52 protein-coding genes, 2 tRNA genes and 2 pseudogenes (2 of these 56 cut by a window edge) are annotated in these 56591 nt (G+C 64.8%); 27 read left to right on the top strand and 29 right to left on the bottom strand.

What is annotated here, in order from left to right; all coding sequences use genetic code 11:
• From MKK51_RS19575 to MKK51_RS19560, 4 genes are all read right to left on the bottom strand, one after another.
• Positions 1-531 carry the 5' portion of an alpha/beta hydrolase gene (locus MKK51_RS19575; protein WP_243979871.1) on the bottom strand. 639 nt of this gene lie to the left of the window's left edge, so the window shows 531 of its 1170 coding nt (coding positions 1-531); its start codon is at positions 529-531; its stop codon lies beyond the left edge, outside the window.
• Positions 532-2257: 1726 nt separating this feature from the next.
• Positions 2258-2333 (bottom strand) — tRNA-Phe (locus tag MKK51_RS19570).
• A gap of 100 nt (positions 2334-2433) precedes the next feature.
• The gene (yacG, locus tag MKK51_RS19565) at positions 2434-2628 is read right to left on the bottom strand and encodes a DNA gyrase inhibitor YacG (RefSeq protein ID WP_243979870.1); all 195 of its coding nucleotides are present in this window, start codon (positions 2626-2628) and stop codon (positions 2434-2436) included.
• The gene (locus tag MKK51_RS19560) at positions 2625-3311 is read right to left on the bottom strand and encodes a Maf-like protein (protein ID WP_243979868.1); all 687 of its coding nucleotides are present in this window, start codon (positions 3309-3311) and stop codon (positions 2625-2627) included. Before MKK51_RS19560 ends, yacG begins: the two co-directional genes overlap by 4 nt.
• A gap of 246 nt (positions 3312-3557) precedes the next feature.
• Here MKK51_RS19560 and MKK51_RS19555 point away from each other — a divergent pair.
• Positions 3558-3632 (top strand) — tRNA-Gly (locus MKK51_RS19555).
• Positions 3633-3861: 229 nt separating this feature from the next.
• On the opposite strand, the gene MKK51_RS19550 is transcribed toward MKK51_RS19555, so the two are convergent.
• On the bottom strand, positions 3862-4554 hold the full coding sequence (locus MKK51_RS19550) for a DNA-binding protein (RefSeq protein ID WP_243979866.1): 693 nt from the start codon (positions 4552-4554) through the stop codon (positions 3862-3864).
• 1157 nt (positions 4555-5711) lie between these two features.
• Here MKK51_RS19550 and MKK51_RS19545 point away from each other — a divergent pair.
• Together MKK51_RS19545 and MKK51_RS19540 are read left to right on the top strand one after the other, a co-directional pair.
• Positions 5712-6125 carry an ester cyclase gene (locus MKK51_RS19545; RefSeq protein ID WP_243979865.1) on the top strand — a complete coding sequence of 138 codons (414 nt, stop codon included), beginning with the start codon at positions 5712-5714 and terminating at the stop codon, positions 6123-6125.
• 418 nt (positions 6126-6543) lie between these two features.
• Entirely contained in the window at positions 6544-7344 is an 801-nt protein-coding gene (locus MKK51_RS19540; RefSeq protein WP_243979863.1) for a pentapeptide repeat-containing protein, read from the top strand.
• Positions 7345-7362: 18 nt separating this feature from the next.
• On the opposite strand, the gene MKK51_RS19535 is transcribed toward MKK51_RS19540, so the two are convergent.
• The 4 genes from MKK51_RS19535 to MKK51_RS19520 all read right to left on the bottom strand — a co-directional run bounded on the left by MKK51_RS19535 (position 7363) and on the right by MKK51_RS19520 (position 10576).
• Entirely contained in the window at positions 7363-7863 is a 501-nt protein-coding gene (locus MKK51_RS19535; RefSeq protein WP_243979861.1) for a DUF2721 domain-containing protein, read from the bottom strand.
• 63 nt (positions 7864-7926) lie between these two features.
• Positions 7927-9009: a catalase family protein gene (locus MKK51_RS19530; RefSeq protein ID WP_243979859.1), complete on the bottom strand. Its 1083-nt coding sequence runs from the start codon at positions 9007-9009 to the stop codon at positions 7927-7929.
• A 327-nt stretch (positions 9010-9336) separates the two neighbouring features.
• Complete coding sequence (locus tag MKK51_RS19525; RefSeq protein ID WP_243979858.1) at positions 9337-10194, bottom strand: alpha/beta fold hydrolase; 858 nt, start codon at positions 10192-10194, stop codon at positions 9337-9339.
• Positions 10195-10201: 7 nt separating this feature from the next.
• Positions 10202-10576: a response regulator gene (locus MKK51_RS19520; RefSeq protein ID WP_243979891.1), complete on the bottom strand. Its 375-nt coding sequence runs from the start codon at positions 10574-10576 to the stop codon at positions 10202-10204.
• A 650-nt stretch (positions 10577-11226) separates the two neighbouring features.
• Here MKK51_RS19520 and MKK51_RS19510 point away from each other — a divergent pair.
• Positions 11227-12354, top strand: coding sequence for an HWE histidine kinase domain-containing protein (locus tag MKK51_RS19510; RefSeq protein ID WP_243979856.1), 1128 nt, complete (start codon positions 11227-11229; stop codon positions 12352-12354).
• A 39-nt stretch (positions 12355-12393) separates the two neighbouring features.
• Here the strand turns inward: MKK51_RS19510 and MKK51_RS19505 are convergent, their stop codons facing one another.
• Positions 12394-13161, bottom strand: coding sequence for a Crp/Fnr family transcriptional regulator (locus MKK51_RS19505; RefSeq protein ID WP_243979854.1), 768 nt, complete (start codon positions 13159-13161; stop codon positions 12394-12396).
• A gap of 123 nt (positions 13162-13284) precedes the next feature.
• Here MKK51_RS19505 and MKK51_RS19500 point away from each other — a divergent pair, with 123 nt between their 5' ends.
• The 7 genes from MKK51_RS19500 to MKK51_RS27415 all read left to right on the top strand — a co-directional run bounded on the left by MKK51_RS19500 (position 13285) and on the right by MKK51_RS27415 (position 19457).
• Positions 13285-14049: a Crp/Fnr family transcriptional regulator gene (locus MKK51_RS19500; RefSeq protein ID WP_243979852.1), complete on the top strand. Its 765-nt coding sequence runs from the start codon at positions 13285-13287 to the stop codon at positions 14047-14049.
• A 2-nt stretch (positions 14050-14051) separates the two neighbouring features.
• Positions 14052-14315 (top strand): hypothetical protein, encoded by a 264-nt coding sequence (locus tag MKK51_RS19495; RefSeq protein ID WP_243979850.1) that lies wholly within the window; start codon positions 14052-14054, stop codon positions 14313-14315.
• 272 nt (positions 14316-14587) lie between these two features.
• Positions 14588-14803: a hypothetical protein gene (locus tag MKK51_RS19490; protein WP_243979848.1), complete on the top strand. Its 216-nt coding sequence runs from the start codon at positions 14588-14590 to the stop codon at positions 14801-14803.
• 136 nt (positions 14804-14939) lie between these two features.
• Positions 14940-15764, top strand: a complete 825-nt coding sequence (locus MKK51_RS19485; RefSeq protein ID WP_243979889.1) for a cytochrome b/b6 domain-containing protein — start codon at positions 14940-14942, stop codon at positions 15762-15764.
• The gene (locus MKK51_RS19480) at positions 15761-16681 is read left to right on the top strand and encodes a molybdopterin-binding protein (RefSeq protein ID WP_243979846.1); all 921 of its coding nucleotides are present in this window, start codon (positions 15761-15763) and stop codon (positions 16679-16681) included. The genes MKK51_RS19485 and MKK51_RS19480 overlap by 4 nt, the downstream gene beginning before the upstream one ends.
• A gap of 78 nt (positions 16682-16759) precedes the next feature.
• A complete protein-coding gene (locus MKK51_RS19475; RefSeq protein ID WP_243979845.1) occupies positions 16760-17395 on the top strand; it encodes an NAD(P)-dependent oxidoreductase in 636 nt (211 codons plus the stop codon).
• Between the two features lie 79 nt (positions 17396-17474).
• On the top strand, positions 17475-19457 hold the full coding sequence (locus tag MKK51_RS27415; RefSeq protein ID WP_243979843.1) for a response regulator: 1983 nt from the start codon (positions 17475-17477) through the stop codon (positions 19455-19457).
• 50 nt (positions 19458-19507) lie between these two features.
• Here MKK51_RS27415 and MKK51_RS19465 read toward each other — a convergent pair whose 3' ends face one another.
• Positions 19508-19747: a hypothetical protein gene (locus MKK51_RS19465; protein WP_243979841.1), complete on the bottom strand. Its 240-nt coding sequence runs from the start codon at positions 19745-19747 to the stop codon at positions 19508-19510.
• 631 nt (positions 19748-20378) lie between these two features.
• On the opposite strand from MKK51_RS19465, the pseudogene MKK51_RS19460 reads away from it, so the two are divergent.
• A pseudogene (locus tag MKK51_RS19460) lies at positions 20379-20570 on the top strand (DUF4113 domain-containing protein); the annotation flags it as partial.
• Between the two features lie 36 nt (positions 20571-20606).
• On the opposite strand, the gene MKK51_RS19455 reads toward MKK51_RS19460, so the two are convergent.
• Positions 20607-20780, bottom strand: a complete 174-nt coding sequence (locus tag MKK51_RS19455; RefSeq protein WP_243979839.1) for a type II toxin-antitoxin system ParD family antitoxin — start codon at positions 20778-20780, stop codon at positions 20607-20609.
• A gap of 45 nt (positions 20781-20825) precedes the next feature.
• On the opposite strand from MKK51_RS19455, the pseudogene MKK51_RS19450 reads away from it, so the two are divergent.
• Positions 20826-20969: pseudogene (locus tag MKK51_RS19450) on the top strand (arsenical resistance protein ArsH); the annotation flags it as partial.
• A 79-nt stretch (positions 20970-21048) separates the two neighbouring features.
• On the opposite strand, the gene MKK51_RS19445 reads toward MKK51_RS19450, so the two are convergent.
• From MKK51_RS19445 to MKK51_RS19395, 11 genes are all read right to left on the bottom strand, one after another.
• Entirely contained in the window at positions 21049-23016 is a 1968-nt protein-coding gene (locus MKK51_RS19445) for a PAS domain-containing sensor histidine kinase (protein ID WP_243979837.1), read from the bottom strand.
• Positions 23017-23168: 152 nt separating this feature from the next.
• On the bottom strand, positions 23169-23891 hold the full coding sequence (locus MKK51_RS19440) for a dihydrofolate reductase family protein (RefSeq protein WP_279601222.1): 723 nt from the start codon (positions 23889-23891) through the stop codon (positions 23169-23171).
• Between the two features lie 45 nt (positions 23892-23936).
• Positions 23937-24335: a cupin domain-containing protein gene (locus MKK51_RS19435; RefSeq protein WP_243979887.1), complete on the bottom strand. Its 399-nt coding sequence runs from the start codon at positions 24333-24335 to the stop codon at positions 23937-23939.
• 139 nt (positions 24336-24474) lie between these two features.
• Positions 24475-26679, bottom strand: a complete 2205-nt coding sequence (gene paoC / locus MKK51_RS19430) for an aldehyde oxidoreductase molybdenum-binding subunit PaoC (RefSeq protein ID WP_243979833.1) — start codon at positions 26677-26679, stop codon at positions 24475-24477.
• A 3-nt stretch (positions 26680-26682) separates the two neighbouring features.
• Entirely contained in the window at positions 26683-27633 is a 951-nt protein-coding gene (locus MKK51_RS19425) for an FAD binding domain-containing protein (protein ID WP_243979832.1), read from the bottom strand.
• Positions 27630-28265 (bottom strand): aldehyde dehydrogenase iron-sulfur subunit PaoA, encoded by a 636-nt coding sequence (gene paoA / locus MKK51_RS19420; RefSeq protein ID WP_243979830.1) that lies wholly within the window; start codon positions 28263-28265, stop codon positions 27630-27632. Before paoA ends, MKK51_RS19425 begins: the two co-directional genes overlap by 4 nt.
• Before the next feature lie 134 nt (positions 28266-28399).
• Positions 28400-29770, bottom strand: a complete 1371-nt coding sequence (locus MKK51_RS19415; RefSeq protein ID WP_243979828.1) for a multidrug effflux MFS transporter — start codon at positions 29768-29770, stop codon at positions 28400-28402.
• Positions 29771-29833: 63 nt separating this feature from the next.
• Positions 29834-30823 (bottom strand): aldo/keto reductase, encoded by a 990-nt coding sequence (locus MKK51_RS19410; RefSeq protein WP_243979820.1) that lies wholly within the window; start codon positions 30821-30823, stop codon positions 29834-29836.
• Positions 30824-30860: 37 nt separating this feature from the next.
• The gene (locus tag MKK51_RS19405) at positions 30861-31256 is read right to left on the bottom strand and encodes a cupin domain-containing protein (RefSeq protein WP_243979812.1); all 396 of its coding nucleotides are present in this window, start codon (positions 31254-31256) and stop codon (positions 30861-30863) included.
• Between the two features lie 173 nt (positions 31257-31429).
• Positions 31430-32419 (bottom strand): aldo/keto reductase, encoded by a 990-nt coding sequence (locus MKK51_RS19400; protein ID WP_243979811.1) that lies wholly within the window; start codon positions 32417-32419, stop codon positions 31430-31432.
• A 45-nt stretch (positions 32420-32464) separates the two neighbouring features.
• On the bottom strand, positions 32465-33454 hold the full coding sequence (locus tag MKK51_RS19395; protein ID WP_243979809.1) for an aldo/keto reductase: 990 nt from the start codon (positions 33452-33454) through the stop codon (positions 32465-32467).
• 120 nt (positions 33455-33574) lie between these two features.
• Between MKK51_RS19395 and MKK51_RS19390 the strand changes: the two genes are divergently transcribed.
• Positions 33575-34468: a LysR family transcriptional regulator gene (locus MKK51_RS19390; protein ID WP_243979807.1), complete on the top strand. Its 894-nt coding sequence runs from the start codon at positions 33575-33577 to the stop codon at positions 34466-34468.
• 5 nt (positions 34469-34473) lie between these two features.
• Here MKK51_RS19390 and MKK51_RS19385 read toward each other — a convergent pair whose 3' ends face one another.
• Positions 34474-35766, bottom strand: a complete 1293-nt coding sequence (locus MKK51_RS19385) for a flavin monoamine oxidase family protein (RefSeq protein WP_243979805.1) — start codon at positions 35764-35766, stop codon at positions 34474-34476.
• 174 nt (positions 35767-35940) lie between these two features.
• Positions 35941-36816 (bottom strand): SDR family oxidoreductase, encoded by an 876-nt coding sequence (locus MKK51_RS19380; protein ID WP_243979799.1) that lies wholly within the window; start codon positions 36814-36816, stop codon positions 35941-35943.
• A 270-nt stretch (positions 36817-37086) separates the two neighbouring features.
• On the opposite strand from MKK51_RS19380, the gene MKK51_RS19375 reads away from it, so the two are divergent.
• From MKK51_RS19375 to MKK51_RS19360, 4 genes are all read left to right on the top strand, one after another.
• Entirely contained in the window at positions 37087-37515 is a 429-nt protein-coding gene (locus tag MKK51_RS19375) for a LexA family protein (RefSeq protein ID WP_243979797.1), read from the top strand.
• Positions 37512-38801 carry a Y-family DNA polymerase gene (locus MKK51_RS19370; RefSeq protein ID WP_243979794.1) on the top strand — a complete coding sequence of 430 codons (1290 nt, stop codon included), beginning with the start codon at positions 37512-37514 and terminating at the stop codon, positions 38799-38801. Before MKK51_RS19375 ends, MKK51_RS19370 begins: the two co-directional genes overlap by 4 nt.
• Positions 38802-38982: 181 nt before the next feature.
• On the top strand, positions 38983-39567 hold the full coding sequence (locus MKK51_RS19365) for a metallophosphoesterase (RefSeq protein ID WP_243979792.1): 585 nt from the start codon (positions 38983-38985) through the stop codon (positions 39565-39567).
• A gap of 141 nt (positions 39568-39708) precedes the next feature.
• On the top strand, positions 39709-40641 hold the full coding sequence (locus MKK51_RS19360) for an NmrA family NAD(P)-binding protein (protein WP_243979791.1): 933 nt from the start codon (positions 39709-39711) through the stop codon (positions 40639-40641).
• Between the two features lie 62 nt (positions 40642-40703).
• Here the strand turns inward: MKK51_RS19360 and MKK51_RS27605 are convergent, their stop codons facing one another.
• Entirely contained in the window at positions 40704-43562 is a 2859-nt protein-coding gene (locus MKK51_RS27605; protein WP_409565724.1) for a TrlF family AAA-like ATPase, read from the bottom strand.
• Between the two features lie 637 nt (positions 43563-44199).
• On the opposite strand from MKK51_RS27605, the gene MKK51_RS19345 reads away from it, so the two are divergent.
• From MKK51_RS19345 to MKK51_RS19335, 3 genes are read left to right on the top strand one after another with little or no spacing between them, the layout of a single operon-like run.
• A complete protein-coding gene (locus tag MKK51_RS19345) occupies positions 44200-45354 on the top strand; it encodes a nucleotidyltransferase (RefSeq protein ID WP_243979784.1) in 1155 nt (384 codons plus the stop codon).
• Positions 45355-45356: 2 nt separating this feature from the next.
• Positions 45357-45812 carry a hypothetical protein gene (locus tag MKK51_RS19340; protein ID WP_243979783.1) on the top strand — a complete coding sequence of 152 codons (456 nt, stop codon included), beginning with the start codon at positions 45357-45359 and terminating at the stop codon, positions 45810-45812.
• An 11-nt stretch (positions 45813-45823) separates the two neighbouring features.
• Positions 45824-46846 (top strand): CBASS cGAMP-activated phospholipase, encoded by a 1023-nt coding sequence (locus MKK51_RS19335; protein WP_243979781.1) that lies wholly within the window; start codon positions 45824-45826, stop codon positions 46844-46846.
• Between the two features lie 73 nt (positions 46847-46919).
• On the opposite strand, the gene MKK51_RS19330 is transcribed toward MKK51_RS19335, so the two are convergent.
• A complete protein-coding gene (locus MKK51_RS19330) occupies positions 46920-47483 on the bottom strand; it encodes a hypothetical protein (protein WP_243979780.1) in 564 nt (187 codons plus the stop codon).
• 53 nt (positions 47484-47536) lie between these two features.
• A complete protein-coding gene (locus MKK51_RS19325) occupies positions 47537-48514 on the bottom strand; it encodes an ATP-binding protein (protein ID WP_243979778.1) in 978 nt (325 codons plus the stop codon).
• 505 nt (positions 48515-49019) lie between these two features.
• On the opposite strand from MKK51_RS19325, the gene MKK51_RS19320 reads away from it, so the two are divergent.
• The 4 genes from MKK51_RS19320 to MKK51_RS19305 all read left to right on the top strand — a co-directional run bounded on the left by MKK51_RS19320 (position 49020) and on the right by MKK51_RS19305 (position 53512).
• On the top strand, positions 49020-50984 hold the full coding sequence (locus tag MKK51_RS19320) for an AAA family ATPase (RefSeq protein ID WP_243979777.1): 1965 nt from the start codon (positions 49020-49022) through the stop codon (positions 50982-50984).
• 4 nt (positions 50985-50988) lie between these two features.
• Positions 50989-51201, top strand: coding sequence for a hypothetical protein (locus MKK51_RS19315; RefSeq protein WP_243979775.1), 213 nt, complete (start codon positions 50989-50991; stop codon positions 51199-51201).
• Between the two features lie 632 nt (positions 51202-51833).
• Positions 51834-52193, top strand: coding sequence for a helix-turn-helix domain-containing protein (locus MKK51_RS19310; RefSeq protein ID WP_243979773.1), 360 nt, complete (start codon positions 51834-51836; stop codon positions 52191-52193).
• Positions 52194-52225: 32 nt separating this feature from the next.
• A complete protein-coding gene (locus MKK51_RS19305) occupies positions 52226-53512 on the top strand; it encodes a tyrosine-type recombinase/integrase (RefSeq protein WP_243979771.1) in 1287 nt (428 codons plus the stop codon).
• Positions 53513-53589: 77 nt separating this feature from the next.
• On the opposite strand, the gene MKK51_RS19300 is transcribed toward MKK51_RS19305, so the two are convergent.
• Positions 53590-54819, bottom strand: coding sequence for a hypothetical protein (locus MKK51_RS19300; protein ID WP_243979770.1), 1230 nt, complete (start codon positions 54817-54819; stop codon positions 53590-53592).
• Positions 54820-55148: 329 nt separating this feature from the next.
• Here MKK51_RS19300 and MKK51_RS19295 point away from each other — a divergent pair, with 329 nt between their 5' ends.
• Both MKK51_RS19295 and MKK51_RS27410 read left to right on the top strand, forming a co-directional pair.
• Positions 55149-55550, top strand: a complete 402-nt coding sequence (locus MKK51_RS19295; protein WP_243979768.1) for a hypothetical protein — start codon at positions 55149-55151, stop codon at positions 55548-55550.
• Positions 55551-55646: 96 nt separating this feature from the next.
• On the top strand, positions 55647-56591 hold the 5' portion of the coding sequence (locus MKK51_RS27410) for a zinc finger domain-containing protein (RefSeq protein WP_243979766.1). Its footprint extends 591 nt past the window's final position; 945 of the gene's 1536 nt are visible here — the first part of the coding sequence; its start codon is at positions 55647-55649; its stop codon lies off the right edge, out of view.

The raw sequence follows: 56591 nt of genomic DNA, 5'->3' as shown, positions 1-56591 counted from the left end.
CTGGTCGAACGCTTCATTACCCTTCACTCCGGGGCCGCCCGGCCATTGAGTATGGAGCTTGGCCTGCGGGAATAGCTCGAACCGCTCCTGACCGGTGAAGATGCTTTCCAAATCGCCGGGTGCGAGTCGAGCGTAAGGGCCATAGACCTCTGGGTTGTCGCCCGACCGGCCCCGGCCGACCTGATCGACGACGTAGACGGCAAAGCCGCGCTCTACGAAGTGATCTACCCATCCGGTTCGGCCATCTGGTGTGGCAAGGAAGTTGACGCCGGTCTGCGCGGTGCCATGCACCATGACAACAGGGAAAGGCTGTGTGACCTGCGTCGGAGCGTGGAACTGGACGAACATCTGCCCGGTGGCAAACTCCTTCCCGCCAGCCCCCTCGTAGCGGCCGCCAACGAAGAAGTAGCCCTCACGCTGAGCTGGCTTGAAGGTCGCTGGTACGTCGGGGGTGACAGGAACAGGCTCGGCTTTGACCACCACCGTCAACACGAACAGGGCGCAGGCCCCTAGCAGCGTCAACTTCCGCATCGAAATCCTCCTATGGACGTCTGGCGCGTCGTAGCCAGAGTATCGACGGGGATCATGCTGCGTGTCCATCTGTGGGGCTTGCGCGCTCACACATACCCGCAGGAGAGCCCTTCCCTGGAGTCTCGCTGTGCTACCCTGACGGAAGCCGCCTTGTCGTCACCTTGGCACCCAGTCCGACCCGATCAGGTGGTCGAAACGGGCGGCGGTCGCCGGCAGTAGCAGATCACGGTACCCCCACGTTGCGACGTACGAAGCGACCGCCAGTTCAAGTTCAATCACTCGCAGGTCGCCCGGTAGGTCGTGCGCTGGAGGTGCGGTGAACTGAGAGAGGCGAGTGCAACCCTGCTGGGTCGCCGTCGGGACGTTCCATTGGTGATGGGCCAATCTGCAGGCGTCATCGATACCCTCGGCTCCAGCTTCGACTGCCGCCGCCGCCCGAAAGGCCATGAGAGTTCCAGGCGGCTGTTCGTCAAAGCGACCCGAGAGGTCGTGGTACGGACCGGTGGTCGCAACTGCAGCCACGTTGACCGTGATGCTGTCCTCTCGCGTGGCAAAGCTCGATTGGACCGACACCGCGAAGCGGCCGTGCCATGCCAAATGGTCGAGCCCAAGCAGCTGTAAAGATCGATTAAACTCGGCTGAGAGCCTTCGAGGGGCGTAGCCGTCGAGTGCCCTAATGGGGTCCTGGTCCAGGATAATGCCGCCGAAGGCGACCCAGCCGTACGGCTTTGCTTGGAGAAGCTGCCGGCAGGTTCCGGCCAGCCAAGCGTCGCCGAGGGCTCGACAGACGGGGCAGGCTGCCGAGGTGCAGGGGGCCTTACCTCTGCACGCGGCGAGACGGCGGCCTCCGCGCTTAGCGAGGGCACCGGGCAGTTCGTCACTGAGGTACCGCGCGAGGAGGGCCTGACGACCAACAAGTTGGCGGAGGTCCGGAGCGGGGCTGAGATGGCGAGCGCGGTGGTGGAGGCCTGCACGCCAAAAATTGGTCGCGCCAGGGCCGCTACCTGTACCGGCTACGACGTCGCCGTTGATGGCCTCTATCTCGGAAAGGAGCTGTGCTGACATGGAATTGGGTCCTCGTGGTTGGGCTGCTCGCAGCAGCCCCAACCCTTCACGAGACCGGGTCAGGGGCTATCGTTCGGCTTCTCGGTCAGCTCCCTCCCTTGAGAGAGCGACCGTCCAGATACTAACGTAGCCGACATCGCTTATGGGCTACCGCCAAATTATGTTGGGTCGCTTCATAGGCGCTCTTTCGAGCCTCGGGGGATCGATGTGCAGCCCGAACCTCGTATTTTATGAATTTTGGAAGAAGGCGACCCCGTCCAACTGCAAAGGCTAGCGTACCGATACGCTGAAGCTCGAAAGTGCAGGCTTTGGCTTTCTCCGCCGCGCCGCCGACGGCCCGCGCCGCACGTCGAGCGCTTCGACCTAATCGACGCTGCGGCTTTCAAAATAAGGAAGGGCTTCGACGCGCGGTGTCTGAATGCAAGGCGTCGCGTGATTCGAATTATCCTACGAGGCTGTGTGAGTCCTTTCGGCTGATTCGGTGAGGTTCGTTCTCGAATCAATCCCGATAAGGAGCTGAAGCTGGGTCCGGTACTTGGTCGCCACGCGCATCAAGATTTCTGCGCTGAGCTTTTGTGCCCCCAGTGTGACCCGATGGCCTCAAGGTGCAGAAATGCTACAAGCATCCCCACCATAAGCTGTTCTGCTGAAAAGCAAAATTTGGTGCCCAGGGACGGAGTCGAACCGCCGACACTGCGATTTTCAGTCGCATGCTCTACCAACTGAGCTACCTGGGCCACCGCCGAAGCGCTTGGCGCCGTCGACTGGAGCGGGGGTATAGTGAGGGGATGCGGCCCTGTCCAGCCTCCTTCTCACACATCCTGCAATCGCATCGGTTCACGACGAGCGCGGCGGGGCCTCGTCCTCGGATTCGTCCTCGTCGGTGGGGATCGCGTAGCGGTCGGTGAGCCAGCGGCCGAGGTCGATATCGGCGCAGCGGGTCGAGCAGAAGGGCTGGAACTCCGGCTGCGCGGGCTTGGCGCAGACCGGGCACGGCTCCGGCTTCCGCTTGGGGAGGGCGGTCCCGCTCATGCCATCGCCCCCCAGCCTTGCCGCACGGGAAACCCCTCGCCTTCGAGGAGGCTGATCGTCTCGTAGAGCGGCAGGCCGATGACGGCGCTGTGCGAGCCCACGAGCTTGACCACGAAGGTCCCGGCGAGGCCCTGGATGGCGTAGCCCCCCGCCTTGCCCCGCCACTCGTCCGAGGCGATGTAGCGCTCGATGTCGCGGCCGGAGAGGCGCTTGAACCGCACCCGCGTCTCCACCACGCGCTCGCGGCGGTTGCCCTTGGGCGAGAGCACGCAGACCGCCGTATAGACGCGATGCTGGCGCCCGGAGAGCAGGCGCAGGCAATCCGTGGCCTCGTCGGCCAGTTCCGCCTTCGGCAGGACGCGCCGGCCCACGGCCACCACCGTATCGGCCGAGACGATGTAACTGTCGCGCATGTCATCGCGGCGGCGCGCGGCATCCCCCGCCACGTCGAGCTTGGTCCGGGCGAGGCGCCGGGCGAGGTCGCGCGGTGCCTCGGACTTGTTGGGGGTTTCGTCGATGTCGGCGGGCAGCAGGGCGTCGGGTTCGAGGCCCGCCTGCTGCAGCAGCGCCAGCCGGCGCGGCGAGGCCGAGGCGAGGACGAGGCGCGGGCCGGGGCGGGGCGTCGCGCCGGAGGCGTCATTCATCGTGGCGTGCGTGCCGCCTTGCGCTGAGGAAATATCCATCGGTGCTTTTTGACAATCCGCATGCTGGGGATGGGCGCCGTGCCGAAGTGTCGAGGCGACCGGGCCGCGATGGGCCGGATCGACGTGCCGGACCGGCCGGCACGCTATCGGAAAGCCCGCCCCTTGGGAACGCAAACCCTCGCGGAACGCCGCGACGGGACCGTGGACAAAGCGGTCCGCTCTGATATGGTCCCCACGCTGGAAAGCCGGAACGCGCCTGTCGAGGCCTTTCCCGCCTGTCGGCACGCGGGCGTAGTTCAGTGGTAGAACGTCAGCTTCCCAAGCTGAATGTCGTCGGTTCGATCCCGATCGCCCGCTCCAATCATTTGAAGCACTTAGCTGGTGCGACGTGGCGCCCCAAAACAGGGCGATACCACATTGATACCACCGTTACGGCTTGTCAAAAGATGCCGCCCAGGCTGTCGTAAAAATGTCCGGCGGCTTCGATTGCGACCTGAAGTTGCAACCATGACGGCGGAAGGACGGCACCGTTGGCTAAATCGCGACTAGCCGTCACTGCCCCGAGGGGGCGACCTGATCCACTCCCCGGTCATCCGGCCTGACGCCCGAAGCGACCATCGCCCAGCGCGACCAAGTACCTGCCCCAATGAGCCCGGTCTTCCATTTTTATCCTGAGAGTTCCAGGGTTCAGCCTCTGCTTGGCGACGGATGCCCCCCGTTTCGTCCAGGGTTGCAGGGCCGCTAAGATCTCCTCGGACGTCATGCCGCCCTCTAACGGCAGGAGTGCTCGCACCTCCTGCATTACGCGATCCCAAAAGGCCTCGGACCGGGAGCGCTGGAGTTGGTCTTCACAGACCGCCAGGGCAGTGCGTAGCCTGTCCGCCTCAGCGACAGCCATTGCGAGTTGCGCGGCGAGTCCTTCTGCTTTGGCTTCAGATTCCTGAAACAAGCCGAGGAGGTGCTCGCGATCCTCAGCCTCATCCCGCCGGATTTCTTCCAGGGAGGCACGCTCCCGCTGCCAGCCGAGCGCTGCCTCGCTCTGGGCCAACAGCCATGTTTCTTTCACCATGGCGCCGGAACGCTCCTGGAGGCTCGTTGGAAGATCCTTAAGTTCCAGCTGAGGCTTAAATCTCCGGGTCTCCCGCCACGCAGCGAGGTGCTTCAAGATCACATCCGGCGATCCTCCGTTCGTCAGTCGTTCGTGCACTCGCCGTCTAGAAGGGCGCTGGCCCCCTGCGAGAAGTGCGTCCGCCGCTTCGAACACTTCGTCTTGTGTCGGCATGTGAAGGGGACCCTCGAATGATAAGAGGATCACGCAAAACAGCTAACGTTCAGTTGAGGGTTCCGATACCAGATACCGGTACTCGGTATCTGGTATCGGCCGTGACCAGACCAGACGGCGTGATGCTGAGCTGATCAAAAGGATTAGCCGGGGCCGCGGCGCTTCCCGCGCCAGCCGAGTGAGCCCCTATCAGAACCGGTAAAGGCCGAAGACCGGTACCGGTCGACCATGATATCTCACGGCCCACACGCCTAGCGTTACCGAGAAAGAGAGACTCGCTTCCTGGGTAAGTGACTCGCTTTACCAGATAGCGGCGGCTCGATGTGTCTGTAGGCCGATGGCATAGTCTAGCCACTTTTAGAAAATCCCAACCAATATGGCACTGAACCCGGTGATCAATATCACAAACATCACTGCTCTGCTGCGCAAACGACAGCTGATATCCGATCCAATTGATATCGGAACCAAAGATCCGATTTCGAACACCAAAGTTACCTTCTGGAGCAACTTCAGGTAGTGTGAGAAGCGCATGGAAATTTCTGCGGCCCGGTTCAGTTCCCTCGCGGAAGATAAGGGGAACGTATGTCGAAGCTCGGCAATCGCCTCGTATCCCCGGGGCCGTGGGGATGAAGCGGTAGCGGGAGGTCCGATCCAATCCGTCCGCATGGAGGCGATATCGAGTGGCGCAATGTTCTCCGCACGGGCGCAAAAATAAGCGGCCGTTCTCGCCGACCCTGATCGCAGGGACCGTGGAACGAAAAAGGCCGCCCCTGTGAGGGGTGGCCCTAAGTTGAAGGAGGAATTGTCCTTGGGAGGACCACACCGTGTGTCATGGCTCGCGTGCCACGACGCATCACATCATATTGCGCCGATACGGCCCATGCGCTGGAGACCTGACGTGGGTCGGTGCTGCATCAGTCAAAAGTTGTCAGTGCGCCGGGGATAGGTGGCAGGCGAGAAGGCCATATGTGGCAGTCGCCTCAAAAGCCGGGAGGGGCCGCTGGGCCACCGGCTACGCTTTCCCAAATGCTCGGCCAGGGCTTCCACTTCACTCCGACCTCTCCGGGGGACGCACGCAACGACCTGGCTAGGCAGGAGTTTCCCGTGCGTCGAGGCGCCGGGCGCGCCTTTGCCATCTCCGAGCCCCAAGGAACACTATGTCCCGTGAGACCAGCATCAAGGCGACCGAGACGTTCGGCGAACTTGTCAACGGCGGCCGGTTCGACGCCTTTCCCGAAGTCGTCGCCTCGGATTGCCACGACCACGACCCGGCGCCGGGGCAGCGTATGGGTCCAGAGGGATACCAAGCTTTCTTCACGCAGCTCCACTCAGCCTTCCCGGACATGAAGGTCGAGGTGAAGAAGCTCGTCGCGGACGGGGACGACGTCGCGTTTGCCTACACGCTCACCGGTACGCACCAGGGCGACTTTAACGGGCACAAGCCCACCGGGAAGGCCATCAAGGTCCGGGGCATGCAGATCGGCCGCTTCGTCGACGGGAAGATGGTCGAGCGATGGGGTTCGTCCGACGAGCTCGGCATCATGAAGCAGATCGGCGCGATAGACGGATAGTCGGAGCGCACGGACCCGCCCTCGTAACGCCAGTTGGAGGCCCCCGCCGCACGTCTCGGATTTCGAGTAGTCCGAAGGCGTGCGGCCCAGCCGGATGTCGGTTCGCGATGTCGGCATCGCGAACGGAACGGTTGGTGACAGCAATAAACGTCGGCATTTCCATGCCTTCGGATTCTCGCACTGTCCAAACGCGCCACCCTTGCGGTCGCGGCGTTTCCCTGAGCGGCTGATCGGCAATAGTGCCCGTCCGGTCGCAGACGGGCTTACGCCGTGTATCCCGTCGCGGAGGTGACTTGAGTCACTGACGAATTCGATCCGCCTGCGTTATGGGAATCGTCAACGAACAAAAATTGGCTTTGGCGGCGCAGCCTCGAAGACAACTTCGACGGCCGTTCGTCCGGGACGACCGGGAGACACCATGCGCCGCCTCGTCCCTCTTATCCTCGCCTCCGTCTTCCTGGCAGCCCACGCCAGAGCCGAGCAGGACCTCCTGCTCGGAGCCGACATGGGCTCCGCCGCGATGACCAAGGCCGAGATGACCCGGGCCGACGTCGAGGCGCTGATAGTCAAGGCGGACGGCAAGCCCATAGACCTCTCCGACAAGGCGCTCGCCGGCCTCGATCTGTCGGGCCTGAACCTCAGGGGCGCCAACTTGCGGACCGCACGCCTCAACAAGGCGAACCTGCGAGGAGCCGACCTGACCGGCGCGAACCTGGAGCAGGCCTGGTTCATCAAGGCCGATCTCTCCGGGGCCAAGCTCGCCGACGCGAAGATGTTCGGCATCACGGCCCGCGACGCCAACCTCACCGGGGCCGACCTCAGCCGCTCCATGCCCATCGGCGACTTCAAGGGTGCCAACATGGCAGGGGCGACGCTCATCGATCTCAAGGGCGGCGCCGACATCAAGAACCAGTCCATGGGCCTGATGCGGACCGTGTTCGTCTCGGTGAACCTCAAGGACGCCAACCTGAAGGGTGCGAACCTCGGGCGCTCGCGCCTGGAATACGCCGACCTCACCGATGCGGATCTCACCGACGTCGTGCTGATGGGCTCGGACCTGTCGGGTGCGAACCTCACCGGCGCGACCGTCGCCGGGGCTGACTTCAGGAACGTCGACGTCACCGCCGCCCGGCTCATCGATCTCAAGGGCCAGGACAGCGTCAAGGACTGGTCGGAACGCGTGAACGTCGACCGCGCCATCACCCACGCGTCGAACTGAGATCGGCGGAGCCGTTCCTCAGGCCCGCGCATTGCCGACGTCGTTCCCGGCCCCTCCGCCGGCACCGTCGGTGAGGTTCGGCACGTCGCGCAACTCGTCGTCGATCTGACGGATGACAACGGCTCCCTCCACGATGACGACGATGGCGGCGACGATGACCAGGACGAAGCCGCCGATGGCCGTCGCGATGCCGAGAACCGTGATGGCCGTCGACCGAGGCACGATGACATCCAGCGCACCGAAGATGAGGGCGCTGATCAGCAGGATGGCCGCGACGAGGCCGATGAGGGAGGCTCGGCTCATCAATCGGCAGCGGCGCCGGTACGCGAGTACCTGGGCCCGCAGGTTGTCCGCCCTGCCGATATCGTGTCCCTCGGATCGGTAGTCCCCGACCGCCTGCTGATAACGTCCGAGTGCCGCGTCATAGCGCTGTTGCAGGAAGCCCATGAAAATCCAGGCCGCGAACACGATGGACGCGTTCGGTCCGATGGCCTTGAGGACGTCGCTAAGCTGGACCATGGAATTCCATATGGATGCGGAAGCCAACCCGGCTTCACGAACGAGGCTCTCGGGTGGTCGTGTCTAGCCCGGCACCTTATCGAAACTTGCGCTATCCTCGGACGCGATGCCGTTCTCGCGGTGACGGAAGTCGCTCAGCGCCCGGTAGACCTGAAGCCGCGCACGCATGACCGAACCGAGTGGCTGGTGGGCCGCAAGGCTGTGCGCCGGACGGAAGGTCATCACCTCGTCGAAGTAGCGAACGCGATCCGGGGCATAGGCTTCCTGGCGCGGCAGGCGCAGCGTCGCCACCGTACGGTAGGGGCTGATCGAGACCGGCCAGTCGACCGAGGCGTCCTCGATGGGCTGCCTCTCGGCATCGGTCCAGAGCTGGGCCCTCAGCTCGAAGACAACGTCGTGGTCCCGGAAGAAGGCGACCGTGGCGTGGCGGAAGCCGTCCTCGTCCTGGTGCGGGTCGAGCCGCCACTCGGACAAGGCGCGCTGGCTTTCCGTCGACGGCACCGCCCCGAGCTTTGCCACGTAGTCGCCGTAGCGGACCGGCGCCTGGCTGAAGTAGCTGTCGGCCAGCGGGTGGCTGAAGGGATGGCCGAAGAAGTCGGCCAGGGCGCTCTCCGTCCCGAAGGCGTGCAGGGCGCGGTTGAGGTTGCGCATGGTCGACGAGACCGCGCTCTTGACCCCCTCCGGCAAACCCGTCGACTTGCCGATGACTGTGCCGTCCCGAAGGAAGCCGGCCGCCGTGCCCGAGGGGAAGGTAGTGCCCGTCGCGAGGACGAAGTCCTGGGTGTCGGCGGCGTGGCCGGGCAGCTTCTCGCCGGGCACGCCGAACACCTTGATGGACATGCCGCGGTGGGTCGAGACCCGGTCACCCAGGGTCTCGCCTGGCCCCTGAGCGAAACGAACCGCCACCGGGTGGGTGCTTGGTGTGGCGAACAGCCCCTGCGCCAGTTCAGGCGGCAAGCCGGCGGAAATCGTCAACTCGCCAGTGACGCAAGCTGAGCTTTTGGCGTGGCTGGCGCGCACGGCATGGTGCTCGCGTGCCTCGACGGTCTCCGATTGCTGCGTCATCCCCTTGATGATGCCGTCAATCGTCTTCTGCTCGTCCGGATCGGGCTTCTCGACGTCGGGTGCGTATCTAAGGTAGGTCATGATCTTCCTCACGGTGATTGGGGAACTGAAGCGGACCGGGGCGGATAAGAGCGCAGCGGATTCGGGGGTCGACGTATCGAGTCGGAAACGGGATACCGTTTCGAACATCGAGGCGGTCGGGGGCCATTCCCGGTCCGGGACGACTTCGCGTCCGTTGAAAGTCTACCTGAGTTCGGCTGCGCTATAAGTTGGCTTCGAAGCGCTGCTTAGTTTTCGTGGCAATAGAAGACCGGACCATGGACTGGCGGCGGGGCGGGGGCGGCAATCTCGGCCGATGTGCTCGACGGCCCGTGGATGGTCGCGGACGCGGTTGTGCGACAAGCCATTTCAAGGCGCATCCGTCCCAACCGTTTCAAGGATCAAGCGCGCCGTCTCGGCAGGCTGATCCCAATGCGGGAAGTGGCCGCAGCGCTCGAACCAGTGCAGCCGGGCCGACGGGAAGGCTGCCAGGGCGCGTGCAGCCTGGCGCGGCAGCAGCAGGTGGTCCTGGCGGCCCCAGCCTATGGTGATAAGGCTAGGGGTCTTCGCCGAGCCCTGCTGCGACGGCCCGCGTGCCAGCTCACGCAGCATCGCATCGAACACCGGTGTGGCCGCCAGGCTTTGCAGCTCCGCTACGACAAGCTGCGGTGGCAGCACCCACGGACGGGCCGACAGTTGGGCTAGCAGCAGCGTACGGGTGACGGCGTGGCGCGACAGGCCGGGATGGAAGGGCCGCAGCAACCGCACTAGGCGTATCGATGCCGCGAGCGACCAGTGTAACCAGCGCGTTTCCCATCCGCGCCAGAAACCGCCTGGATCGAGCGCCACGCAGTGCCGACCGATGCCCCGCCGCGCCAGCTCCAGTATTAGCCGGCCCCCCACCGAACTGCCGACAAGGTCCGCTGTCGTCAGGCCTTGCGACTTCACGAAGCCGGCAAGCGCGTCCGCATAGGCCTCCACCGTCTGCCGGCCCGGGAGCGGGGCCGATCTGCCATGTCCCGGCAGGTCGACCAAGATCAGTTCGCGCGAGCCGCGCAATGCGGGCAAGAGCGGATCCCAGGTGCGGAGATTGGCCCCCAGCCCATGGACCATCAGTAGCGGCCGGCCCGTGCCGAGGCGTTCAAAGTGTAGGGACATGACGGCATTGCCCTTCAATATTCGAGCTGCAGTAAGCGTCGGTAGGCCGAGTGGGGGTGGCTCGGTCATGCAGGACTCAGACTGCTTGCCCGATTGCCTCGACGACCTGCGAGCCGTTGTAGGGCTTCGAAACGAAGAGGCCGTGGTCCGGAACCTCGCGGTCGGCGAGCCGATGCCGGCCCGACGTAAGGATGAGCCTGATGTCCGGCCACGTCGCGTGCACGCGCGCCGCCAAGATCACGCCGTCCATCGAGCCGGGCATGTCGATGTCCGTGAACAGCACCGCGATGTCGTAGCGGTCATGGAGGATGTCCCAGGCTTCGTCGGCGTCGCAGGCCTCGACGACGGAAAAACCGGCATCCTCAAGCATTTCGGCGGCGCAGAGACGGACAAGCGCATCATCCTCGACGACGAGCACGACCGAGTCTGTAGGGAGGCGCTTGATGGACATCTTAGGCCAACAGGCGGATCGATCCTCGGTTGCATCGTCCAGGGTTAATTGGAAGACCCGGTTCCCTGGAGCCACACTCCGGTGTCGATCAACTTCCGACACGTGGGCGCATGGGGACGACATTGCTGTCTTTGGTCGCCACCGGAACAGGATGGCCGAGCGCCTCGGCGACCTTGATGGCGAGTTGCTCTCGCTTGAACGGCTTACCGATCAGCCGGACGCCATCGTCAAGCCGCCCATGGTGGACAATGGAGTTCTCGGTGTCGCTTGACCGGCCTGGGACGATGGCTTGGTCCGGGTCGCCCGGGCACGGGCCGGACAGGTCGTCTGATCCCGAGAGCGGCATCGAGCCGGGTTTCCAGGTAACCGCCTCCCTCTGGCTCTGGAGATCGCCACTGGTCCCGGCGCCCCTCCATCCCGCCCAAGTGAACGACACCGTCCTCGTGGAGTGGCGTGTCGACGTCGATCTCTCTTCGACAGGCTTCGGATATCCGTCGCCCAAGGCACTACAAAAGCCGGGGAAACCGGGGTTCCGGGGATCGGACAAATCGAAATAAACAGTCCTATGATCAGGCCGCTGGAAATCGGTCACGGTATCCCTGGATCATCGCATGTGGCCCGAGCATTCACAGGCCACGTAGGATCAGGCCATGACCCAGGGCATCGACCGGGTGCGGACCTCGAACGTGGTCCCGATTCGGACCAACGGCACCCCGTCCTCTGGCACCATGAGCGGTTCCCATCGACCGGATCTTCCCCCGGGCGGGACCGAGGACGACGCGTACGACCATTGGGACCCCTGGAACCTCGGTCGCGAACTCATCTCCGCGAGCCAGGATTGCATCGAGGTGATCGACGACCTCGGTCACCTCCGCCTTCGAAACCCGATGGCCCGTCGGATGCTCGGCGACGACATCGCCGATGCCGGCGACGGATCATGGTCCATGTCGTGGCCCTCGGGCGTCCGCGAGGTCGCCTCGGACGCCTTGGCCGTGGCGGCCACGGTCGGCACGGCGCGCTTCGATGGCTGGCGCGCCGCCGCTCAGGGTGGGACCGTTTACTGGGATGTCGTCCTGTCCCGCATCGTCGACGTCGACGGACGGCTCGTCGGCGTGATGGCCGTGTCCCGGGACATGACGCAGCTGCGGCGGATCGAGGACGGCCACGACCTGCGCGGTCGCGAACTGAGCCATCGGCTGAAGAACCTGTTCGCCCTGGTCAACGGGCTCGTCACCCTGTCGGCGCGCAACCTCCCGGCCGTCCAATCCTATGCCGGTACCCTGCGCGACCGCTTCACGGCCATGAGCCGGGCACTCGAATATCTCCAAATCCCGCAGGCGGACGAACGCTCGTCCCGGCCGCAACAGACCCTCCAGGGCCTGCTGGGCGCGCTGCTCCGGCCCTACGACGAGGCGGGTGGTGCCGGGCGGCGGTTCGTCCACGGCGCGATGGACGACGTCCCGGTCGGCGATGGATCGGTGACCGGCCTGGCCCTCGTGATCCACGAGCTGGCCACGAACGCGATCAAGCACGGTGCATTGTCCGGGAACGGCGGTACCGTCACCGTCGATTGCCGGCGCGTCGGCGGGGACATGCGCATCGCCTGGACCGAACGCGGCGGTCCCCGCATCGAAAGCCCGCCCCGCAACGAGGGCTTCGGATCGAAGCTCACCGAGCGTACCGTCCGAGGGCAGTTGTCCGGGACCATCTCGCACCACTGGGATGCGGAAGGGCTCAGGGTCGTCATCGCCCTCCCGTGGGCGAGCCTGGCGTCCTGAGCGTCGGCCGAGCCGATGCCGCGCACGAATTCGTTTCGCCTAGCCATCGACGAGCCGCGCGTATTCTGCTTCTGGCACGCCGTAGGACGATCCCGCCAGCCTGAGCAGCATCGCCCGGCTTCGCACAGTGATGGTGCCACGCCTCGTCGCTATGACATGCGCGCGTTCAAGGGTCGCCACGGCCGCCGTCAGTCCGGTGCGGTTGACCCCCAACATCAAAGACAGGAAGCGGTGGGTCGTCGGAAGCATGTCCCCATCGACGCGGTCGTGGCACATCAGCAGCCAGCGCGCGAGACGTTGCTCCAGCTTGAAGCGTCCGTTGGCAAGCGCCGTCGAAGCGACCTGGACGTTGGCGACCTGGGCGTATCGAAGCAAGCTTCTGTGGAGACGGGGACTGTCGATCAGGGTCGCCCGCAAACAGTCCGCCGGCATCGACCAGGCCATCCCGGCCATCTGGACGCGCCCCTCGTCGGGGGTGCGGCCCGCGTCGAGCAGGACCGGCACACCCACCATGCCTTCCCGTCCGACCAATCCAAGCTCGATCTGCCCGGCGTCCGCGGACGCCGCGATGATGGAGACGACACCCTGCTCGACGAACCAGACCCGGGGGATGGCGGTATCGGCCGCGATCAGGACCTCACCCACGGCAAGGGGACCGATGTCGAGGTGCTGTCTTAACAGTGCGAAATCGTCAGGGATCAGAATTGAAAGCAGATGGTTCCGGCATTGATCCTGGATGGGCCTTGGCACGGTTCCGTCCTCGTTGGGACGGGGGGGGCGCGGAGCCTCGACCACTTCCGCCACCATGCGCCCTGCATCCGCCGATTGACAGGGGAACATAGGTAATTCGAGCCGGAACCCATCCTATGATTGGACGGAGGTCGTATTTCGGACCTACGATCAGCCATCCGCCTGAAAAGAAATGGCTTGATGCAGCATGCGCTGATCCGGAAGCTGGAGAGTTACGAGACGCTGTCCGATGCGGACCGGCGGGCGCTGAACGCGTTGGTGCCGAGGGTCCGACAGGTCGGCGCCCATGTCGACCTCGCCCGGGAGGGCGACCCGCCCGACAACGTCCACCTCATCCTCGACGGCTTCGCTTGCCGCTATAAGGTTCTGGCCGACGGCCGGCGCCAGATCATGGCCTACCTCGTCCCGGGCGATTTTTGCGACCTCAACGTGTTCATCCTTGACCAGATGGACCACAACATCGGCACGATCTCGCAGTGCCAGGTCGTGGACATCCCGCGCCAGTCCATCGAGGACATCACGGCGGAGTCCCCCCGGATCACCAAGGCCTTCTGGTGGTGCGCCCTCGTCGACGAAGCCGTCCTGCGGGAATGGCTGGTCAACATGGGGGCCCGTGCCGCCGACGAGCGCATCGCCCACCTCATCTGCGAGCTTCATGCGCGCCTGGAAGCGGTGGGCCACTCCAAGGACGACAGCTACGCGTTTCCGTTCACGCAGACCGACATCGCCGACACGATGGGGCTCTCGAACGTCCACGTGCACCGAACGCTCCGCGACCTCCGAGGCATGGGCCTGATCACGCTCAGGAACAGGGTCCTGACCATCCTCGACATCGAGCGCCTGAAGGACTTCTGCAAGTTCAACCCGAACTACCTCCATCTCAAGAACGCGCGCTGGGTCGACCGGCGCAGCGTCATCTGGGCCAGCCAATCGCAGGGAGGTTAGCCGTGCCAGGGCACGGCAACGTCGAGACACTGGTCACGATGCAGCCCATCGCCATCGACACCGGGAGCGACGACCGGGACGGGATGCTCGTGATGGCGAACGGGATGCTGGTCGCGGTCCTTGTGAAACTCGCCACGCCCGAACACGAGCAGGAGGGCGACTGGTTCGTGGAGGTGGCGCTGGGACCGCTGAGGGTGCACCTCGCCCCGACGTTCGGAAGTCTCGACGATGCGACCCGCTGGATGCGCCATCACCTTCGGGGATAAGGCGTTCGCCTCACCCGTAAATCGGCCCTGCTCCGGACTAAGGCGACAATATAAAATAATATCCATTTTGAACCTTCGGCTTGAAACTACGACCCTAATCGATCCGTACAAATCAAGGTATGCATAAATCACGCAATTCAAATGGAATGCGATCAAATAACTATGATTTATGCGTACTTCCGCAATGAAAATTCATTTCGTGCGGAACCATATAAGAATATAATACTTTGCTAGATGTCTAAAACGAAACTTCTACAACCGGATCAATACACATGAAGAAGATCACCTTCGCACTCGTTGCCGCCACCCTCCTCGGCGGCATCGCGGTCGGCGGCGCCACGGCGGCTCCGATGGGACCCAACGGAATGCAGGGCGACAACGCCGGCATGACCCAGGTCCGCATGATGCAGGGCGACCGCATGATGATGAAGAAGCGCATGATGAAGCGCCAGATGATGAAGAAGCGGATGATGAACCGCGGCATGTGATCCACGCCGACCATCGAAACGGGAGGCCCTATCCGGGCCTCCCGACCCTATTATCGGTCTCGGAGGAGGCAGCGTGCCCCGTACCTATCTCACGCGATCCGCCCCCGAAGTCGGCGAGACTGAACGTCGCCGTTGGATGTTCCGGCACCCCCTCGTCATCCGGATCGCGCATTGGGTGAACGCCCTAACCCTGCTGGTCCTGCTCATGAGCGGCCTGCAGATCTTCAACGCCCACCCGGCCCTGTACTGGGGCAAGGTCTCGACCTTCGACACGCCGCTGATGTCGATGGCATCGAGCGAGGACGATCCGCCGAAGGGCGTGACCACGGTGCTGGGGCATGCCTTCGACACAACCGGCTTCCTCGGTTCCTCGACCGGTGCCGACGGCCAGCCGGCCGACCGTGGTTTCCCATCCTGGTTGACCCTTCCAAGCGAGCAGGACCTAACCGGGGGACGCAGCTGGCACTTCTTCTTCGCCTGGGCCTTCGTCCTCAACGGGCTCGCCTACCTGCTCTACGGCGTCCTCAGTGGTCAGCTTCGGTTCCGGTTGATCCCATCGCGCGACCAGATCCGCCACTTCGGGGCGTCGATCTGGGAGCACCTGACGCTTCGGTTCCCGCAAGGCAACGAGGCCAAGCGCTACAACGTCATCCAGAAGCTCACCTACGTCGCCGTCATCCTAGTCCTCCTCCCGGTGCAGGTGCTGGCAGGCCTCGCGATGTCGCCGGCGATGGACGCGGCCGCCCCCTTCCTGCTGACGATGTTCGGCGGCCGGCAATCGGCGCGTACGGTGCACTTCATCGTCGCCAACCTCCTCGTCCTGTTCGTGGTGGTCCACGTCGCCCTGGTCCTGCTCTCGGGCTTCTGGAACAACATGCGCGGCATGCTCACCGGCTGGTTCGTGATCGAGCGCCAGGTCGAGCCGGCACCCGTCACCGACCGGGCGGGGGAAGCCGCATGATCCGCCTCCCCAGTCGACGCTCGATCCTGCTCGGTGCCACGGGTGCGCTGGGAGCCACCGTGCTGGGCGGCTGCGACCGCCTGGGTGAGATGGGTTGGTTCAAGCGCACGCTGGCGACCGGCGAGGACGCCAACCAGTTCGTTCAGCGCCTGCTGCTGACCGAGCGAACCCTCGCGCCGGAATACGCCGAGGCGGACATCTCTCCGTTCTTCAAGCCGAACGGCACCGAGGACCCGCCGGACAAAGCCTACAAAGCCCTCGTGAAGCGCAAGTTCGCGGGCTTCCAACTGGAAGTCGGAGGGCTCGTCGAGAAGCCCTTCAAGATTTCCCTGGCCGACCTTCGCAAGCTGCCCGCCCGGACCCAGATCACTCGACACGACTGCGTCGAGGGCTGGAGCTGCATTGGCAAATGGACCGGCGTGCCGCTCTTGGAGCTCCTCCAGCGTGCCGTCCTCAAGCCGAACGCCCGCTACATCGTGTTCCACTGCGCCGACACGATGGATCAGGGCGAGCCTGCGGACGCCGAGGCCACCGGCGGCGCCGAGGCTCCCGTCGCCAACCCGAACCCGAACATGACGAAGAAGGCCGCCGGTGCCGACGCCACACAGGACACAGGCGACCGATCCGACGAGGCGCCGGCCGAGGAGGCCGGCACGGCCGAACCCGTGCGTTTCTACGAGAGCATCGACCTCGTCGACGCCTACCATCCGCAGACGATCCTCGCCTACGAAATGAACGGCAAGACCCTGCCCGTCGCGCATGGGGCGCCCTTACGCCTGCGTCTCGAACGCAACCTAGGCTACAAGCAGGCCAAGTACGTCATGCGCATCGAGATGGTCGAGAGCTTCGCCGACATCGGCGAGGGCAAGGGCGGCTACTGGGAAGACCAGGGCTACGCCTGGTACGCCGGAATCTGACCGCGATCCGGATCGGCTCGCATGGCCGGGGCTTCCACCCGGTCCGTCCCTTCCCAGTCCTTCTCCCAGGAGCCTCGCATGGCCCATGTGCTCGTCATCGGCGCCAGCAACGGCATCGGCCTGGAAACGGTGAAGGCCGCCCTTGCGGCCGGCCACCGCGTACGCGCCTTCGCCCGTTCGGCGGCTAGGATCGACCTGACCGACGGAAACCTGGAGCGGTTCACGGGCGACGCCCTGAAGGTGGCGGATGTCGAGGCGGCACTCGATGGTGTCGATGCGGTCGTCCAGGCGCTTGGCGTCCCATTCCTCGACATGTTCAAGCCGGTTCGTTTGTTCTCGGATGCGACCAACGTGCTGGTGCCGGCGATGGAGAAAGCGGGCGCGCGTCGTCTCATGTCGGTCACTGGTTTCGGCACTGGCGACAGCAAGGAGGCGATCGGCTTTCTGCAACTCGTTCCGTTCCGCCTCGTGTTCGGCCGTGCCTACGACGACAAGGATGCCCAGGAGATCCGCATCCGCAAGAGCGGACTGGATTGGACGCTGGTCCGTCCAGGCGTCCTGACGAGCGGCGCGTCCACGGGGCGGTATCGGGTACTCGACGAACCATCCTCATGGCGGAATGGCCTGATCCCGCGTGCCGACGTCGCGCACTTTCTCGTCCAGCACATCGAGAACGGCTCCTACGTCAGGAAGGCCGTGGTCTTGGTCGGATAGCTTGTTTCGGGAATGGGTCGCGTGGTCGAGATCGAGCCACGAACGCGGGAATGCCTGCAAGTCGGCACTGGAGCACGCGGTGAGAAATTCGAACATCAACGACATTGGCATCACCGGAGCCGCCGAAGCCCGGACCGTCATCGGGATCGTGTCCGACGACATCGCCGACCACGCCGAGGAAGGGTTTTTGAACAAGACCGGTAGGAACAACCTGCAGGAGCTTCTCCGCCAGCAAACGACGCTCGCGCGGTTCGGGGAACTCGCCCTTCGATCTGACGATCTCAACCAGATCCTGACGGAGGCTTGCCGCCTTGCTGGCCAGGCCCTCGGGACCGACCTCGCCAAGGTCGTCGAGCTCCAGCCGGACGGGAAAACGCTTCGCGTTCGTGCGGGGGTCGGGTGGAAGGAGGGTGTCATCGGCAAGGCGACCATCACCGCCGAGCACGACACCTCTGAAGGTCATGCGCTACGGACCGGCGAGCCCATGATCTCGCCCGACATCGCGAAGGAGACCCGGTTTCGATACTCGCAGTTCCTGATCGACAACAACGTCAAGGCGGTGGCCAACGTCCTCATCATCGGCGGTCACGGGAAACCGCCGTTCGGCATCCTTCAAATCGACAGCCATGTTCCCCGCCAGTTTACCGAGAGTGATACCCTCTTCCTGCGCAGCTACGCCAACCTGCTTGCGGGTGCGGTCGACCGGATTCGGGTCATCGGCGAAGTTCGGGACGGCGAGGCGCGTCGCCGAACGGCACTTGAGGAGCGCGTCGCCGAGCGCACCTGCGCGCTGACAGAAGCCAATGCCAGGCTTCACGCGGAGGCCGAGGAGCGCGGACGGATCGAGGAGACGCTGCGCCAATCACTCAAGATGGAGGCCGTCGGGCAATTGACCGGGGGGCTGGCGCACGACTTCAACAACCTGCTGGCCGGTATCTCCGGCAGCCTGGAACTGATCCGGACGCGCCTGAGGCAGGGGCGCACTTCGGAGGTCGACCGCTACGTCGACGTTGCGATGACCTCTGTTGATCGGGCCGCCGCGCTCACCCACCGGCTCCTCGCCTTCTCGCGGCGCCAGACGCTCGATCCCAAGGCGACCGACGTCACTCGGCTGGTTGCGGGCATGGAGGATCTGTTCAGTCGTACGGTCGGGCCGGGGATCGCGGTGGAGACCAGGCTCGCGACCGACCTTTGGCCGGCGCTGTGCGATCCGAACCAGCTAGAAAACGCGATGCTCAACCTCGTCATCAACGCACGGGACGCCATGCCCGACGGCGGCCCCCTGATGATCGAGACCCGGAACACGATTATTCCGGATACGTATCTCGGGTCCGACGCCGTGCCGCCGAGGGTTCCGGCGGGCGAGTACATGGGCCTCTTCGTCACGGACGGGGGCACCGGCATGGCCCCAGACGTGATCGCCCGTGCCTTCGATCCGTTCTTCACGACCAAGCCCACCGGTCAGGGGACTGGCCTCGGCCTGTCGATGATCTACGGCTTCGTCCAGCAATCGGGCGGTCACGTCCTGCTGGGTAGCGAGGTCGGCCAGGGTACCGTGGTGTCGATCTATCTACCACGCCATCTCGGGTCGGCGGACGTCGTGAAGGTTGCCAGCTCGGTGACCACCCCGGCGCCTGCCGAGGCGGGCACGGTCGTGCTTGTGGTCGAGGACGAGATCGCCGTGAGGATGGTGATCGCCGAGTTACTCTCCGAGCTTGGCTACGTCGTGCTGGAGGCCGGGGACGGGCAGTCCGGCCTGCGGATTGTCGAGTCTCGCGTCCGCATCGATCTTCTCCTCACCGACGTCGGCCTTCCCGGCGGAATGAACGGGCGTCAACTTGCCGACGCAGCAAGGGCACACAGTCCAGGACTGAAGGTTCTTTTCCTGACGGGCTACGCCGCGAGCGCCGCCGTCAGGAATGGCCGGATGGGGGCGGGCATGGAAATCATGATCAAGCCGTTCGCTTTGGATGCGCTCGCGACCAGGATCGAAGGCATGCTCTGGATGGATCGACGGGTAGAGATCCCCGGCTCCGCCGTGGGAGAGCATACAAACCCGTGATGAGCGTCGAGCGTATCGCGTGCCTCGCCGGTATCGAAGCCGAAGTCGGTCTATTGCATGGCGCCCATGCCGACGGGCATCGCATGGAGGGCGAGCATGACTTGCACCGTGTTGATCAGGCCTACCGTCCGCTCGCTTGCGCCGCCGGACGCTGCTTTGTCTCGTAAGGCGATGAGGGCGATTTCGAGTTCGGTCCGTTGCGCGCGATGCCTTGTGTCCCGCTCCTCATCCAAGAGCGCGATGAGCTCGTCGAGATATCGGCCGCTCGCTGTCCGTTGTGCTTGTTCCATCCGCCGCCGCTCCCGAAATGCGTTGTTAAGGCCCCTTCGGACAGGGGCGGATTGGGACTGTGAAACGTCGTTCGCCCTCGACGGCGGCGAGACGTCGTTCGCAACGAGCCACTACGCATCGGGCACGACACCATTCGACAGCGTCATGTCTGGCAACGTAGCCAATCGCCTGTCATAGAATACGATCATAGGATGGGATGTGTTCATTATCTCCGAATTATCGATTTTATTTTAAAAACGTCTTTTTAAGCATAGACCCGGACACCTCTGGCATTAGTTTGCGGGTGTCGCACCACTAACGACAGATGGTCTCTGAAAATATGATAAATAGCGTGAAGCGGACGCCTCAGTTTTGGCGCGATCTCGACCAGAGTGTCTCGACCCGCGTCGGTGATGCTTTGCTCCAACCCGACCGTAATCACGAGGAGCTGGTTTCTTCGTTGCGCGATCTTGAGGAGACAGCACGAAGGGAATGCCGTCGCCGGGATACGATCCAGATCCTGACGAGCGGGCGTCGGCTTCTCGGAGACCTGTCTCCTGTTGGGATCTCAGACGGACCCTTTTCCCATACCATGGAGTAGTGGGCAGGTCTGCTTGCCCATCTAGTCGTAGCTGGGTCCTTCTATTTCATCAGGTTGATCGCGAGATGGGGGCGGCTCTGATAGAAGCCCTCGATGCCTGCAATCGTCGTTTCGGACGCAGCGCCGTCGTGCCGGGCGCCGCTGGCTTCGCACCGAAGCGCGAATGGTTGACCAAGTTCGAGATGCGGTCGCCTCGCTACACGACCCGCCTTGACGAGCTTCCCGTCGTCGCCGCGGCCTGATGGGTTTCATACAATAGAGCTCGAAGGTGAGGATCATCACCCCTTGCGCTGGGGGGCGTCCAGGCGATCACCCCTCCAGTTCAGTAATCCCTCCAGCAAACGTAGCCCATCGCGGACGACCTCGCTCGCGGAGGAGTAATCGCCGGAATTGGCAAGCTGGCTCACGAATGCCAACTGCTCGGCGGTCAGGCTGACGTTCATCATGGGCATGGCGAGCCTCCTATCGAGAGAAGCTGCGTTTTTTTTGTCAAAAATTGTCAATCGCTGACGAGGTTCACGCTGCTCACTCGCGAACGGGCCGATTACCTGGTCGAACGCTATTTGGAACGCAAGGAACGCGAGCCGGACCGGCTCAAGGCCGTTGCCACCGACATCGGCTTCATGCGGAAACCGACTTGAGATCGGGCCCCCTCGTCCTCGCCTGCCGGCATCGTGGCTTCGGAAGCCCCGATGGGACGGGCCGTCGGAGACCCGACGGTCAGGTTCCTTCGAAGGCGGTTCTGAGCACGGCTTCCAGGTCCCTGACGCCGAACGGCTTCCTCAGCATCACGGCGGACGGCCCGACCGCGCTCTCGATGGCCGCGGTCTCCGAATACCCGCTCGCGAAGATGATCGGGAGGTCGGGCCGCCGTGTTCGTACGACTTCCGCCATCTTGGCTCCGTTCATGCCCGGCATCGCGAAATCGACCAGCAGCAGGTCCGGGTCCGCCCCGTCCAGCACCGCAAGTCCGCGTTCGGCGTCCTCGGCTACGACCACATGGAAGCCAAGCGTCTCAAGGGAAGTGGATAGGAACAGCCGCACGTCGGCATCGTCGTCGACGACAAGCACCCGTCTGGTCCCATCGATGACCGCGAGGGCCTGATCGGAAGGCGCAGGCTCGATCTCGACGGCGGTCTCGACGAGGGGGAGGCTCATGACAATGGTCGTACCGGTCCGTTCGGACCGCTCGATCCAGGCGGTGCCGCCGGCCTGCTTCGCCATCGCGTAGACCTGGCTCAGACCGAGCCCCGTTCCCTTGCCGACCCCCTTGGTCGTGTAGAACGGCTCTAACGCACGGGCGGCGACGCTCTCCAGCATCCCGGTTCCCGTGTCCGAGACACGGATGTCCACATACGGGCCGGACGGGAGGTCTGCATTCTCACCGACCATCCGCTCCGTGAAGCCGAGGGTCAGGTCCCCACCTTCCGGCATGGCGTCGCGTGCGTTGATGGCGAGGTTCAGGAGGGCCATTTCCAACTGCGTCGGGTCCGCCATCACGCCGAGGCCGGGACGGGCGGCACCCACGGCCACCCGAACGAGGGGGCCGGCCGAACTCAACAGGATCTCCGCCATCCCGGCGACCAGCCCAGTTAATTCCGTGGGGCGGAGCTCAAGCCGCTGGGCTCGCGAGAAGGCCAGCAACTGTGCCGTGAGCTTGGCACCGCGTTCCGTCGCCTGCAGGCCGTTGCGGGCAAGGCGCGCCACGCGTTCGGTATCGCCGGGCCTGCGCAGGATCAGGTCCAGGCTGCCGTGCGCCGCCTGGAGGAGATTATTGAAGTCGTGCGCCAGCCCGCCGGTGAGCTGGCCGACCGCCTCCATCTTGTGGGCTTGCCGGAGGGTCTCCTCGCGCCGCAGGTCCTCGGTGATGTCCCGCCCGACCGTGTAGAAGCTGCCGCTCGCCACGTCGGCCTCGGGGACGGCCGACCAGGCGAACGCGATGGGCGTGCCGTCCGCCTTGAGAAGGCGGACGTGGAACTGATGGACGGCCTTGCCGCCCTGGAGCGTGGCGACGACGTCCCCGGTCGCCGCAAGGTCGTCGGGATGGATGATGTCCGAGAACGGCCGGGCCAGGAGCTCCGCTTCCGATCGACCGAGTTGGCGCGACCACGCCGGGTTGATCGACGTCAGGTAGCCGTCGAAGGTGGCGACGCCGAACAGGTCGCGGCTCATCTCGAACAGGCGGTCGCGCTCGCGTTTCGCCTCGGCGACCTGCCGGCGCTGGATGGTCACCCGTCCGGTCGTCTCGGTGCAGGCACAGAACAGCCCCGCGATGCCGCCGTCCCCATCGGGGACCGGCGTGTAGGAAAACGCGAAGTGGGTTTCCTCGGAGTAGCCGTTCCGATGCAGCGTCAGGGTGAGGTCGTCCATGTGGATCGGCGCCCCCTCGAAGACGCGGTCCATCAGGGACCCGACAGTCTCGCGCACCTCGGGCCAGGTCTCGAAGAACGGCAGGGCGAAAGCCGCCGGGTGCCGGGACCCCAGCATCTCGGAGTAACCGTCGTTGTAGAGCAGGGTGCGCTGCGGTCCCCAGGCGATGAACATCGGCTGACCGGCATTGAGCATCACCTGCACGAGGGTCGTCAGCGCATGGGGCCAGGTATCGGGATGACCGAGTAGGGTCCGGCTCCAATCCTGGGCCCTAAGGAGATCGCCGGTCTCGCCCCCTCCGGGAAACCTGTCGTGCATCGGACGTAGCGGCCTGTAACCCAACGAACGGCTCTTTCGAGATGTTGCCGACAATGATGTCGGTGACGACGCGTCGCTTTGCGAATTCCTGGCATCCGAGCTCGTTCCATTGCGCCACGTAAGCCCTGCGGAGGCTTGGTTCAGCCGGGGCCTCAGGCCGACGCCGGCGCGTCCTCGACCCGGTAGCGAAGCCAGACGAAACCGCCTTCCAGGGTTTCCGTGGAGAGGTGGCGAAGGGACTGGCCCGCGGCCGGCCTCTCGTCGATGGCGCCCACGTAGTCGAAGATGCTCGGGACCCCCGACAGGCCGTCGATGGCGGGGGTGACGAGGACGCTGATCTCGTCGATCAGGCGAGCCTTGAGGAAGGCCCCGTTGATGGCGCCCCCTCCCTCCAGCAGGAGGGTCTTCACGCCGAAGGCTTCGTCCAGTGTATCTAGGGCATGGGCCAGATCATGACCATTCCGCCCGGCGAAGACGTAGGAGACGCCGTCCTCGCGCAGCTCGGCGAGGTACGCATCCGAGACGCCCTCGCCGAGGATCGCGACGACATGGTCGCCGCCGGCGTTGTCCTGCCCGTAATGGACCTTGCCATGCGGATCGATGGCCACGGCCAGGTCCCGGCCCTTCCGGTCCGCCACGTGGGTCTCGCGTGGCAGACCTCCGGCGGCGGCGGGGTTCCGTTCCGACCCCTTGGCGATCTCCGACATGGTCTTGCGACCGACGATCCAGCCCTCGGCGCCGAGGCGCCCGGCGACCTCCTCATAGTGGCGGTGCGGCAGTCCGGCATTGATGCCGGCAGCCGGAGGGGTCCATCGGCTGGGATGCAGGCGCCCGTCGACGGAGCTGATCATGTGGCAGACGATCCTGGGACGCATGGGTTCGGGCCTTTCGATAGGGGGCGAGGTGCGTTCGCCGGGGCGTCAGCCGCCCAGGTACTGCTCGTCGGTGACATGCTCCATCCAGTCGGTGGACCTGCCGTCGAGCGCCTCGACGAGGGCGACGTGCGACATGCCAGTGTCCGCCGCGGCGCCGTGCCAGTGCTTCACGCCGGGCGGGATGCGGACCACGTCGCCGGGCCGGATTTCCTGGACGGGACCGCCCCACCGCTGCACGCGACCGACACCGGCGGTGACGATCAGCGTCTGACCGAGGGGATGGGCGTGCCAGGCGGAGCGCGCACCCGGTTCGAAGGTGACGAGACCGCCGGACAGCCGTGACGGAGGCGCTTCCTTCAGCATCGGATCGACCCGGACCGAGCCCGTGAAGCGCTCGGCCGGTCCCTTGACCGAGGGTTGCGACCCGGCGCGCGAGACCGTGATGGCGGCGGCATCCTGGGATGGGGCCGGCGGGCCGTCGGTGGCCCGGCAAGGACCGAAGGCCACGAGGAGGAGCACGACTCCGGCGGAGGCGATAATTCCCAATCGCGTTCCTCCGCCGGATTCGATTTTTCACCCATGCTCACGCCGCGTCCGGCATCCGGTCGAGGAGCTTGTCGAGTGTGATGGGATAGTCCCGGACCCGGATACCGGTGGCGTTGTGGATGGCGTTGGCCACCGCCGCGCCGGCCCCGCAGATGCCGAGCTCGCCCACGCCCTTGGCCTTCATCGGCGAGGAGATCGGATCGACCTCGTCGAGGAAGATCACCTCCTGATGCGGGATGTCGGCATGGACCGCGACCTCGTAGCCGGCGAGGTCGTGGTTCACGAAGAAGCCCCGACGCTTGTCGATTGCGAGTTCCTCCATCAGGGCCGCCCCGACGCCCATCGCCATCCCGCCGATGACTTGGTTGCGAGCCGACTTCGGGTTGAGGATGCGGCCGGCGGCGCACACCGCGAGCATGCGGCGGACGCGGATCTCAGCCGTCGCGACGTCGACCCCGACCTCGACGAAGTGCCCGGCGAAGGTCGATTGCTGGTACTTCTTCGCGAGGTCGCCGAACTCGATGGTGTCCTCGGCGACCACGTCACCCCCGGCGGCCGCCTGGGCGAGCGGCGCGGTGCGATTGCCGGAACGGACCTGCCCGTCCTCGAACACCGCGTCCGCGGAGTTGAACCCGAGTTTCTGCGAGACCGCCTCGCGCAGCTTCTCGCAGGCCGCGAAGACGCCCGAGGTCGAGCAGTTCGCACCCCACTGCCCACCCGATCCGGATGACACCGGAAAATCGGAATCCCCGAGTCGCACGATCACCCTGTCGAGGGTCACGCCCATCATCTCAGCGGCGGTCTGGCCAATGATGGTGTAGCTGCCGGTGCCGATGTCGGTCATGTCGGTCTCGACCGTGAGCATGCCCTTGGCGTCGAGCCTGACGCGTGCGCCCGACTTGGTGACTTGGTTGTTGCGAAAACCGGCTGCGACGCCGATACCGACGAGCCAACGCCCGTCACGGACCTGGCCGGGCTTGGACACCCTCTTGTCCCAGCCAAACCTGTCCGCCCCGGTGCGCAGGCACTGGACGAGGTTGCGCTGGGAGAACGGACGCTCGGGCTTCTCGGGATCGACCTGGGTGTCGTTCAGGATGCGGAATTGGATCGGGTCGATCCCGAGCTTCTCCGCCATCTCGTCCATGGCGATCTCCAGCGCCATCAGGCCGGGGGCCTCGCCGGGCGCGCGCATGGCGTTGCCCTCGGGGAGGTCGAGCGTGGCCATCCGGGTCTGGGTCATCCGGTTGGCGCCGGCGTAGAGCAGGCGGGTCTGCTGGACGGCCGCCTCTGGCTTGCCGTCCGGCAGGTTGCCGGACCAGCTCTCGTGACCGATGGCGGTGATCATGCCGTCGGGGGTGGCGCCGATGCGGATACGCTGGATCGTCGCCGGCCGGTGGACGGTGTTGTTGAACATCATAGGCCGCGTCAGGGCGACCTTCACCGGCCGACGCGCCGCGCGGGCGCCGAGGGCCGCGAGGATCGCCTCGGTCCTCACGAAAAGCTTGCCGCCGAAGCCGCCGCCGATGAACGGCGAGACGATGCGGACCTTGTCCTGCGGCATGTCGAGGGTGGCCGCCACGTCGCGCGCCGCCCAGGCGATCATCTGGTTCGAGGTCCACACTGTGAGCCTGTCACCCTCCCACGAGGCGATGGACGCGTGCGGCTCCATCATCGCATGGGCCTGGTCGGGCGTGGTGTAGGTGGCGTCGAGCTGGATCGGCGCCCCGGCGAAGGCACCGGCGAAATCGCCGACCGAGGTGTCGGCCGGGGCGGGCCCGAGCTTCTCCGGCTTGCCCGTGTCCTTGACCGCAGCGAGGTCGTAGGCCCCCTTGGCCTCGGCGTAGTCGATCTTCACCAGGGCCGCGGCGGCGCGGGCCTGCTCGAAGGTCTCGGCGACCACGAGCGCGACGGCCTGGTGGTAGTGCTCGATCTCGGGGCCGCCGAGCAGGGTCGCGATGTTGAGCTTGCCCTTCCCGAGCTTGCCGGCGTTCCCGGCCGTGACGATGGCCAGCACGCCCTGCGCGGCCTTGGCCGACGTCAGGTTCATCGCCTTGATCCGCCCCTTGGCGATCCCGGCACCGACGACGAAGCCGTAGGCGGGCTTGAGCTTCGGATCGTGCCAGTCGTAGGCGTATGGGGCCGTGCCGGTGGTCTTGAACGGACCGTCGATCCGGTCCGTGGCCTTGCCGACGACCTTGAGCTTGTCGATGGGGTTCTGCCCTGCGGGGGTGTCGAACTTCATGGCTCAGGCCCTCGCTTCGGACAGGACGGCGCCGAGCGTGCGCTCGGCCAGCTTCAGCTTGTAGGCGTTGTCGTGCGTGGGCTTGGCGCCGGCGAAGACCTTGTCCGTGACGGCCTTGGCGCCCTTGGGTAGGTCGCCCTCGGCCGCCTCGATGCGCCAAGGACGCGGCGCCACGCCGCCAAACGCCACGTGCCCGGTCCCGTCCTTGCCGATGATCGCGGCGACCGAGACCAGGGCGTAAGCGTAGGAGGCCCGGTCGCGGACCTTGCGGTAGATGTGCCTCCCGACCACCGGCTTCGGCAGCGTCACCGCGGTGATGAGCTCGCCGGCCCTGAGGGTGGTGTCCACCTCCGGCCTGTCGCCGGGCAGGCGATGGAAGTCCGCTACGGGGATCTTGCGCGTGCCGCCCTTGGCGTCGACGGTCTCGACGGTGGCGTCGAGCACGCGCATGGCCACCGCCATGTCGCCCGGATACGTCGCGATGCAGGCTTCGCTCGCGCCGATCACGGCGAGCTGCCGGCTGACCCCGTCGATGGCCGAGCACCCGGACCCCGGCTGGCGTTTGTTGCAGGCCTGGGCGGTGTCGTAGAAGTACGGGCAGCGGGTGCGCTGGAGCAGGTTGCCGGCGGTGGTCGCCTTGTTGCGCAACTGCCCCGACGCGCCCGCGAGGAGCGCCCGGCTCAGCACGCCGTAATCCTTGCGGACGCGGGCGTCAGCCGCGAGGTCGGTGTTTCGCACCAGTGCGCCAATGCGAAGGCCGCCCTCGGGGGTCGCCTCGACCTTGTCCAGGCCGAGGCCGTTCACGTCGACGAGGTGGGTCGGCGTCTCGATCTGAAGCTTCATCAGGTCGAGCAGGTTGGTGCCGCCGGCGATGAACTTGGCGTTCGGCTTGGCGGCAACCGTCGCGGCGGCCTCGGCGGGCGAGCTCGGACGCTCGTAAGTAAAGGACTTCATGCCTGCCTCCCGGCGACTTCGGTGATCGCCTCGACGATGTTCGAGTAAGCGCCGCAACGGCAGATGTTGCCGCTCATGCGCTCGCGGATCTCTGCGTCGGTGACTTCGTAGGGTCCGTTGAGATCGGCGCTGACGTGGCTCGGGATGCCGGACCTGATCTCGGCGATGACCGCCACGCCGGAGCAGATCTGGCCCGGAGTGCAGAACCCGCACTGGTAGCCGTCGTGCTTGATGAAGGCCGCCTGCATCGGGTGGAGATCGCCCGGCTTGCCGAGTCCCTCGATGGTCATGACGGCATCGTTCTGGTGCATCACCGCCAGGGTCAGGCACGAGTTGATGCGCCGACCGTCGACGATCATCGTGCAGGCGCCGCACTGGCCGTGGTCGCAGCCCTTCTTGGCGCCGGTCAGGTGCAGGTGCTCGCGCACCGCGTCGAGCAGGGTCGTGCGCGTGTCGAGTTCGAGCTCGCGCCGCTCGCCGTTCACGGTCAGGGACATCTTCGTCAGGACCGCCCCCTCGGCATCGGTCGACTGTGCCCGGGCGGAGCCCGGGAAGGCAGTGGCCGCGGCGGCGACCGAGGCACCCGCCACCAGGTCGCGCCGGTTGAGTTCGAGGTCGCCTGGACTTTGCATCTGGTTCTCCGGCAGGGGGGCGATGGTTGACCGAGCGCCGGACATGAGCCGTCGGCGTCGGCCACGCTGAACATGGACCAGCTCTAAACTAGCTATGCGAGCCTGACCGATTAGGGGTCGAATTCGGCATGAGGCTATGAGGTAGGCTCATGAATGAAGCTGGTGGCGCCGTTCGTGCCCCGTCCGGCGTTGGCCACCGATGGTGTCGGAAGGGCTCTCGCCGGCCTGATCAGGCAGGCGCAACCGAGGCTGCCGAGGCCAGCCAGCGCGATTACCCAGCCCATCGGCCACGGCGTGCCGTCGGCGAAGGCGCCGACGAGCCCGGCACCGAGGATGCCGCTGCCATAGTGGATCGCCCCGACTAGGGCCGAGACCGCGCCGGCCCGCTCCGGAAAGCCAGAGAGGGCGCCCGACACGGAGTTCGCCACGACGAAGCCCGTGGCCGAGATGAACACGAACAGCGGAACCACGAGCCCGGCGAGACCGCCCCATCCGGTCCCCGTCGCCACGGCGAGTGCGAGGCCGGAGCAGGCGCCCAATCCCGTCCCGAGGACGAGCAGGCGGTCGCCGCCGAGGCGCATCACCAGCCGCGCGTTGAGCAGGTTGGTGGCCATGATCCCGAGGATGCCGACCCCGAAGAGAAGGCCGTAGGCCTGGGGGCCGACCCGGTAGACCGTGATGTAGGCGAAGGGCGAGCCGGCGATATAGGCGTACATCCCGGCATAGAAAAACCCTCCGGCCCCGGCATAGGCGAGCACGCGCGGTTCCCGCAGCAGGGCGCCATACCGTCCGAAGGCCCACGCGAGCGGTTCACGGTTGCGTCGCCCCGGCGGCAGGGTATCGGGCAGCGTGAACAAGGCGGCGAGCGTGAGGACGCCCACGCCGACCAGCACCCAGAAGATCGCCCGCCAGCCGGCCACCGCCAGGATCTGTCCGCCGACGAGCGGCCCGAGCAGGGGCGCGATGGCCATGACGGTCATCAGCGTCGACAGCATCCGGGCGGCGTGGTCGCCGGCGTAGAGGTCCCGCACCATGGCTCGCGCCAGGACGACGCCTGAGCAGGCACCCGCCGCCTGCACGACGCGCCAGGCGATCATCTGCCCAGCCGAGCCCGAGAGCGCGCAGCCGGCCGAACCGATGACGAACAGCACGAGCCCGAACGCGATGGGTCCCCGACGTCCGTATCGGTCGCCGAGGGGCCCCCAGAGAAGCTGCCCCAGGCTGAACCCAATCAGGTAGCCGGCGACCGTGAGTTCCATTGTGCCGGTGTCGGAACCGAGGCTCGTGGCCATGGTCGGCAGGGCCGGCAGGTAAAGGTCGGTCGAGATCGAGGCGAAGCCCATCAGCGCGCTGAGTACGGCAAGAACGCGCCAGCCGTGTCGGGCTGCCTCGATCCGAGCCGGAGCCTTCGCTCCCACGGTGGAGGCACCTACCGCGGCGTCCCCGGGGTACACGTCCGCCGTGATCGTCCCCGACGCTCGATCCGCTTCCGCACGCGCGAGCATGGGCAGATTCCATTTTTCATGAGACGGTGCGCACGGGATCGCGCGCACCGAAGCGGCCAACCGTCAGCGACCGACCGTGGCCATGAGATGCTCGGGATAGCGCTCGCCCTCGACGCGGATCTCTGCGGCGGCCCGCTCGATCCCGTCGAGGTCGGTCTCAGACAGCACGACTTCCGCCGCCGCGAGGTTCTCCTCCAGCCGATGGAGCTTGGTCGTGCCGGGGATGGGAACGATCCACGGCTTGCGGGACAGCAGCCACGCCAGGGCGATCTGGGCGGTCGTCGCGCCCTTGTCGTCGGCGATGCGCTTGAGCAGGTCGATCAACGCCTGGTTCCTCTCCATCGCCTCGGGGGTGAACCGCGGCAGCATCGCGCGGAAGTCGCCCTCACCGAGCTTGGTGTCCTTGCCCATGGCGCCGGTGAGGAAGCCCTTGCCGAGCGGGCTGTAGGCCACCAACCCGATCCCGAGCTCCTCGCAGGCATCGAGGATGCCGTTGGTCTCGACGCCGCGCGTCCAGAGGGAATACTCGTTCTGGAGTGCCGTGACCGGCTGCACGGCGTGGGCCTTGCGGACGGTGGCCGCGCCGGGCTCCGACAGTCCGAAGTGCCGGACCTTGCCCGCGGCGATCAGGTCCTTCACCGCGCCGGCCACGTCCTCGATGGGCACGTTCGGGTCGACCCGGTGCTGGTAGAACAGGTCGATGACCTCGATGCCGAGCCGCTTGAGCGAGGCGTCGGCAACCTTGACGATATGCTCGGGCCGCGAGTTCATCCCGGCCTGCTTGCCGTCGGCGATGTCGAACCCGAACTTGGTCGCGATCACGACCTTGTCGCGGACCGGCCGCAGCGCCTCGCCGACCATCTCCTCGTTCGTGAACGGGCCGTAGACCTCGGCAGTGTCGAACAGGGTGACGCCGCGGTCGACCGCCTGACGGATCAGCGTGACGCCCTCCGCCTTGGTGACCTTGGTCGCGTAGCCGAAGTCCAGGCCCATGCAGCCGAAGCCGAGGGCCGAGACCTCAAGGCCACCGGTGCCGAGTGTGCGAGTCTTCATGATGATGCTCCGAATGGAAAGTGCAGGCGTCCTTGGGTCAGGCGCGGTACTGCGCGTCGGTGACCTGCTCCAGCCAGTCGACCGCCTTGCCGTCGAGCTTCTCGGCGATGGCGACGTGGCTCATGCCGGTGGTTGCGGTGGCGCCGTGCCAATGCTTCTCGCCGGGCGGGAACCAGACGATGTCGCCGGGACGGATCTCCTCGACCGGCCCGCCCTCGCGCTGGGTCCATCCCAGGCCGGAGACCACCAGGAGGGTCTGGCCGAGCGGGTGGGTATGCCAGGCGGTGCGGGCGCCCGGCTCGAAGGTCACGGTCGCGCCGCCGACCCGGGCCGGCTCGGTTCCCTGGAAGGGCGCGTCGATGCGGACGGAGCCGGTGAAATACTCGGCCGCTCCCTTGGCCGAAGGCTGGGAGCCACTTCGCTTGATGTCCATAAGATTTCCCTTGGTTCCGTGCGACGGCGGCTGTCGATGCCGCCGCGATGCCATGGGAAACAGGGTAGACCTGTCGGACAATCCGGATTAGCCGCGCAATTCTGCATGAGGCTATGAGGTCTCCTCATCAATTCGGACGGAACCGATTGCGGATCGGCCGGGCGCGCGAGGCGTCAGCGGTAGGAATATTGGAGGACCGCCTCCGGCAGCCGGGCGCCATGGACGGTGATCTTCGAGGCGGCGGCCTCGATCTCCCGCATGTCGTCGGGTGACAGCACCACCTGCGCAGCGCCGAGGTTCTCCTCGACCCGGTCGAGCCTGCGCGTTCCAGGGATCGGGACGATGAAAGGTCGGCGTGCCAGCAGCCAGCCCAGCGCGATCTGGGCCGGCGTCGCGCCCTTGGCCTCGGCGATGCGCCGGAGCAGGTCGACCAAAGCCTGGTTGGCACTCATCGCCTCCGGGGTGAACCGCGGGGAGTTCGACCGGAAGTCGGCCTTGTCTATGGTCGCGTTCGGATCGACCTTGCCGGTGAGGAAGCCGGCGCCGAGCGGGCTCCACGGCACGAACCCGATCCCGAGCTCATCGCAAAGCGGCAGGATCTCCGGCTCCGGGTCACGGGTCCACAGCGAATACTCGCTCTGGATGGCCGCCACGGGCTGGACGGCATGGGCTCGGCGGATGGTCGGGGCGGCTGGCTCCGACAGTCCAAAATGTCCCACCTTGCCATCGGCGATCAGGTCGCCCACGACTCCCGCGACCTCCTCGATGGCGACCTCCGGGTCGACGCGGTGCTGGTACAGGAGGTCGATCCGGTCGGTCCGGAGGCGCCTGAGCATGCCCTCCACCGCCCGCCTCACATGCGCGGGCTTGCTGTTCAGGCCGGGTCGGCGCTCGCCGGTCTCGCTGTCGATGTTCCAGCCGAACTTGGTGGCGATGACGACGCCGTCCCGGACAGGCGCCAGCGCCTCGCCGACGAGATCCTCGTTCGTGAACGGGCCGTAGGCCTCGGCGGTGTCGAACAGCGTGACACCGCGCTCATAGGCGCCGCGGATGACGCGGATCGCCTCGGACCGCTCCGGCGAGGCGCCGTAGTAGTTCGCGAAGCTCATCGTGCCGTAGCCGATCTCGGAGACGGTCAGCGGGCCGAGTTTGCGGGTTTTCATGCTCGTGTCCTAATCGGAGTCCGGTTGATCGGGGCTGCCTGAGGCTTAGCGGTCGATGGCGGCGTCGAGGGCTTCGGAGAGGGGGGCGCCCTTGATGTCGATGGCGGCGAAGGCCCGGTCGATCTCGCTCAGGTCCCCTGGCGTCAGGTCGAGCTCGGCGGCCGGCAGGTTGTCGTCGACGTGAGCGACGTTGGTGCCGCCGGGGATGGGGACGATCCACGGCTTCTGGGCCAGCAGCCAGGCCAGTGCGATCCGGGCGGGGCTGCTGCCTTTCCGCAATGCGAGGTCCTTCAGGAAGTCCACGACCTTGAAGTTGGCCTCCAGCGCCTCGGGCGTGAACCGGGGGAAGTCCTTGCGTAGGTCGTTCGGGTCGTCGAACCGCATGTCACGGGTGATCGCGCCGGTGAGGAAGCCCTGGCCGAGCGGACCCCAGGCCACGAGGCCGATGCCGAGCTCCTCGCACAGGGCGAACTTGGTCGTCTCGGGCTCGCGCATCCACAGGGAGTAGTGGTCCTGGATCGCGGCCACGGGCTGTACGGCGTGCGCCCTGCGGATGTTGTCGACGCTGGCTTCTGACAGGCCGAAATGCTTGACCTTGCCCTCGCCAATGAGGTCCTTCACCGCCCCGGCGACGTCCTCCATCGGCACGGCCGGATCGACCCGGTGCTGGTAGAGCAGGTCGATGCGGTCGGTGCGCAGCCTCTTGAGGGATGCCTCGACCACGGTACGGATGTGCTCGGGCCGGCTGTTGAGGCCGACCATCTCGGACCGGTCGTTGATGTCGAAACCGAACTTGGTGCAGATCAGGACGCGGTCGCGCATCGGCTCCAGCGCCTCGCCGACGAGATCCTCGTTGACGAAGGGCCCGTAGCCCTCGGCGGTATCGAAAAGGGTGACGCCGCGGTCGACGGCGGTCCGGATGACCGCGATGGCCTCGCCTTTGTCGGTCGCCGGGCCGAGGCCGAAGCTCAGGCCCATGCACCCCAGGCCGATGGCGGAGACTTCGAGACCGTCCCCGAGTTTGCGCGTCTTCATGGTTCCGTCCCACCTGATCGGTCCGGCGCCGCGCCGGTCCCATTGATCGGCAAGCTACCCGTTGCGGACCCATCGGATTAGTCGCTAGAACTCGCATGAGGCTATGAGCGAGGTTCATGAGTGGCGCGCGAGAACCTCAACGACCTCTCCTCGTTCGTGGCGGTGGCCCGTGAAGGCAACTTCACCCGGGCGGCGGCCAAGCTGGGGGTGTCGCAATCGGCACTGAGCCATTCGCTTAAGGGCCTGGAGGCGCGGTTGGGCCTAAGGCTCCTGACCCGTACCACGCGGAGCGTCTCGCCCACCGACGCCGGGGACCGCCTGCTACGGACCTTGGGGCCACGCTTCGACGAGATCGACGCCGAACTCGCCGCCCTCACCGAGATGCGCGACAAGCCGGCCGGCAATATCCGCATCTCGGCGGGAGAGCACGCGGCCGAGACCTTGATCTGGCCGGCCCTTGAGCGGCTGTTGCCGGACTACCCGGACGTCACCGCGGAGGTGATGGTCGACAACGGCCTGACCAATATCGTCGCCGAACGCTACGATGCCGGCGTGCGGCTCGGGGAGCAGGTCGAGAAGGACATGGTCGCGGTGCGCATCGGGCCGGACCTGCGCATGGCCGCGGTGGCCGCGCCTGCCTACTTCGAGGGGCGCCGCAAACCACGCACCCCCGATGACCTGACCGGGCACGCCTGCATCAACCTGCGCCTGCCGACACGCGGCGGGCTCTACGCCTGGGAGTTCGAGAAGGGGTCGCGCGTGCTGAACGTGCGGGTCGAGGGGCCGCTGGTGGTCAACACCGGCTCGATGGCGCTGAAGGCAGCCCTGGGCGGGCTAGGCCTCGCCTACCTGCCCGAGGACCGGGTCCGCGCCGACCTCGACGGCGGCCGGCTCGTGCAGGTCCTGTCCGATTGGTGTCCGCCATTCCCGGGCTACCACCTTTACTACCCGAGCCGCCGGCAGCCCGCTCCGGCCTTCGCCTTGCTGGTCGAGGCGCTGCGCCATCGGGGATAAGGTGGTTACCCGGCCGCTCGTGTTCCCGCAGCGGCGAGAGGGCCTCGCCGCCCGACGCCGTACCGATTTCCAAGTGCCGCCACCGCCTCGTCGCCTGCCCTTTCCCCGCTGTCGTGGGCCCCGTGGGCGGTTGTGAAGTCGAAGGGGTGCGTCGCCTCGCCCGCGAAGAAGAGCCGGTCATCGAAGGGCTGCGCCAGCCGCGCCCGCGCGTGGGATCGGCCCGGAAGCGCGCAGCTGTACGCGCCGCCGATGGACGCCATCCGGCTCCAGGACGTCGCCGCGAGTGGTCGGATCGCCGAGGCCACGTCGCTGCCGAACAGGGAGGCCAACTCCGCCGAGACGAAGGCGAAGCCGGCGGCCGGGCCTTCCTCCTCGACGATCCGGGCGCCGTCGCCCCCGAGGAACGCCTCAATCACCGGCCATCCATTGGGGCGGATCGAATAGGCGGCCGACCTTGGATCACGCAGGTTGCCGTAGGCATGCGAGTCCGGCTCGAACGCGGCATCGCGCCCGATCTCCAGGAAGATCTTTTCGTTGCGACCGAGAGGCAGGGCGGCGGCCGCCTCGCGCCACGGGTCGACCCCGCAGGGAAGGCGGATCGCGTCGCCGGCCAGGACCGCAGTCGAGACCGTGATGATGGCGGCCCCGGCACGGACGATGCCGGCGCGGGTGGTGACGGCGACGCCGTCCGCCGTCAGATCGATCCGCTCGGCGGGGGTGGCGAGGCGCAGCGTCGTCGAGGACGGCAGGCTGGCGGCGACCAGCGTGCCGTAGCCGAGCGGCAGATGCCAGTTTCGGCCGGTCGAGGCATCGTCGTAGGCCAGGTAGTCGGCTGCGGAGATCTGCTCGGGCGCGACGCCGCTCATGAAGCCGGCGATGGCCTGCACGTAGGCGTTCCAGGTGCCGCCTGGCTCAAGGGCGTCGCTGGCCCGGTCGCTGCTCGCCGCGACGGTGCGGAGCCGCTCCTCCCATTCGCCGTACGCCTTTTGCGCCGCCTCCTGGGCGTCCTGGTCCTGGGTGATGCCGGGGTGGGCTTTCGACCATGGCGGCTCGCCGCGGTCGACCGGGAAGCCCGACGTTTCGGCGATGCCGACCCAAGCATTGCGGTCGCCCGAATGGAGCCATTCGCACCCGAGGTCGAGCGGGTATCCGCCGAGGTCCTGCGTGTATGCGCGACCGCCGAGGCGCGACGACGCCTCAAGCAGCAGGGCCGATGACCCATGAGCGGCAAGACGCCGGGCGGCGCCGATGCCGGCGGCGCCGCCCCCTACGATGATGACGTCGAACGCAGTGCTCATATGAGCAAGTTGAGGTCGTCCCACCCGGCTTCCAAGGTTCGTGCGGCAGTTGCACCATACCGTCGAGGCGCCTGAAGCTGTCTGAGTTGTCACTCGGGAGGCCGTGCGGTGTCGCAGGGCCTCCCCCAATCACACGCGGCCGCCGGAAACGCCGACAACCGTGATATGGCTCGATCAGAGGACGGGCATTCCACCTGCCACGGTGACCAGGGCACCCGAGGTGTAGCTGCTCTCGTCGGACGCCAGCATCACATAGGCCGAGGCGAGCTCGGCCGGCTGGCCGGGGCGGCCGAACGGCACTTTCGAACCGAACGACTTGACCGAATCCTGGTCCATCCCGGAGGGGATGAAAGGCGTCCAGATCGGCCCCGGCAGTACGCCGTTCACGCGGATGCCCTTTTCAGACAGCAACTGGGCGAGGCTGAGGACCATGTTGCTCAGGGCGCCCTTGGTGGCGCTGTAGGCGAGCAGCGACGACATCGGGTGCTTCGAGTTCACCGAGGAGGTGAAGATCACCGAGGCGCCGGGCTTCATGTGGGCCATGGCCGCCTTCGTCACGTAGAACGGACCGAAGACGTTCGTGCGGAAGTGGTCCTCGAACACCCCATCCTCGATGCTATCCAATCCTTCGTTCGGTTGCTGGAAGGCGCCGTTGTTTACGAGGAGGTCGAGGCCGCCGAACGTCTCAGCGGTGCGGGCCACGATCTCGCGCCCGTAGGCCGGATCCTTGAGATCCCCCGGCAGGAGGAGCGCTCGCCGCCCGGCCTTCTCGATCCAGGACTGGACCGCCTCGGCGTCCGCCTGCTCCTCGGGCAGGTAGGAGATGGCGACGTCCGCCCCCTCCCGGGCGAAGGCTATGGCGACCGCGCGCCCGATGCCGCTATCGCCACCGGTGATCAGCGCCGCTTTGCCGGAAAGCCTTCCCGAACCCTTGTAGCTCTCCTCGCCGTGATCGGGCTCGGGGGTCATCTTGCCGGTCTTGCCGGGAAAGCCCTGGGGCTGGGCCTCGAACGGAGGCCGGGGGTACTTGTGCAGGGGATCGGTCGTCATGGCGCGTCTCCAGGGGGAATGCCGACCCAACAGGATTTCCCCGGGGGTGTTCCTCGTAGCAGGTAACGTTGCTCGCTATCGCGACGCCCACGGAGGAGAGCCTCCCCGCCGGTTTCCGCCAAAGACCGAATACCGGCGGCGCGACATCCACCCACCGGGTCAAACTCGCGCCGACCAAAAATTCGCCTCCACGATTAAGCGTGACCGCTGGACGGAACGCGTCAAATCCGTTCATGGTTTGTTCGTAAGCGAGATTCGCGGAGGAGCACCATGCAGATCATCGATATCGCCATCGGCTTCCCCATGCCGCTGCCGCTTCTCGCCAAGCCAGTGCGCGCCGGTTTCCCGAGCCCTGCGGACGACTTCATCGAGGAGGAGATCGACCTCCAGCGCCTGCTGATCGTCAACCGCCCCGCCACGTTCCTGGTCCGGGTCGCCGGCGACAGCATGATCCTGGCGCGCCTGTTCGACGGCGACCTCGCCGTGGTCGACCGGTCGCTGACCCCGCGCAACGGCGACATTGTGGTGGTGGACATCGACGGCGAGCGCTCGTTCAAGATCTGGAAGCGCCAGGGCCCCCGGATCTCGCTGCACTTCGCCAACCCACGCTTTCCCGAGTACCGGTTGGCCCCGGACGCCCTCGTCGAGATTTGGGGCGTCGTTTCCGGGTCCGTCTGCGCCCGGCGCCGCTGCGAATGACTGCCCGGGCCTACGCGCTCTCCGACGGCAACTCGTTCTACTGCTCGTGCGAGCGGGTCTTCGACGCCCGCCTGGCGAAGGTGCCGGTGATCGTGCTGTCCAACAACGACGGATGCGCCATCGCCCGGACCAACGAGGCCAAGGCGCTCGGCATCCGGATGGGCGAGCCCTGGTTCAAGATCCGCGACATGTGCAAGGCCCAGGGTATCCGGGTCTACTCCTCGAACTACGCCCTCTACGGCGACATGTCGGCCCGTGTGAACGCGGTCTATCGCGACTTCTCCCCCCGGATCGAAATCTACTCCATCGACGAGAGCTTCCTGGACATCTCTGACGTGCGGGAGCGCGACCGAGAGACCCTGGCCCGGGACATGCGGGGAACGGTGCGGGCTTGGACCGGGATCCCCACCTGCGTCGGCATCGGCTCGACCAAGACCCTAGCCAAGCTCGCCAACCATGTGGCCAAGAAGAACCCCGAACTCGGTGGGGTCTGCGACCTGACCGATCCCGAGCAATACGACCACTGGATCATCCGCATCCCGGTCGGCGACATCTGGGGGGTGGGACCGGCCAACGCCCGGCGTCTGGAGGCGCTGGGATGCGACAGTGCCGCCGATGTCCGCGACCTCGACACGCGCGTCGCTCGCAAGGCGATGACCGTGGTCGGAGAGCGCCTCGTCCAGGAGCTGCGGGGCATGGCCTGCCTGGACCTGGAGACGGTGGCCGCCACCCGGAAGGGATGCGCCGTGACCCGGTCGTTCTCCGAGCGCGTCGAGGACATCGCGACCATGGAGCAGGCGATGGCCACGCACGCGTCCAGACTCGGGGAGAAGCTCCGGCGCGAAGGGCTGGCCACTAACCACGTCACGGTCTTCTTCCACACGTCGGAGCATGACCGGCACCGGCCGCAGCGTTCGGTCTCGACCGTCGTCACGCTCCCCGAGGCGACCAATGATACCCTCGCGCTGGTGAAGGCCGCCACCCACGGCGTCCGGAGGACGTGGAAGGGGGGCTACCGCTATTCCAAGGCCGGGATCGTCACCACCGATCTGACACCGCTGGCGGCCTCGCAGCGGGCATTGCCGGGCCTGGGCCAACTCGACCGGGAAATGGGGGCGGCCCTGATGGAAGCCCTCGATGCCTGCAATCGTCGTTTCGGACGCGGCGCCGTCGTACCGGGCGCCGCCGGCTTCGCTCCAAAACGCGAATGGTCGACCAAGTTCGAGATGCGGTCGCCTCGCTACACGACCCGCCTTGACGAGCTTCCCGTCGTTGCTGCCGCCTGATGGGCCCCATACGATAGAGCTCGACGGAGAGGATCATCACCCCTTGCGCTCGGGGACCGTCCAGGCGATCACCCCACCAGTTCAGGAATCCTTAACCATGAAACGCACGCCCGCTCCCCCCGCCGACTGACCCCGGAGAGCGATGCCGCGCGCCCAGCCTCCGCAACCGCGAGAGGCTGACATGCCCCAAATTTTCTTCACCGCAGATAGCCACGTTGGCCACCAGGGCATCCTCAGTCCGAGGATGCATGCCCCCCGGCCGTTCGCTTCGATCCAGGAGCACGACGAGACTTTGGTGGCCCGCTGGAACGCCGTGGTGCGCCCGGAAGACACCGTCTGGCACCTGGGCGACTTCGCCTACCAGTGCTCCGAAGCGTATGCCCGGGGGATCTTCGAACGCCTGAACGGTCGCAAGCTCCTGGTTTGGGGAAACCACGACCGCATCGGGGCGCGCCTGCCATGGGCCGAGCCCGTGGTCGACGTCGCCCATGTGGTCGTCCAGAATTCTGACGGGACCGCCACGGGCATCTGGTGCTCGCATTACGGGCATCGGGTGTGGCCGCGGATGCACCGGGGCGACATTCACCTCTACGGGCATTCCCACGGTACCCTGCCGGGGACCGGGGCGAGCACGGACGTCGGTGTCGATTGCTGGGATTGGGCGCCGGTGACTCTGGAGCGGATCCGCGAAAGGTTGGCCGGAAACGCGAGGGGCGAAGCGTCCTCGGTGGCGGAGCTTTGCCGCGGATCCGAGAGTAACGCGTAATGGGTAACGCTACACGTTACATCATTTAGCTGGGCTGGGGGGCGACGGCGACCTGGAACGCCTGCGGTCCCGACCCATTGCCTTGGGGCGATGGATGGGGGCGGTGATGGTCGTGTTTCGGTTGATCCTGAAGGCGATGACGTGAGCGGTCCGACGGAGGTGTTGCTGGCAGGTGGGACCGGGGGCCTGGGCCTGCGGATCGCGAAGGCGCTGCGGGAACGCGGTGCCGGCGTGAAAGCGGTGGTCCGGCGCGGCACGGCGGCGGACCGGGTCTCCGCCCTGCAGGCATCCGGCGTGCGCGTCGTCGAGATCGACCTCGACGACCTGTCCAAGGTCACGGCAGCCTGTATGGGGGCGGACTGCGTCGTGTCGGCGCTGAACGGGCTGCGGCCGACGATAATCGGCACCCAGTCAGTGCTCCTGGATGCAGCCGTCGCGGCCGGGGTGCCCCGGTTCATCCCCTCGGACTTCTCGTTGGACTTTTCGCAGACGCCCCCGGGGTGGAACCGCAACATGGATCTGCGGCGGGAGTTCGCGGAACGCCTCGACGGGGCACCGATCCGGGCGACGTCGATCCTCTATGGCGCCTTCATGGACATGCTGACCGGGCAGGCGCCGTTCATCCTGTTCGGCCCGCGGCGGGTGATCCACTGGGGCGATGCGGACGAGGCCGTCGACTTCACGACGATGGACGACGTGGCGGCCTACACGGCGGCCGCGGCGATGGACCCGACCACGCCACGGTGGCTGCGGATCGCCGGTGAGGTCACGAGCCCCCGGGGCCTGGCGGCGACCGCGAGCGACGTTGTCGGCAAGCCGTTCAGGACCTTGCGAGTGGGCGGCATCGGGCTGCTGGGAGCAATGATCAAGGTCGCTCGGCTCGTGGCGCCCGGAAAGGGCGACGTGTTCCCACCGTGGCAGGGCATGCAGTACATGCGGGACATGTACAGCGGCGACGGCAAGCTCGGGCCGCTCGACAACGACCGGTATCCCGGGATGCACTGGACCGAGGTGCGGGAGGTTCTCGCGACACGTCGAGGGGCCGCGTACCTAAGCCGGCCGAGCGGGGCTTAACCCTCTTCGGCGTCGATCCACTGGTCGTCGACGCTGATAATTCACCATCGCACAAAGGCCGCTTATCGACCGATGGCCTCGAAGCCATACTTCCGCGCTCTCATGTCGAAGGCGGCCTGGCCCCCCTCCATGATGTCGGTGACGGCGTCGCGGACCGACGGGGTGTCGATGGCCCCGTCGACCTGAACCTTGATCGCACCGGTCCCCGCGGGCGCCTTGTCCTCCGGCACGGTCGCGACCATCGTCACGACCTTGTCGGCGTCGCCGTTGACGACGAGGTTCGCATTGTGGGTCGCGAAGATAATCTGGCGGGTCGTCTTCGAGGTCTTGATGCGATCCACGATCCGCATGATGACGCGGTTGTCGAGATCGTCCTCCGGTTGGTCGACGATCAGGGTCCCCGCCACCTGCCGAAGCAGGAGTTCGAGGAGGGCCGAGGCCTGCTGACCGGGCGAGGCCCGCTCGAAGGGGATCTTCTGGCCATCGCTGACATAGGTCAGCTGGATCGAGTCTTTCGGGGTCGCCGAGATGATCAGGCCGACGGTTTGATCCGTGAGCTTGCCGTAGAGGCGGGAGGCTTGGTTGTCGGTCAGCGAGACCACCTGCCCCTTGAAGATGCAGTCCTTGATGCTGCGGCTTGCATCCGCACCCGGTTCGGCGGGGCTGCCGGCCATGATCTTCGCCTTGTAGATCGCGACAAGCTCATCGCAGAGGGCCTTCCACGCAACGCCATCGGTGACCTTGAAGATCGAGGACACCCACTCGTCGCAACCCTGCTCGACATTCCGGACGTTTGTGCCCTCCATCAGGGCGCAGAAGGCCGCAATGCATTCGGCCGGTCGGTTATCCCTCTTCTCCCACGCCTTGAGCGTCCCGTTGGATTTGTTCGCCACCTCGCCGGCGGCGCGGCGGAGCAGTTCGTGGCGCGCCTGGACGAGGGAGGCAAGGCCGTCCCTGGCCTCAGTGAATGCGGCGACCGCCACGCGAGAGGTGGCTACTTTCGCCGCCACCCTTGCCTCGGCGGCCTCGGCCTCTTTCAGTTGGATGGACAGCCTCTCGCCCTCGGTGATCAGCGCGCCGTGCGCTGCCTGCCGATCCTTGGCGATATCGTAGCGCGAGCGGAAGTCCGCACTCGTTGCCGCGAAGCTCTCCGAGGCGGTCGCATGCTCGGTCACCATCGCGTCAATCGCGAGTACCATATTCCCCAACTCGGCACGCAATTTCGCACGCGTAGCCGCCAGGGTATCCCGCAGTCCGGCGATCTCAGGAAAATCGAAAGCCCCGGGATAGCGGTCGCCGGGTAGGTCGAGGATGACGGCGTCAAGTGCGAGGATCCGTGCCCGATCCTCCGCTAGTTGAGAGACGGCCTTGTCCAGGTAGTTGCGGGCACGGCCATGTCGCGGCTCATCTGCCAGCAGTACGAGATCATCCGGCAGTACGCCCCCATCAACCATCTGGGAATTTACGGCGTCGAGCCGGCGCCTGATATCGTCGACCGTGCTCTTGGCCTGAGCGAGTTCGAGCTCGGACTGCCAATGCGCGGCGAGGTCCTGCAATGCCGTCGTCAGGGTTCGCTTCGCGCTGGCAATCTCGGAATCTATGCGGCGGCGCTCGTCGATGACTTCGGCGGCGGCGATGCCCGTGATGTTCTCCGCGGCCATCGTCGGATCGACCATCGTGGTCGAAAGCTCCTTCTGGTGAAAGGCGCGGGCGGGGAAGCGTTTCCGTGCCGCAGCGACGGTGATTGGCTCCACACCCCCGGCGGTCGTGACGGTGATCGTGTCCGGGTTGTCTCCACCCCTCCGCCAGACCTCCCTGACGCCGCCACGCATGAGGGTGACCTCGACCCAGCCGCCTTTCAGGGTTTCCTCGATGAGCTTCTGCTCGCGGTCCCGCCCACGCCCCTTCTGGGGATCCTCGTGCTTCAGGTCCTGGACCGACTTTCCGAGTGCGAAGCGAAGGAACTCGATCACCGCGCTCTTTCCCGAGCCGCGACCGCCGACGAGGACCGTCAAGCCGTCATTGATCGTGATCTTGAGGGGAGCGTCCCCGGTCAGGGTCGACTGGATTACGATCTCGGTCACACGCTCGTTGGGGACCTGGGGCTGGGAGTGGGCGACTCGCGCCTCGTCCGCCAGCAGCGCCTGCCGAAGGGACTCGACGGTCCGTTCCCCGAGCTTCACCCAGCATTCGTGGTGGCCGAGACGCTCCCAGGCCTCACGCTTGTTGTCACCCGTGGCGATGATGGCCCGTCTCCGGGTACCCCAGTCCTTGATGCGTCCCTGTATCTTCCCGAGGGTGACGTCATCGAGATCGCGATGGTGGCATTCGATATAGACCGCGTCGCACAGCAGGTCCCTGAACCGGGCGTTATGCCCTGCCTGGTTGAGCGACTTGTGGGCGCCTTCGTTGCTGAAATGGGGAATGACGATGGTGGCCTGCCGGAGGGCAGGATCATTCGCCACGATCTCCAGAACCTCGACGATGGTATGCCCGCACGACAGCACCTCGCATCCCCGTGCATCGTGGGCATCCGCGTGGCGGACAGCCTTCAGTTGGCTGATGAGGCGATGCCAGGTCTCTCTGGGAGACGAGGGGTCCAGAAGGGCAAGGCACTGCACCGCGTCATGGCAGGTGATCTCGACGCCGGGGAAGACCACAAGCGGGTGTGGGCTCCTTTCTGCGGCCTTGATGACGTAGGGCAGGAACGCGACGTCGTGGTGGTCCGTGACGGCGATGGCATGAAGCCCACGCTCCACGGCAGCGGCCACGAACCTATCGGCCCAGGCGTGCCGCTCCGCCTCCAGATCGGGACCACCGCCGGGCAAATTCGGAGAACCCTGCCACCCCCAGTCACGCGGGGTATGGCACTGAAAATCGACTTTCAACCAGCGGGTGCCGGGATGAGTACCAAGCGTCACGTGCGTTCCCCGTCAAACTCCGGCCATTCATACCCGAAGTGAGCGGTCAGGAACCAAGGTCAAGCTTAGCAAGTTCCATCGAATTTGCAGTATATTTCATAGCTCTGAATCTGGAGTAGACTGCGCAGGCTGGACTGGCATTTTCCGCCGGCCAGTGAGTTCCCCTCGACGGAAGTTCGATCCGAAACCCGGTGCTGGACATGCCCCTGCACCTCCGTCGGGCCTGGGTGCAGCACTGCAGGTTTCTTGGACGTGCCCTCCCGACGCGCCGGGAAAGGCTGCATGGACATTCGTGGACGCGTCGTGAGTAGCGCGTAATGCTATTCGATACGTTCTACTCCACGAGTCTCCCTATCCGTCGCTTGATGCCCCCTCGCTCCGAGAATGCCCTGTTTCCCCCAACTTTTTCCAAGCGGTAGTCCCGCCATTGCCACAGGCGGGGACCGAAGGGCCGGTCCGAGCGCCTGACTTAGAAAATCGTCGTCCAACCATGGACTTGCCGCCCGCCCGGAACCCTGCTACGTCTCGTTAATCAGAGTTGCTGAATGAGATTATTCAGATCAAGCGAGAGAGTGAAAGCTCAAGGGAAACAGGCATGTACATGGATCGACGGAGCGTTTTCCGAAAAACCCGCCTCATGGAGCTCCTCCACGAGGTCAGCCATACGCTGGACATCCCACCGGGACGGAAAGAGGAGGCTGCCGAACGCTATGACGGCGTGGCGCGCTGGCTCTCCCAGGGAGATCACCCGCTCTTGAAAGATCTCTCGCTGTACCTGCAGGGCTCGGTGGCCCTCGGAACCGTCGTGAAGCCCCTCGGGATCGCGGAGTTCGACGTAGATCTGGTCTGCCTCCTTCTCGGTGCCTCCTCGGGCATGGAGCCGGCTGAGGTGAAAAAGATCATCGGGGACCGCCTGGCAGCCTCCGGCCATTACGCGCCGCTGCTGGAAGAGATGCCGCGCTGCTGGCGGCTGAACTACGCCGACCGGTTTCACCTCGATATCACGCCCTCGGTCGAGAACCCCGCCTGCCTTAACGGGGGCGAACTCGTCCCCGACAAGGCCCTCCGGAAGTGGAAGCCTTCCAACCCGATCGGATACCGGCGCGACTTCGAGACCAAGGCCGCCCTGACGCTTCGTATCCGTGTCACCAAGGCGTTCGACGAGGCGGGTGGCATCCGTGCCGACATCGAGCCCTTCCCCGTTCAAGCCACCGAGAAGGGCATGCTGCGAATCATCGTCCAGGTCGCCAAGCGGCACCGCGACGTCCATGTCGACCGGTACGGGATCGATGCCTCCCTCGCGCCGATCTCCGTCATCCTGACGACTTTGCTGGCGCAGAGCTACGCGGCGCTCGCGGGTACCACCTTCGACACCGAGTACGACGCCCTCGTTGCCGTCGTCGGCGGCATGACGAGGTTCATCCGCCATGACGTGGTCGATGGCCGCCATCTGTGGTTCATCATGAACCCCACGACGCGGGGAGAGAACTTCGCAGAGAAATGGAACCGGAAGCCCGCCCGCGCCAAGGCCTTCTTCGAATGGCACGCCCGTGCGCTCGCCGACCTCGAAACCCTCGGCTCCGCTGAGGGACACGATCAGGTCCGTCGTAAGATGGAAGGCATGTTCGGCCCGAGGCCGGTCGGCAAGGTCTTCGCCGCCATGGAAGCGGGTCTCGCCGCCGCTCGGCGGAGCGGTAGCCTGCACGTGGCTGCCGGCATCGGACTCACCACGGGCGTCACGCCCCTTCTCGCGGCCACGCCGGTCCGTTCCAACACCTTCTACGGGAGGTAAGGATGGCCGCGGCGATCCGATCCCGGCGGTTCCTGACACCGGCGCAGCATCACCTGAACCTGAAGGCCAACCCGATCTGCAAGGGTCGGGGAGCCTCTGGGCCTGGTGGCCTGAGCTGGCAGTTCACGACCTCGCCGGATCCTCTGGGGAGGCTCTACGACCTCCGGATCGTCCAGGCTCCGCGTCGCTCGCCGCAAGTCTTCGTCGATGCGCCCGACCTTCGGGCCATCGCCGGTGGGCGAAAGCTTCCGCACGTCTATTCGCAGTCCCCCGTCTCCCTGTGCCTCTACCTTCCCGGCACGGGGGAATGGGAGCCGTGGATGCTGCTCGACCGGACCGTGGTCCCGTGGAGCATCCTTTGGCTCCGCTACTACGAGGAGTGGCTCTTCTCGGATGATTGGAAGGGAGGCGGGATGCACCCGCCGTCGCGCCCCGCCAGCGGACGTCCTTCCTCCTGAGGAGAGCGAACATGCATGTCATCGATCCCAAACACGATCTCGCCCGCGATTACCGGGTCCTCTCCCTGGACGGGGGCGGCATTCGCGGTGTCTTTCCGGCTGCGATCCTCGCCCGCCTAGAGGAACATCTCGACCAACCTATCGGACGCTACTTCGACCTGATCGTCGGCACCTCGACCGGTGGGATCATCGCCCTCGGTCTGTGCCTCGGCCTCAGCGCCAGGGAGATCCTTACCTTCTATGAAGAGCGCGGTCCTGAGATCTTCGACCAGCACCGCGGGCCTGTGGCGAACTGGATCAGACAGCGCTTTCGTGGCGCCGCGAGCTGGTTCGGATACAAATACTCGTCCGACAACCTGCATAAGGCGCTCAAGGACATCCTCGGGGACAGGCGCCTCGGTGAGAGCCGGACCCGCGTCGTCATTCCGGCTTGGCACCCGGTCAACGAGCATGTCTATCTCTACAAGACCGCCCATCATCTGCGGTTCGAGAGCGATCACAAGCAGCCCGCCGTCGATGCCGCCATGGCAACCGCGGCCGCCCCGACGTTTCTATGTCCTTACCTTACCAGCGACGATGTCGAACTCGTCGACGGCGGAGTCTGGGCTAACAACCCTATTGGCGTCGCTGCGGTCGAGGCTGTGGGGGTGCTCGGGTGGCCAGGCGACCGACTGAAGATCCTGAGCATTGGGACCACGACCGATGTGCAAGCGCCCTCCCGCTTCGGCGGCAAGCTCTTCATGGCTCCGAACGTGACCCGCCTCTTCATGGCGGGGCAGTCGCATAGCGCCATGGGAGCCGCCAGGATCATTACCGGGGATCCGCACACGAGGAAGGCGATCTGGCGGATCGACCATGTCGTTCCCACGGGACGCTACACGCTCGATAACGTGGCGCGGGTCGCCGAGATGAAGAGCCGGGCCTACGCTGAGGCAAGGGAACAACTTCCCGAACTCCGGCGACACTTCTTCCATTCGCTCGCCGAGCCGTTCGAACCGGTCCACCCCCTGCCGCCTCTGAAGTCCGCAGCCTGATAAAACTTGAATTGACCGAAAACGAAAAAGGCCTGCAACGTCGTTGCGGGCCTTTTTGCAGCAGATACGGACGTCAGGCGTAGGTTGTATGTCCAACCTTTGCGATAGGGTGATAGATAAATTCCGTTCCTCCGGTCTCGGCACTACCATCCGACCGCAGAAGGAATCCCCCACTCCAAAGCTGCTTGAATTTCGACGATGAGTTCGCGATGGACATACCATCCCGAGCAGATGCGAACTCCGACGCGCGGGTGGCGGGGCGCTCAAGCGCAAACGCAAGAGCTTCGCGGACACCTTGGCTCGGTGGCATACCGATCAGCTTGTACGAACCATCGTACCAAACAACGAGAGGCTGCTCTTTCTTAACTGCAGCCGCATCGATGTTATCTCGCAGATCGTCATCCGACAGGTCGACGATAAAAAAGCCCTTCTCCCCTCGATGACGACGGGCGATCTCGACAATGGTCTCAGAGGCGAATGAGAAATCCAGGTGTTCGATGCCGGCCATGGAAATCGCAAAAACCCTCTCACGAGGGCGCTGATCCACGAATTCCCTAATACGCTCGAAAACCTGCCGACCCATGGGCCGGCCCCAGCCCGCCGTCTCACCACCCATCATATCGATCAGGGCGATCACGTTCGCAGCTCTCTCGTTCATCGAAATCACTTAATCAGTTTTCATTGATTTTGTCAAGCCGCGAGGCTGAACGTGATCGTCATGTGCGTCCCAGCCAGGTAGGGCAGATTATCGTACAGCATACCCTTGGCCGGCTCGTAGGCTCCCGCCGATGGGAATAGGATCACCCCTTGCCTCTCAGTTCTGATGTCGAGCGTCGACCTGAATTTGATGGCTTTTTGGGCCGAACCTTTGAGCCCCATTCCGCGCCCGTCCTCCCCGGTGCTCGATACACCGCGCCGAATCGCTTCGCACAAAATCTCCACGTTCCCCGCTTCAGCGAGCGCTGGAACTTCAGCCACAAGCGCCGGCCGCAATTTTCGAAGAATGCCGACGCCGCTATCCGCCACCGTCACGACCAGATTATTTCGCTTGCGATACACCTGCAGCGCCGCGAACCCGTCGAGGTCGGTTTCGCTATGATCTCCGACGTTGCTGACAAGTTCGGACAGTGTGGTGCGGGTCGCTTCCACCAACGACCGAACGTCCGAACGCGTCGAGCAAGCCTGTTGCACTGCAACGATCAGGCGCTGCCTCAAACCAGGATCACATCCCTCGCGGTTGATCGGTTCAATCTCGACGAGGCCGCCGTTGCCGCCCCTGTATGCCATCGCCCCCAGCCTTTCCGGACGATGCGGAAGTACGCACACGTCCAGTGCCAGCCTATCGAAAAAAAGGATTCGGTTGATGTACCCCAGGACGTCGGGGGTTTCCGTCAGGTCGAGCGTCAGGCGTTTAGACGACGCGGACGCCTGATTGGCGTAACAAAGCAGTCGTACGACGGCATCGACCTTCAGCCGACAGCCAAGCGAGGCAACAAAGCGAATTTCATCTGCCGCGTTAAAGGCGTGCCCCGGGGATTGAGCTATGGCCGCATCAACATCGCCCGCTGTAAGCCAACCGGAAGGAAGGTGAACGATCTTCAACGCTTCGACCGTCCCCTCGTGAAGGCCAAATTGATGTGAGGTAAATGGCTCACCCGGAAGCGGCATCCAAGGGATGGTCCGCGTCCGCTGTCATGTTCAGGCACTATCGTCCCATCCCTGGCCCCAACCTAACTCCCCCGCATGGTCAAGGTTGCGGGATATCGCAGCGTTTCGTCCGGTCTCGTCGGCTCACTGATACCGCCGCCTTTTCCACAGTCGTCCCCAGATCCTGTTTTTGGACTACTTGCGTTCGCGCGGCTTCAGCTGCAATTAGGCAATCATGTTCGCACTTATGAAACGCACGGTGAACCGGACGGGAATTCCTGGGCCGGCGCACTCTGATTCCTCCTCCCGTCGATAGCCTCGCGTCTGTCCGCGATGCCAGGGAGGACCTTTTGACGGACCCCTCCCGATGACCACCCTGCGTTTCCCCCTTCGAAAATCAGATGCCTCCCGGCAGGGCACCGCCCCTGTCGCGACCTGTCACGGGCGCGCTCGCGCCTTCCCGACACCCGCCATGGGCTGACCCGTCGCCACCAGCGCGACCGGCTGCCCTAGCGTGGAGGCAGCCATGACCAGACGCCCACGAAAGCCCGATCCCGAAACCGCTGAGGCGTTCCTCGGCAACGAAGATCTCGATATCCCCACGGTCGAGCATCGCGAAAACCCCTCGAAGGTGCTCGCCGGCCTCATCCTTGAGAAGGCCCTGACGAGGGCGACCCGGAGGCGCCTCCAGAACGAGCGCGGGCTCGCGGTGCTCGTCGAGCCCCCGACCGCAGCCTGGGTCCTGCAGGTCCGCAGCGTACTGTGCCTGACTTTCGACTGGGGCATGACCGACGCCCGGGACGGCATTGGCCGCGCTCGCAAGCCCACCGACGGGGCGGCCGAACTCGCCGACGTGATCGCTTCCGGCCAGCGCGTCGTCGTGGTTTGCCACGCCCCGGATGCGCATGTCCCGCCGGCCTTCATCGCCGCCGCCGACCTGCGCATTAGGCTGAACCGGCCCACCGCGGCGATGGTCTCCACCGCCATCCGCATGCTCACTGGGAAGGCCGCCCGGCGCGTCCCGGCCCAGGTTGAGATCCTGGATCTGCCCGACATCGCCTCCGCCCTCAGGAACGGCATCGGCGGGCCGGCCGGATGCGTCCGGCGCCTCGAACGCGCCATCGCGGCGAAGTCGTCTCCCGGAGCCAATCTTCGCCGCGTCCCACCGGTCCATGAGCTACATGGTCAGGGCGAGGCCGGAGTATGGGCCCGACGCCTGGTTGACGACTATCGAACCATGTCTCCGGCCGACTTCTGGGTCCAAGCCGACAAGTCCGTGGTCGTGTTCGGCGACCCCGGCGTGGGCAAGACCAGCCTGGCGCACAGCCTTTCCGTCAGTACCGGGCTTCCACTTTTGGAGACCAGCGTGGCGGCTTGGTTCGAGGGCTCGGGGTACCTGGACAAGACCCTGGCGGCGATGACCGAGGCCTTCGCGGCGGCGCGCTCTCACGGCGGAAACGGGTGTATATTCCTATTAGACGAACTGGACGGAATGCCCGGGCGCAGAGCCGCATCGGGCGACCGGGACAGCACATATTGGATGCCGTTGCAGGCCGCCTACCTACGTACTGTCGAGACCACGGCCGCCCCTGGATCGCGCGTCATCCTCATCGGTTGCACGAACTTTCCCGACCGCCTGGATCCGGCCCTGATCAGGCCGGGCCGCCTGGGACGCCTCATTCACGTATGCCGGCCGGATGCCGCCGCCATCGCCGGGATCTTGCGCCAACACCTGGGCGACGACCTCGTCGGCATCGACCTGACCGATGTCGCGGCCGCAGGCGCCGGAAGCACCGGCGCCGACGTCACCGCCTGGATCGCCCAGGCGCGACGGACGGCGAGACTCGCGGGTCGCTCCCTGCAGATCGGCGATCTGCTGGAGGCTGTCCTGCCGACCGATGACCGCTCCGAAGCCGACCGATATCGGTGTGCCGTCCACGAATCCGCGCATGCCGTGATTTCTCACATGGTGGGTGCCGGCCGGATACGCCGGGTCACCATCGTCGCATGCGGCCAGATGGGCGGCATGACTGAACTGGACGACCATGGGTCCTCTGTCATGTCGAAGGAGATCCTCGACGCCAGGATCATGGCGGCATTGGCCGGCCGTGCCGGCGAGGAGGAGTTCGGGCTCGGGCCGACCACCGGCGCCCACCATGACCTCGCGCAGGCGACCGGCATCGCCACGGCGATCCGTGCGTCCTACGGCCTGGGCGATAGCCTACTCCACAGGTCTCATGTCGACCGAGGGCCCTCGGGCCTCCTCGACTTCGACGCTGCCCTTAGAAAAGAGGTTGAGGGCGACCTGGCGCGTCTCTACGCCGACACGCAGGCCTGCGTCCGGCGCCACCGGAGCCTGATCGAGGACCTTGCGCGGCTCCTGATGAGGACCCGCATCGTCGAGGCCCCCGCCTTCCTTTGCCTAGTCGGAGATTACGAGGCGGCCCTGGATCAGTTCGTCGCCAGCACCATGGGGGTGAGCCATGGATGAGTGCGTGCTCGCCCTGCTGGGCACCCTGGTCGAGATCAGGACCGAACTCGGGGACGACGTCTACGAAGCCGCCGTCGACCGCGCCCGGCTGGCCATCGCGGCCGAGGTCATGGTCGAGGCCGAACGCCGCGCGTTGCGGCGAGAGCGCGAACATCGTCGCGATGGCAACATAATCGTTCTCAGACCAGATTTCTCCGGTCCTACCTGTCGGGGATAGCGCATAAATTGCGAAAAGCACTCGATAGCTAACCTGTGCAAGACAGTAGGCACTTCACTGGCATTGAGGTCCTGCAGGGTCCGGCCTGTGCCTTTCGCCTTCGCCTTAGAGAGAAACGGTCAAGCATAATGCGAAATAGGAGTCGATGGTTTTTTCAAGCGTTCATTTTGTCCTGGGCTCCGAGCACGGTTTAATGCCATCAAGGTAGCCATGACCAACGTCACGCAACATATGGCCGCTTTCATGCGGGCCTACCGTCAGTCTGGCTCCATAGCCTGAGGTCGTTGCGGACCTTCGGCCTGGAGTACCGGCCGATCTAAAGCCCCCGAAAAACGGTCGCATATCGGCCAGGAACCGGCACCAGCCGGCATCGGGAGGCACCCATGACCACGAACTCGATACCGCTACTGTAGGGGCCATCGACCCGGATTGATCCGGGTCGCATCCCAGCCTCATCGAGCCAGATTAGCCGCGCCTGAGATCCCTTGCGCGTCTCCACCCGTGTCCAGCAGCGAGCCTCCCCATGCCGACCATGCTCCTAAAACGCGCCTCACTAGGCCGCCCCCCTCAGCCCTATTCCTCCCCGGCGCGCCCTCTCGCGACGGGCCCCCCACGCTTCGCAGGAGGCCCCTGTGACCCAGAATGCCACTCCCTCGACTTCCGAACGCAAGCCCAAGCCACGCGGATGGAAGCCCCGATCCGAACCATCCCCTGAGGCCGCAACCAGCGCGCTGGGCAAGGCCATGACGATCCAAGAGGTCGCGAAGCTTCTGGCCTGCTCGGAGAAGCAGATCGAGAACTTCATCGCCGATGGTGAGATCACGGTCTTCAACATTGGTCGCGGAAAGATTCGTCAATCACTGCGTGTTACCGACGAGGCCGTCGCCTCCTTCATCAGGAGGAGGATGGTTAAGCCTTCCGTCCGTACAATTGACGCAAGTGGTTATGGGTCCGATTTCGCCGAATATCTCGCAAGGAAGGGCAAGCGATAATGAAGAGACAGAGACTTGTCCCCGGTGAGATCATGCCGGTCGCCGATGGTTCCGATTATGGGAAGGGTTACTACCTTCCGACGAACTCGGAGGATGGTGAATATATTTTCGACGTCCAAATCGCAAAGCAGCGATATCAAGGCGGCACTGGTTGTACGACCGAAGCGAACGCCAAGGCTTACGTAGATGCGTATCGTGCCCGTAAGCCTAAGGATCGCGTATTGGCTGATGCCGCAAACATGACTTGGATGCAGGGTGCGTCGAAGTACATGACCGACAAGGGAAGCGCCACGAAGACCGCCGACATGATCCGCGTGAGGTTTCATCTACTCACGTTTCGTATAGGCCCTAACACTAAGCTGCAGGATATCGATGACGAACTATTAGGAGAATTAATCAAGCTGCGAAAGCAGGACCATCGCTGGGAAGACTCTGATAAGGGCAATGTATCCGGGGCAATGGTCAATCGCAGTGTAACTGACTTGGTCAAGCGCGTCCTGACGCACGCCCGCAAGCGATACAAGGTGCCGCTGCCGAATGAGCCAGACTATGTCGAGTTCGCCGAAGCCGAAGAAATGCGCGTTCGCGTGTTGAGCGACTATGAGGAGGCGCTTCTACGCAATGACAAGCGCAAGGACCTTCTGGAGTTCGTGGATTTCCTATTGCTGAGTGGCCTACGCCTGTCGGCGGCACTCATCCAATGGAAGCAAGTCGACTTCCGCGAAGGGGTTATCAGGGTCCCGCGGCTTAAGCGGAAGAAGAACAGTAAGAATCCTTTGATCCAGGAAATCCCGATCACGCCTCGCCTTGAGGTGCTTCTTAGAGCCCAAGTAAATCGGCACGAGACGTTCGTGTTTACGTACCAAGCAACGAAGACCCAACGGATCGCCCGCACGGACCGGAAGATGATCAAGGGGCAACGGTATCCCCTCACCTCCGAAGGTTTCTCGTCGTCTTGGGAAGATCTTTGCTGGCGTCGGGGTGTCGATGACCTTAGGATCCACGACCTGCGGAAGACGGCGGGCACCCGGATGCTGCGTGCAACCGGCAACATCGCCGTCGTCAGCGAATTCCTCGGCCATTGCGATATCCGCATGACGATGCGCTTCTACGCCTTCATGTTCACCGACGATGTACGTGCGGCAATGATGGCGACCGAGACGCGCTACTACGAGGGGATGCAGATGCCACTCGATCCGACGGCGTCACCGCCTCAGGACGGAGGCTGCACCTGCGGTGCTGGCAGGCCGACCTTCAGGCCGCCCGGCGGCCTATCGCCGGTACCGTACCACCCAAACGTCGCTGCTGGCGCCAGTTAGGGCTGCAACACCCTCTAATGCAGCCACCCTACCTGGCAAGCTATTTACAGGCTAGCAGCATACTGCCATCTCAGATTTTAGCCCTCGCCCTCATAGATCACAGAACGAAATATCAAAACCGGAGTTCTTCTATGAAGATTCCTTGAAGATCGAGGGCGTCCCGGTTGGCTAGCATGCCATCCAACGAAAATATCTGCTGGTAGTTGGGGATACTGGTCCGGGAATAAGGGATAAAATCTTTCATGAGGCCCGCGAAAAAATCGCAACGCTCGGGGATTGCCTGGTGGAAGCCACGAAAGATAAGAATTACATTCAGACATTGGCGCGATAAAGCTCAGATGGATTTCGTCCATTGACACAATGCGGCTGGTGTTCGCTCCAAATATACTCTGTGGGGCAGGCATATTTTTATCTTCGACGATGTCTATAATCTCAGCGCAGACGCGGTCCCAGCCTGTGAGGCTTGCTTTGGAGGTTGAGTTGCTCGGGTAATTGAACGGTTCGCCAGCCGCCAGTGGACCACTTGATGTGATGATAGTTGAGTTGCACAGGAACGATCTCAGGAATGCTCCAAAGCTGACAACGCAGCCGTCGCCCTGGATGGAAGGTCCTAACATCCACCAAGATGGCCAAGTGGTGGTGACGTTCGAAGGGATCTGATTGCACCGAGGCGCTCCTACGTACCAGCCAAACGGTTGGGGCGTCGTCTTAGCCGCATTAAGATTGATAGCGGTTGCGAGTGGATGCGTGTTTCCAGAGGTTTTATATAAATCAAACTCTGGCCAAGCTGAGAGTAATTCGTATTCGTCCTTAGTGCTGCCGGCCATAGGTGAAATAGGTACCGTAGGCCGTTTAGTCTGCGCATACCTCTGCGTGACTTTGGCTTGGAGTAAAACGGCCCTAGCACGCCGCGTTACTGGGGTTGGCTGGCCGGCGATCCTTTGCTCCTCGATCGCGAGTAGTACCGCATCGCCAAGCTCTGTCTTTTTGGTCCTGTTAAAAGGCTTTGCGAGAGGGATCTTGTCGATCCATGCCAGCTTGATTTGCAGGACTCTCGCTGGACCGCCTTGGGTGATGAGCCCCGCGGTCATCTCGCTGTGAAGAGCGCGCAGGTAACCCTTACCAAACAGCCTGGCCAACTGCTTGAGCTCGCCTAAGGCCCTGGTTCGTTCGCAGTGATGGAGCGTGAGATCATCAACGCGCTGTGCCATGGCCGCGTCGAACCAGTTGAACATGGGACCGCCGCCGAGGTTCGAGTTGAGGTGCTCGCCAACCGGTTTGCGACCATGCTGAGCCAGCTGGACCATACCACGATCCTGGGCTTCCTTGATGCCTTTGGCACGATCCGTCCCTGAGCAATCGTCGAACCGCCTGCTAGGCTCTCGGCGTTGGCAGGGAGCGAATCGTGGGATTGTTCGGACGTAGGGCTCATCAGCCGAGCAAACCCGCTTGGGAGGTCACCAACAACTTGCGCGAAGCCGAGAGCAGGTACGTTGAGATCCTCCGGCGCGAGATCAGCAACCTCATCATTGAGGTCGACACGGAACTGATGGTTCGCTGTTACCAGAAGGCCTGGACCTAAGAGCAAGTTTCGGCCTCGAACCCGGGCCGGCTGCGGGCCGACGAAGCGTCGCTCGTGGCCAAGCTCCCGATGTTCGAGGAGTTCGACCTGATCGGGACACGCCACTTCGTTCCCTACTCCGAGGGTCGGATCTCGTTAACCGACGACGACCTGATGCAGCGCTACCTCGAACTCTCGCGCATGTTGGTATTCATGCGGAACCGCCTGCAGCCCGATGTCGCCCGCCGGCGTCCGCTGCATGACGAGAAGGAGCACAAATTGCTCTTGAACACGATAAGCCGGCTAAAGGACCGCCGCTTCCGAACCCGCATCGCCGAAGCGTTGCAACGTTGCTACGCCTACCGACAGGGCTTCGACGCTGGCAAGGGAGACCCCTTCGCCGCCACACGTGTCGAGCCCAGCGGAAGGAACGCTCGTCAATGTTCATTGAACGTCGCCGACCGCACGGTTCTTTAGACGCCTGAAGCTGCCCTCGCGCCGATTTCTGGCCTATCTTAGCAGGTGCTCCGATGGCATTGGAGTCTCTGATTCTTGTCCGTGTAGGTTCGATCCGTGAAACGCCCGAAGCCAACCGCTCCTACCAAGCCTAAGGACGAGCTAAACGAATTCGAAGCCGCAGCGCTCGTTGGCCTGTCACCTAGGTTGTTGAAGTGGTTGGCCAGCTACGCGCCAAAGCAGGGTGCTGAGCGAAAGCTGAAAGTTCGCAAAGATGGCGGGCGAGTATTCGTTAATCATGACGATCTCATCGAATTTAATGACTGGCTAAATTTACCTTGGCCGTCGAAGGCTGGCGCTAGACCACCAATTCCCTTAGGCATACTTCGTGAAGTTAAGGAGGAGGCAGGCGGAGAATGTGCGATTTGCTTAAAGAATGGCAATTCGTGCGAGGCTGCGCATATCGACCCTGTTGCAAAATCTAAAAATAATCATCCAGAGAATTTGATTTGGCTCTGCGCAAATCACCACACAAAGTTTGACCATGGTGGATACGGACCTCAAAAAGAGGCAAAGAGCTTTGTAAAAGACTTTAAGTCTGCCCTTACTTATTATCGTCGTGGTCTTTGGCAGCTACAGGCGCAGGTTGCTGGCCGCCTCTACACGATGCTCAAAGCATGTGACAGCTTGAATAAGCAGTTAGGCGCGGCAAAGACGCCGGAGCAGGTTGCTGCCGTCGAAGGTCTTGCGACTAAAGCGGTTCGTCAAGTTGGAAAGATGGCGCCAAGTTCGAAGGATGACCCTGACTACGCTGCCTTTGAGGCAATGCAACCGCAATTTAAGGCTTTGGCTGCCAGTTCAAAGACTCCGAAAAACTTCGTAGCTACCTTGAAGATTGCCAGCGAGGTCAAGGCCGAGTTCGCCCAGCGCGCTGGCTACGATGCCTGCCCCCTTTGCAAGGGCACCGGCGAGCACAAGCATCAAGACTGCCCCGCTTGTGGTGGCGATGGCGAACTGACGACTCGCCAGATTAGCAACCTCGATCTCGACCGCTTCACAGAT

The organism is Methylobacterium sp. E-045 (assembly GCF_022829685.1).
GTDB lineage: Bacteria > Pseudomonadota > Alphaproteobacteria > Rhizobiales > Beijerinckiaceae > Methylobacterium.
This window is presented reverse-complemented; position numbering and strand designations above follow the sequence as displayed.

Excerpts from the sequence above, each read along its gene's own strand:
- yacG (WP_243979870.1), bottom strand. The coding sequence starts at position 2,628 with ATGAGCGGGACCGCCCTCCCCAAGCGGAAGCCGGAGCCGTGCCCGGTC.
- MKK51_RS19560 (WP_243979868.1), bottom strand. The coding sequence starts at position 3,311 with ATGGATATTTCCTCAGCGCAAGGCGGCACGCACGCCACGATGAATGAC.
- MKK51_RS19550 (WP_243979866.1), bottom strand. The coding sequence starts at position 4,554 with ATGCCGACACAAGACGAAGTGTTCGAAGCGGCGGACGCACTTCTCGCA.
- MKK51_RS19545 (WP_243979865.1), top strand. The coding sequence starts at position 5,712 with ATGTCCCGTGAGACCAGCATCAAGGCGACCGAGACGTTCGGCGAACTT.
- MKK51_RS19540 (WP_243979863.1), top strand. The coding sequence starts at position 6,544 with ATGCGCCGCCTCGTCCCTCTTATCCTCGCCTCCGTCTTCCTGGCAGCC.
- MKK51_RS19535 (WP_243979861.1), bottom strand. The coding sequence starts at position 7,863 with ATGGTCCAGCTTAGCGACGTCCTCAAGGCCATCGGACCGAACGCGTCC.
- MKK51_RS19530 (WP_243979859.1), bottom strand. The coding sequence starts at position 9,009 with ATGACCTACCTTAGATACGCACCCGACGTCGAGAAGCCCGATCCGGAC.
- MKK51_RS19525 (WP_243979858.1), bottom strand. The coding sequence starts at position 10,194 with ATGACCGAGCCACCCCCACTCGGCCTACCGACGCTTACTGCAGCTCGA.
- MKK51_RS19520 (WP_243979891.1), bottom strand. The coding sequence starts at position 10,576 with ATGTCCATCAAGCGCCTCCCTACAGACTCGGTCGTGCTCGTCGTCGAG.
- MKK51_RS19510 (WP_243979856.1), top strand. The coding sequence starts at position 11,227 with ATGACCCAGGGCATCGACCGGGTGCGGACCTCGAACGTGGTCCCGATT.
- MKK51_RS19505 (WP_243979854.1), bottom strand. The coding sequence starts at position 13,161 with ATGGTGGCGGAAGTGGTCGAGGCTCCGCGCCCCCCCCGTCCCAACGAG.
- MKK51_RS19500 (WP_243979852.1), top strand. The coding sequence starts at position 13,285 with ATGCAGCATGCGCTGATCCGGAAGCTGGAGAGTTACGAGACGCTGTCC.
- MKK51_RS19490 (WP_243979848.1), top strand. The coding sequence starts at position 14,588 with ATGAAGAAGATCACCTTCGCACTCGTTGCCGCCACCCTCCTCGGCGGC.
- MKK51_RS19485 (WP_243979889.1), top strand. The coding sequence starts at position 14,940 with ATGTTCCGGCACCCCCTCGTCATCCGGATCGCGCATTGGGTGAACGCC.
- MKK51_RS19480 (WP_243979846.1), top strand. The coding sequence starts at position 15,761 with ATGATCCGCCTCCCCAGTCGACGCTCGATCCTGCTCGGTGCCACGGGT.
- MKK51_RS19475 (WP_243979845.1), top strand. The coding sequence starts at position 16,760 with ATGGCCCATGTGCTCGTCATCGGCGCCAGCAACGGCATCGGCCTGGAA.
- MKK51_RS19465 (WP_243979841.1), bottom strand. The coding sequence starts at position 19,747 with ATGGAACAAGCACAACGGACAGCGAGCGGCCGATATCTCGACGAGCTC.
- MKK51_RS19455 (WP_243979839.1), bottom strand. The coding sequence starts at position 20,780 with ATGCCCATGATGAACGTCAGCCTGACCGCCGAGCAGTTGGCATTCGTG.
- MKK51_RS19445 (WP_243979837.1), bottom strand. The coding sequence starts at position 23,016 with ATGCACGACAGGTTTCCCGGAGGGGGCGAGACCGGCGATCTCCTTAGG.
- MKK51_RS19440 (WP_279601222.1), bottom strand. The coding sequence starts at position 23,891 with ATGCGTCCCAGGATCGTCTGCCACATGATCAGCTCCGTCGACGGGCGC.
- paoC (WP_243979833.1), bottom strand. The coding sequence starts at position 26,679 with ATGAAGTTCGACACCCCCGCAGGGCAGAACCCCATCGACAAGCTCAAG.
- MKK51_RS19425 (WP_243979832.1), bottom strand. The coding sequence starts at position 27,633 with ATGAAGTCCTTTACTTACGAGCGTCCGAGCTCGCCCGCCGAGGCCGCC.
- paoA (WP_243979830.1), bottom strand. The coding sequence starts at position 28,265 with ATGCAAAGTCCAGGCGACCTCGAACTCAACCGGCGCGACCTGGTGGCG.
- MKK51_RS19415 (WP_243979828.1), bottom strand. The coding sequence starts at position 29,770 with ATGCTCGCGCGTGCGGAAGCGGATCGAGCGTCGGGGACGATCACGGCG.
- MKK51_RS19410 (WP_243979820.1), bottom strand. The coding sequence starts at position 30,823 with ATGAAGACTCGCACACTCGGCACCGGTGGCCTTGAGGTCTCGGCCCTC.
- MKK51_RS19405 (WP_243979812.1), bottom strand. The coding sequence starts at position 31,256 with ATGGACATCAAGCGAAGTGGCTCCCAGCCTTCGGCCAAGGGAGCGGCC.
- MKK51_RS19400 (WP_243979811.1), bottom strand. The coding sequence starts at position 32,419 with ATGAAAACCCGCAAACTCGGCCCGCTGACCGTCTCCGAGATCGGCTAC.
- MKK51_RS19395 (WP_243979809.1), bottom strand. The coding sequence starts at position 33,454 with ATGAAGACGCGCAAACTCGGGGACGGTCTCGAAGTCTCCGCCATCGGC.
- MKK51_RS19385 (WP_243979805.1), bottom strand. The coding sequence starts at position 35,766 with ATGAGCACTGCGTTCGACGTCATCATCGTAGGGGGCGGCGCCGCCGGC.
- MKK51_RS19380 (WP_243979799.1), bottom strand. The coding sequence starts at position 36,816 with ATGACGACCGATCCCCTGCACAAGTACCCCCGGCCTCCGTTCGAGGCC.
- MKK51_RS19375 (WP_243979797.1), top strand. The coding sequence starts at position 37,087 with ATGCAGATCATCGATATCGCCATCGGCTTCCCCATGCCGCTGCCGCTT.
- MKK51_RS19370 (WP_243979794.1), top strand. The coding sequence starts at position 37,512 with ATGACTGCCCGGGCCTACGCGCTCTCCGACGGCAACTCGTTCTACTGC.
- MKK51_RS19365 (WP_243979792.1), top strand. The coding sequence starts at position 38,983 with ATGCCCCAAATTTTCTTCACCGCAGATAGCCACGTTGGCCACCAGGGC.
- MKK51_RS19345 (WP_243979784.1), top strand. The coding sequence starts at position 44,200 with ATGGAGCTCCTCCACGAGGTCAGCCATACGCTGGACATCCCACCGGGA.
- MKK51_RS19340 (WP_243979783.1), top strand. The coding sequence starts at position 45,357 with ATGGCCGCGGCGATCCGATCCCGGCGGTTCCTGACACCGGCGCAGCAT.
- MKK51_RS19335 (WP_243979781.1), top strand. The coding sequence starts at position 45,824 with ATGCATGTCATCGATCCCAAACACGATCTCGCCCGCGATTACCGGGTC.
- MKK51_RS19325 (WP_243979778.1), bottom strand. The coding sequence starts at position 48,514 with ATGCCGCTTCCGGGTGAGCCATTTACCTCACATCAATTTGGCCTTCAC.
- MKK51_RS19320 (WP_243979777.1), top strand. The coding sequence starts at position 49,020 with ATGACCAGACGCCCACGAAAGCCCGATCCCGAAACCGCTGAGGCGTTC.
- MKK51_RS19305 (WP_243979771.1), top strand. The coding sequence starts at position 52,226 with ATGCCGGTCGCCGATGGTTCCGATTATGGGAAGGGTTACTACCTTCCG.
- MKK51_RS19300 (WP_243979770.1), bottom strand. The coding sequence starts at position 54,819 with ATGGTCCAGCTGGCTCAGCATGGTCGCAAACCGGTTGGCGAGCACCTC.